The sequence below is a fragment of the Streptomyces sp. NPDC058157 genome, from assembly GCF_042884105.1.
Lineage (GTDB): Bacteria > Actinomycetota > Actinomycetes > Streptomycetales > Streptomycetaceae > Streptomyces.
Map to the genome: position 1 here is coordinate 1 of NZ_JBHVUQ010000057.1, position 43,091 is coordinate 43,091.

Annotated in this window: 41 protein-coding genes and 4 pseudogenes; 23 read left to right on the forward strand and 22 right to left on the reverse strand. The window is 72.7% G+C overall.

What is annotated here, in order from left to right; translation table 11 throughout:
* Positions 1–113: 113 nt before the first annotated feature.
* Positions 114–2,549: a YfhO family protein gene (locus tag ACFVXK_RS16775; RefSeq protein WP_389612322.1), complete on the reverse strand. Its 2,436-nt coding sequence runs from the start codon at positions 2,547–2,549 to the stop codon at positions 114–116.
* Positions 2,550–2,990: 441 nt separating this feature from the next.
* On the opposite strand from ACFVXK_RS16775, the gene ACFVXK_RS16780 reads away from it, so the two are divergent.
* Genes ACFVXK_RS16780 through ACFVXK_RS16790 form a run of 3 tightly spaced genes read left to right on the forward strand, consistent with a single transcriptional unit; the run spans position 2,991 to position 5,315 of the window.
* Entirely contained in the window at positions 2,991–4,400 is a 1,410-nt protein-coding gene (locus tag ACFVXK_RS16780) for a PIG-L family deacetylase (RefSeq protein ID WP_389612324.1), read from the forward strand.
* Between the two features lie 31 nt (positions 4,401–4,431).
* Positions 4,432–4,899 carry a MarR family winged helix-turn-helix transcriptional regulator gene (locus ACFVXK_RS16785; RefSeq protein ID WP_389612326.1) on the forward strand — a complete coding sequence of 156 codons (468 nt, stop codon included), beginning with the start codon at positions 4,432–4,434 and terminating at the stop codon, positions 4,897–4,899.
* Positions 4,896–5,315: a hypothetical protein gene (locus ACFVXK_RS16790; protein WP_389612328.1), complete on the forward strand. Its 420-nt coding sequence runs from the start codon at positions 4,896–4,898 to the stop codon at positions 5,313–5,315. Before ACFVXK_RS16785 ends, ACFVXK_RS16790 begins: the two co-directional genes overlap by 4 nt.
* A gap of 87 nt (positions 5,316–5,402) precedes the next feature.
* Here ACFVXK_RS16790 and ACFVXK_RS16795 read toward each other — a convergent pair.
* The 3 genes and pseudogenes from ACFVXK_RS16795 to ACFVXK_RS16805 form a co-directional block, all read right to left on the reverse strand.
* Positions 5,403–5,733: pseudogene (locus ACFVXK_RS16795) on the reverse strand (tRNA (adenosine(37)-N6)-threonylcarbamoyltransferase complex transferase subunit TsaD); the annotation flags it as partial.
* A 134-nt stretch (positions 5,734–5,867) separates the two neighbouring features.
* On the reverse strand, positions 5,868–6,716 hold the full coding sequence (locus ACFVXK_RS16800) for a TIGR03943 family putative permease subunit (RefSeq protein WP_389612330.1): 849 nt from the start codon (positions 6,714–6,716) through the stop codon (positions 5,868–5,870).
* Positions 6,713–7,762 carry a permease gene (locus tag ACFVXK_RS16805; protein ID WP_389612332.1) on the reverse strand — a complete coding sequence of 350 codons (1,050 nt, stop codon included), beginning with the start codon at positions 7,760–7,762 and terminating at the stop codon, positions 6,713–6,715. Before ACFVXK_RS16805 ends, ACFVXK_RS16800 begins: the two co-directional genes overlap by 4 nt.
* 797 nt (positions 7,763–8,559) lie before the next feature.
* On the opposite strand from ACFVXK_RS16805, the pseudogene ACFVXK_RS16810 reads away from it, so the two are divergent.
* Positions 8,560–8,844 (forward strand): annotated as a pseudogene (locus tag ACFVXK_RS16810) (UBP-type zinc finger domain-containing protein); the annotation flags it as partial.
* The gene (locus ACFVXK_RS16815) at positions 8,842–9,360 is read left to right on the forward strand and encodes a DUF427 domain-containing protein (RefSeq protein WP_389612396.1); all 519 of its coding nucleotides are present in this window, start codon (positions 8,842–8,844) and stop codon (positions 9,358–9,360) included. The pseudogene ACFVXK_RS16810 and the gene ACFVXK_RS16815, both read left to right, overlap by 3 nt.
* A gap of 46 nt (positions 9,361–9,406) precedes the next feature.
* On the opposite strand, the gene ACFVXK_RS16820 is transcribed toward ACFVXK_RS16815, so the two are convergent.
* The 9 genes and pseudogenes from ACFVXK_RS16820 to ACFVXK_RS16860 form a co-directional block, all read right to left on the reverse strand.
* Positions 9,407–9,550: a hypothetical protein gene (locus tag ACFVXK_RS16820; RefSeq protein WP_389612399.1), complete on the reverse strand. Its 144-nt coding sequence runs from the start codon at positions 9,548–9,550 to the stop codon at positions 9,407–9,409.
* A 189-nt stretch (positions 9,551–9,739) separates the two neighbouring features.
* Positions 9,740–9,877, reverse strand: a pseudogene (locus ACFVXK_RS16825) (TetR family transcriptional regulator); the annotation flags it as partial.
* Between the two features lie 110 nt (positions 9,878–9,987).
* Positions 9,988–10,437, reverse strand: a complete 450-nt coding sequence (locus ACFVXK_RS16830; RefSeq protein WP_389612335.1) for a beta-ketoacyl synthase N-terminal-like domain-containing protein — start codon at positions 10,435–10,437, stop codon at positions 9,988–9,990.
* Positions 10,379–10,753 carry a beta-ketoacyl synthase N-terminal-like domain-containing protein gene (locus ACFVXK_RS16835; protein WP_389612337.1) on the reverse strand — a complete coding sequence of 125 codons (375 nt, stop codon included), beginning with the start codon at positions 10,751–10,753 and terminating at the stop codon, positions 10,379–10,381. The genes ACFVXK_RS16830 and ACFVXK_RS16835 overlap by 59 nt, the downstream gene beginning before the upstream one ends.
* Before the next feature lie 349 nt (positions 10,754–11,102).
* Positions 11,103–11,756 (reverse strand): hypothetical protein, encoded by a 654-nt coding sequence (locus ACFVXK_RS16840; protein WP_389612339.1) that lies wholly within the window; start codon positions 11,754–11,756, stop codon positions 11,103–11,105.
* Positions 11,757–11,899: 143 nt separating this feature from the next.
* The gene (locus ACFVXK_RS16845) at positions 11,900–12,883 is read right to left on the reverse strand and encodes a GNAT family N-acetyltransferase (RefSeq protein WP_389612341.1); all 984 of its coding nucleotides are present in this window, start codon (positions 12,881–12,883) and stop codon (positions 11,900–11,902) included.
* A 42-nt stretch (positions 12,884–12,925) separates the two neighbouring features.
* Positions 12,926–13,153: pseudogene (locus tag ACFVXK_RS16850) on the reverse strand (IS256 family transposase); the annotation flags it as partial.
* 491 nt (positions 13,154–13,644) lie between these two features.
* Positions 13,645–14,118 (reverse strand): hypothetical protein, encoded by a 474-nt coding sequence (locus ACFVXK_RS16855; RefSeq protein WP_389612343.1) that lies wholly within the window; start codon positions 14,116–14,118, stop codon positions 13,645–13,647.
* Positions 14,115–14,693, reverse strand: coding sequence for a matrixin family metalloprotease (locus ACFVXK_RS16860; RefSeq protein ID WP_389612345.1), 579 nt, complete (start codon positions 14,691–14,693; stop codon positions 14,115–14,117). The genes ACFVXK_RS16855 and ACFVXK_RS16860 overlap by 4 nt, the downstream gene beginning before the upstream one ends.
* A gap of 175 nt (positions 14,694–14,868) precedes the next feature.
* Here ACFVXK_RS16860 and ACFVXK_RS16865 point away from each other — a divergent pair, with 175 nt between their 5' ends.
* Positions 14,869–15,366, forward strand: coding sequence for a hypothetical protein (locus tag ACFVXK_RS16865; RefSeq protein WP_389612347.1), 498 nt, complete (start codon positions 14,869–14,871; stop codon positions 15,364–15,366).
* A gap of 103 nt (positions 15,367–15,469) precedes the next feature.
* Entirely contained in the window at positions 15,470–16,525 is a 1,056-nt protein-coding gene (locus ACFVXK_RS16870) for a hypothetical protein (RefSeq protein ID WP_389612349.1), read from the forward strand.
* Between the two features lie 19 nt (positions 16,526–16,544).
* On the opposite strand, the gene ACFVXK_RS16875 is transcribed toward ACFVXK_RS16870, so the two are convergent.
* Together ACFVXK_RS16875 and ACFVXK_RS16880 are read right to left on the reverse strand one after the other, a co-directional pair.
* Positions 16,545–16,847: a winged helix-turn-helix domain-containing protein gene (locus ACFVXK_RS16875; protein WP_389612351.1), complete on the reverse strand. Its 303-nt coding sequence runs from the start codon at positions 16,845–16,847 to the stop codon at positions 16,545–16,547.
* A complete protein-coding gene (locus tag ACFVXK_RS16880; protein WP_389612353.1) occupies positions 16,847–17,299 on the reverse strand; it encodes a hypothetical protein in 453 nt (150 codons plus the stop codon). Before ACFVXK_RS16880 ends, ACFVXK_RS16875 begins: the two co-directional genes overlap by 1 nt.
* A gap of 558 nt (positions 17,300–17,857) precedes the next feature.
* On the opposite strand from ACFVXK_RS16880, the gene ACFVXK_RS16885 reads away from it, so the two are divergent.
* Positions 17,858–18,196 (forward strand): hypothetical protein, encoded by a 339-nt coding sequence (locus ACFVXK_RS16885; protein ID WP_389612355.1) that lies wholly within the window; start codon positions 17,858–17,860, stop codon positions 18,194–18,196.
* A gap of 145 nt (positions 18,197–18,341) precedes the next feature.
* On the opposite strand, the gene ACFVXK_RS16890 is transcribed toward ACFVXK_RS16885, so the two are convergent.
* A complete protein-coding gene (locus tag ACFVXK_RS16890) occupies positions 18,342–19,298 on the reverse strand; it encodes a helix-turn-helix transcriptional regulator (protein ID WP_389612357.1) in 957 nt (318 codons plus the stop codon).
* Between the two features lie 62 nt (positions 19,299–19,360).
* On the opposite strand from ACFVXK_RS16890, the gene ACFVXK_RS16895 reads away from it, so the two are divergent.
* Positions 19,361–19,975, forward strand: coding sequence for a TIGR03086 family metal-binding protein (locus tag ACFVXK_RS16895; RefSeq protein ID WP_389612358.1), 615 nt, complete (start codon positions 19,361–19,363; stop codon positions 19,973–19,975).
* 473 nt (positions 19,976–20,448) lie between these two features.
* The gene (gene fxsT, locus ACFVXK_RS16900) at positions 20,449–22,731 is read left to right on the forward strand and encodes an FxSxx-COOH system tetratricopeptide repeat protein (protein WP_389612398.1); all 2,283 of its coding nucleotides are present in this window, start codon (positions 20,449–20,451) and stop codon (positions 22,729–22,731) included.
* Between the two features lie 173 nt (positions 22,732–22,904).
* Here the strand turns inward: fxsT and ACFVXK_RS16905 are convergent, their stop codons facing one another.
* Positions 22,905–23,453 (reverse strand): rhodanese-like domain-containing protein, encoded by a 549-nt coding sequence (locus ACFVXK_RS16905; RefSeq protein WP_389612361.1) that lies wholly within the window; start codon positions 23,451–23,453, stop codon positions 22,905–22,907.
* Positions 23,454–23,968: 515 nt separating this feature from the next.
* Here ACFVXK_RS16905 and ACFVXK_RS16910 point away from each other — a divergent pair.
* The 5 genes from ACFVXK_RS16910 to ACFVXK_RS16930 all read left to right on the forward strand — a co-directional run bounded on the left by ACFVXK_RS16910 (position 23,969) and on the right by ACFVXK_RS16930 (position 29,690).
* Entirely contained in the window at positions 23,969–25,084 is a 1,116-nt protein-coding gene (locus tag ACFVXK_RS16910; RefSeq protein WP_389612363.1) for an LLM class flavin-dependent oxidoreductase, read from the forward strand.
* Positions 25,081–25,962 carry an ABC transporter permease gene (locus ACFVXK_RS16915; protein WP_389612364.1) on the forward strand — a complete coding sequence of 294 codons (882 nt, stop codon included), beginning with the start codon at positions 25,081–25,083 and terminating at the stop codon, positions 25,960–25,962. The genes ACFVXK_RS16910 and ACFVXK_RS16915 overlap by 4 nt, the downstream gene beginning before the upstream one ends.
* 68 nt (positions 25,963–26,030) lie before the next feature.
* Positions 26,031–27,074 (forward strand): glycine betaine ABC transporter substrate-binding protein, encoded by a 1,044-nt coding sequence (locus tag ACFVXK_RS16920; RefSeq protein WP_389612366.1) that lies wholly within the window; start codon positions 26,031–26,033, stop codon positions 27,072–27,074.
* Positions 27,061–27,849, forward strand: coding sequence for an ABC transporter ATP-binding protein (locus tag ACFVXK_RS16925; protein WP_389612368.1), 789 nt, complete (start codon positions 27,061–27,063; stop codon positions 27,847–27,849). Before ACFVXK_RS16920 ends, ACFVXK_RS16925 begins: the two co-directional genes overlap by 14 nt.
* Positions 27,850–28,214: 365 nt before the next feature.
* Positions 28,215–29,690 (forward strand): hypothetical protein, encoded by a 1,476-nt coding sequence (locus tag ACFVXK_RS16930; RefSeq protein ID WP_389612370.1) that lies wholly within the window; start codon positions 28,215–28,217, stop codon positions 29,688–29,690.
* Positions 29,691–29,773: 83 nt separating this feature from the next.
* Here the strand turns inward: ACFVXK_RS16930 and ACFVXK_RS16935 are convergent, their stop codons facing one another.
* From ACFVXK_RS16935 to ACFVXK_RS16945, 3 genes are read right to left on the reverse strand one after another with little or no spacing between them, the layout of a single operon-like run.
* Positions 29,774–30,538 (reverse strand): amino acid ABC transporter ATP-binding protein, encoded by a 765-nt coding sequence (locus ACFVXK_RS16935; protein ID WP_389612372.1) that lies wholly within the window; start codon positions 30,536–30,538, stop codon positions 29,774–29,776.
* Between the two features lie 11 nt (positions 30,539–30,549).
* Complete coding sequence (locus ACFVXK_RS16940; RefSeq protein WP_389612374.1) at positions 30,550–31,551, reverse strand: ABC transporter substrate-binding protein; 1,002 nt, start codon at positions 31,549–31,551, stop codon at positions 30,550–30,552.
* The gene (locus ACFVXK_RS16945) at positions 31,548–32,705 is read right to left on the reverse strand and encodes an LLM class flavin-dependent oxidoreductase (RefSeq protein WP_389612376.1); all 1,158 of its coding nucleotides are present in this window, start codon (positions 32,703–32,705) and stop codon (positions 31,548–31,550) included. Before ACFVXK_RS16945 ends, ACFVXK_RS16940 begins: the two co-directional genes overlap by 4 nt.
* Before the next feature lie 587 nt (positions 32,706–33,292).
* On the opposite strand from ACFVXK_RS16945, the gene ACFVXK_RS16950 reads away from it, so the two are divergent.
* The 6 genes from ACFVXK_RS16950 to ACFVXK_RS16975 all read left to right on the forward strand — a co-directional run bounded on the left by ACFVXK_RS16950 (position 33,293) and on the right by ACFVXK_RS16975 (position 39,631).
* Positions 33,293–34,249 (forward strand): amino acid ABC transporter permease, encoded by a 957-nt coding sequence (locus ACFVXK_RS16950; protein ID WP_389612378.1) that lies wholly within the window; start codon positions 33,293–33,295, stop codon positions 34,247–34,249.
* A 159-nt stretch (positions 34,250–34,408) separates the two neighbouring features.
* Positions 34,409–35,371 carry an amino acid ABC transporter permease gene (locus tag ACFVXK_RS16955; RefSeq protein WP_389612380.1) on the forward strand — a complete coding sequence of 321 codons (963 nt, stop codon included), beginning with the start codon at positions 34,409–34,411 and terminating at the stop codon, positions 35,369–35,371.
* 29 nt (positions 35,372–35,400) lie between these two features.
* Positions 35,401–36,417 (forward strand): ABC transporter substrate-binding protein, encoded by a 1,017-nt coding sequence (locus ACFVXK_RS16960; RefSeq protein WP_389612382.1) that lies wholly within the window; start codon positions 35,401–35,403, stop codon positions 36,415–36,417.
* On the forward strand, positions 36,414–37,169 hold the full coding sequence (locus tag ACFVXK_RS16965; protein WP_389612384.1) for a GNAT family N-acetyltransferase: 756 nt from the start codon (positions 36,414–36,416) through the stop codon (positions 37,167–37,169). Before ACFVXK_RS16960 ends, ACFVXK_RS16965 begins: the two co-directional genes overlap by 4 nt.
* Positions 37,170–37,361: 192 nt before the next feature.
* Complete coding sequence (locus tag ACFVXK_RS16970; RefSeq protein ID WP_389612386.1) at positions 37,362–38,489, forward strand: LLM class flavin-dependent oxidoreductase; 1,128 nt, start codon at positions 37,362–37,364, stop codon at positions 38,487–38,489.
* Positions 38,490–38,500: 11 nt separating this feature from the next.
* The gene (locus tag ACFVXK_RS16975; protein ID WP_389612388.1) at positions 38,501–39,631 is read left to right on the forward strand and encodes an LLM class flavin-dependent oxidoreductase; all 1,131 of its coding nucleotides are present in this window, start codon (positions 38,501–38,503) and stop codon (positions 39,629–39,631) included.
* Positions 39,632–39,636: 5 nt separating this feature from the next.
* Here ACFVXK_RS16975 and ACFVXK_RS16980 read toward each other — a convergent pair whose 3' ends face one another.
* Positions 39,637–40,167, reverse strand: coding sequence for a hypothetical protein (locus ACFVXK_RS16980; protein ID WP_389612390.1), 531 nt, complete (start codon positions 40,165–40,167; stop codon positions 39,637–39,639).
* Between the two features lie 298 nt (positions 40,168–40,465).
* On the opposite strand from ACFVXK_RS16980, the gene ACFVXK_RS16985 reads away from it, so the two are divergent.
* Both ACFVXK_RS16985 and ACFVXK_RS16990 read left to right on the forward strand, forming a co-directional pair.
* Positions 40,466–41,986: an APC family permease gene (locus tag ACFVXK_RS16985; protein WP_389612392.1), complete on the forward strand. Its 1,521-nt coding sequence runs from the start codon at positions 40,466–40,468 to the stop codon at positions 41,984–41,986.
* 9 nt (positions 41,987–41,995) lie between these two features.
* A complete protein-coding gene (locus tag ACFVXK_RS16990) occupies positions 41,996–42,412 on the forward strand; it encodes a universal stress protein (RefSeq protein WP_358894641.1) in 417 nt (138 codons plus the stop codon).
* 18 nt (positions 42,413–42,430) lie between these two features.
* On the opposite strand, the gene ACFVXK_RS16995 is transcribed toward ACFVXK_RS16990, so the two are convergent.
* The coding region (locus ACFVXK_RS16995; protein WP_389612394.1) for an FAD-dependent monooxygenase at positions 42,431–43,091 on the reverse strand (661 nt) is incomplete at its 5' end.

Sequence of the window (43,091 nt, forward strand, 5' to 3'; positions counted from 1 at the left end):
GCACTGCCACCCGCAGCCAACCCCCTGTCACGCACCGCCCCCGGCGTCCCGGCCGCCTGAGAGGCGACGACCGTGAAGCCTCGATCGCGGGAAGAACCACGGCACGGCACGTCCTACCGACCGCCCCGCCGGCCGCGGCGCGCCGCACCGGCGGCGGAGACCGTGAGGAGTACCAGGGCGGCGGCGGCACTCAAGGCCAGCCCCGAGCGGACGCCTGCCGTGCGGTAGGTACAGGCGAGGCTCTGCCCTCCGTTCATCCGTACGGCGATCAGCCCGCCGAGACTGGAGGGCGGCTGCGGCGTGGTGCCGTCGACCGCGCACTGCCAGCCGTCCACGGCCGGCACCGCGACGACGGCGACGTTCCGGCGAGGGCCGGCGAAGGAAGCCCGGATGGTGTGGCCCGTGGCCTCCAGGACGGTGGGACGGTCCGCGGCGAGCTCGCGGACGGTGCGCTCAAGACGGGCGGGGTCGACGCAGGCCAGGCTGGGGCCGGCCATCGGCTGTGTCCGTGTGGGTCGGAGCTCGACGGGAAAGGGGTCTGCGGTCGTGACGCGGCCGAGCCTGACGAGGCCGTTCCGGGTCATCGCCTCCTGTCCCCGCAGCGTCGTGGTGGCGCCGAGCGCGCGGACGGTGCCGGAGTACCAGGGGTCGTGGAAGTAGGCGTCGCTGCCGGCCGGGCAGCGGCCGCTCAGAACGGCGGCCGTATGGGGTCGCAGTCGGGGCGGCCCGGCGGGATCGATGTCGCGGACCAGGTAGAGGGGGGTGTCCATGAGACGGTTGCGCAGGTGGAAGACGGACGGGTCCTGAGGGACCTCACCGTCGAGTCGGGTGCCGGCCGCCCGCAGTGTGACCAGGGGCAGGGCAGGGGCCAGGTGCTGCGCGAAGCCTCGCGGATCCGCGTCGCTCGCGTCCAGTCGGGCGGCCACCCCCATCAGGGCCTGGCCCACCGAATCGTCGGCGCCGAAGGAGAGCAGGTGGCGGCCGCCGATGTACCAGCCGGCGCCGAGGGCGGCGAGGGTCCGCGCGGACTTCGCCGGGACGAAGCTGCTGTAGTAGGCGCCGCCCTGGCCGCCCAGCAGCAGCGGGTCGTTGTCCGCGAACGCGTGGGGACCGGGATCGCTGCGGGTGAGCGGCCACGCGGTCTGGGCGCGGACGGCGGCGTACGCGGCCGCCGTGCGGGGACCGAAGGTGGCTTTGGGCTGCCACCAGGCGCTGTCGTCGCGGATCCTCTCCAGGCTCAGGGTCGCTCCGACGGCGCCCAGCGCGACCGTGAGCGCGAGGCCCGCCGCCGCCGTCCGGCGTACGTGCCGAGCGCGGTGGGCCGGGCACCACGGCAGGGCCAGCGCGGCCCCGCAACCCGCCAGCGTCAGCAGCCAGGTGGTGCGTGAGACGGCGCTCCCGGTGCCCGCGGTCACGAGGAGCAGGGCCGTCAGAGCGGCGCCTGCCGTCAGCTGCGCCGCACGCGGGACGCGAGCCAGGGCGAGCCAGGCGATGACGACGAGGATCCCGGTCAGGGCGATGGAAGCCCGGTAGGGGCCCCCGTTGGGCAGGGCGAAGCCGTGCCACAGCAAGATCGTCGGCTCCCAGATCAGGGACAACGCGACGGCAACGGCCAGCGCGCTCCACAGGACCCGCTCGCGGCGCGGGACCTGCCCCATGAACGGGAAGCACAGCGTCAGCGGAAGGGCCAGGACGCCGACGGAGACGAAGGGGGCGCTGCCGGTGTATCCGGCGGGCAGCAGGTGCGCGAGGTAGGTCCGCAACCCCGGCGGCACGTGGGTGGCGGGCGGTGCGGGCTGGGCGGCACGGCTGGCCAGGAACGGCACCGTGAGCACCGGCGCCACGAGCAGTACCCCCACAGCCGTCGCGGACAGCGCGCGTCCGGCGCAGCGGACCCGTTCCCCGGTGGGCCGGGCGTCCGTCGCCAGGCGTACGGCCAGGACGAGACCCATGGCCAGCGTGACCATGGCGGCGGTATAGAAGTTGCCCGCCCAGGAGAGGCTGACCAGCAAGGCCGCCGGCACCCAGCGGTGGCGGCGCAGGCACCAGTCCATGGCGATGCCCGTCAGCGGAAGGGACACCAGGCCCCACATCCACATGGGGTCCGCCGCGGCGACCGCGACGGTCCAGGAGCTGACGCCGTAGCCGACCGCGAGGAGTCCGGCCTGCCAGGGCGGCCCGGTGCGGATCCGCAGGAGCAGGAACGTCATCAGGCCGGTGCCGAGTCCGATGCTGAGGAGGGTCACCAGGAAGACCGGGAACTCGACCATGGCCCGGGGGAACGGCCCCACGAGCCATGAGAGGGGGTTCGTGAGGTAGGCGGTGAAGTCGGCCAGGAAGGGCACTCCGTAGCCGCTCCCCCAGTTGAAAACGAGGTCGCCGGTGGTGTTGCCGTGCATGAGGTCCCACAGGTGCGCGTGGAACGGCACGAACTGGTTGCCGAGGTCGTTGACCGCGCGCGAGCGCGAGCCGAAGGGGTACACGCCGTGCACGGCCATGGCCAGGCAGTAGGCGCCCATGGCCAGCGCCGCAGCCAGTGCGGCAGCCATGGCCCTCCCCGTCCCGGCGTCGGCGGGCGGTTCGGGCGGTCTCCGATCGCCGGTGCCGCGCGAGTGTGGGTCCGACAGCGGGACCGGGGCCCTCTCCTGTGCGGTCATCACGGGCCCAGGCGAAGGCGCGGGCGCGGGAGAGCTCCCTCGCCCCGGCCGGCTGCGGCAGCGGGGACGGACGGCGCCCGGCCTGGGTGACGGCACGCTCTGCTGGCCACAGGGGGACTCCTCTTCAAGGCGCTGGACCGCACACAGGGGTGTACGGCGGCGTCGGGCCCTGCATCACGGTCCCGAGGCTAGCCAGGCCCTGTGGATACCGCGACCGCACTCCCGCTCCCACCGCGGGCAGCCGTGCGCCGCGGGTGCACCGTCGGCACTTGCCGCGTAGTACTGGTTCGAGGGGCGATCGCGCACTTCGCGCACGAGAGGGAAGGACGACGCGTGGCCAGGTTGATGCGCACCGCTGCCGTCCTCGCCGCCTTCGCGTCGGCTCTGTGCACGGCGGCCTCGGTCGCACCGCACCCGACCGCCGCACGCGTCACGGCGGCCGCCCCGTCGGCATGCCGGCGGACCCTCGTCGTGGTGGCCCACCCCGACGACGACCTCTTGTTCATCAACCCGGACATCATGGCCGCCGTCGCCCGGAACTGCTTCGTCTCCACCGTCTACCTCACCGCCGGCGACGGCGGCGAAGAAGTCCCGCAGGAAGCGAAGAACTACGTCCTGAGCAGGGAGAACGGCGTCCGTAAGGCCTACGCGGAGATGGCCGGCGCGCCGGACGTCTGGACGGCGGACACCGTGCACGCGGACGGTCGCGGCATCCGTTCGTTCCGGCTGGCGGGCAGTGGACGGGGCAAAGACGTCCGGCTGACGTTCCTGGGCCTGTACGACGGCAAGCCCAAGGGCGGAAGACCGCAAAGCCTTCTGAGGCTCTTCAAAGCGAACCGCAAGGCCATCACACCGATGCAGGGCGCCCTGAGCTACACGGAGGAGCAGCTGGTGTCGGTCCTGGCCTCCCTGATCCGGCAGGCGCGGGCCGACACCGTCCTGACCCTGGATCCCGACGTCGCCTCCTTCGCGGCGGGTACCGACGGCCGCGTGGACCACAGCGACCACGCGATCACCGCCCGCTACGCCCGAGAGGCCGCCTACCGCACGGGCACCCATCCGTACTACTACCGCGGCTACACAGTGGCCCGGCTCGACAGGAACCTGGCACCGGGCGAGAGATCGTGGAAGGAGCGCATCACCCGTTGGTACCTGGCGGCCAGCCAGTGCCCCCGCGAGCACGTGTGTGTCCCCGCGAAGGAAGCGGAGGTCGTACTCGGCAGGACCTACCGGAGTTGGGTCGAGCGCCGCTACCAGCGCACCCACCGTGATCCCCGGCCGGGCGAGATCCTCGCGGACGTGGGCCGGACCACGCGGCACTCGGGTGACACGGCCGAGCAGTGCCTCACGGCGCCGGCCGGATCATGGAACTCCGGACCGGTCCGGCTCCACGCGTGCGACGGGTCCCCGGAGCAGAAATGGAACACCGCCGCCGACCACACCATCCGCCCCCGGCTGAACCCGAAATACTGCCTGACCGCGCAGGACACCAGCGCGGGCCTTCTCCCGTGCCGGCCTTCCGACACGAACCAGTCATGGCGGCCACTGCCCTGGAACGCGCCCCGCTGGCAGCGCACGGCCTGGCGACTGTCCGGCGCGAGGAACAGGTGTCTCTACCAGAACGATCGTCATCTGCCGCGCTGGAACGGCAACAGGGACCGAAGTCCGCGTCTGGAGCTCGTGGACTGCACGGGCCCACCTCTGCCCGGGCTCTACTGGCGTTGGGCTTCTTTGTTGTCTTGACAACTGTTGTCACGACATGGATCCTGGAGGAGTGACAGCATCAAGCAGCGGTCTGCGCGACCATCTCGGGTACTGGCTGCGCCGGCTCTCCGACGACGTCCACGGCCGCTTCGAGAGACAACTCGCGGAGCACGGGGTGACCGTCTCCCAGTGGGCGGTCCTCATCACCGTCCACCGCGGCGACGCCAGCACCACCCGAGAGGTGGCCCGCTACGTCGGCATCGACGCCGGCGCGGTCTCCCGCCTGGTCGACCGGCTGATCGCCAAGGGACTGATGTCCCGCGAAAGCGACCCCGGATCCCGACGCATCATGCGGCTCGCCCTCACCGAGGCCGGCCGCGACCTCACCCCGCGCCTGGCGGAGATCGCCGATCTCAACGACGCCCATTTCTTCGCCCACCTCGACCCGGCCCGGCGCCTCCTGCTGGAGGACTGGATCCGCGGCCTGGTCGGCGAGGTCCCACCCGACCCTTCCGCCCCCGGAAAGGCCCAGCCATGAACACCCACCGCGCCACCGCCCGCTCGGTCACCAAGACCGTCGGCATCGACCGTCCCGTCGCAGAGGTCTTCGACTTCCTCCGCGACCCCGCGAACTGGCCCGCCTGGGCCGTCGTCAACGTCCAGGCCATCGAACCCACCGACGACCCCGACTGGTGGTTGATGGCCACCCCGCACGGGCCCGCGCGGCTCCGCATCCGCGCCGACGCCGCATCCGGCCTCCTCGACCACGACTACGTCGAGGAGCAGGCGTCCTGGCAGGTCCCGGCCCGCGTCGTAGCCAACGGCACCGGCACGGAGTTCATGATCACCTTCTTCCAGCCGCCCACCTTCACCGATGCCTACTTCGACGAGCAGACAGCCCTCGTCGACACCGAACTGACCACCCTCAAAGGCATCCTGGAAAGCAAGGCGTGACCTCCCCCGACCGGGCCACGACACCTCGCGCGCCGGTCGTCCCCACCGAAGGCCGGCGCTTGAGCAGCGCTGCCACCACCTCCGTCGTCAGACACACCGCGGCGAGCGAGCCGGCCGGGCGACCGGGTACAGGGCCGCGTACTCGAGCGGGGCGGACGGATCGATGGACATGTCCGGTTGGGCCGGGTCGGAGCCGGCCCGTACGAGCAGGTCGCCCACGGCCGCGATCATCGCCCCGTTGTCGGTGCACAGGGCCAGCGGCGTAACCCGGAGTTCGACACCGGCCGCCGTCTGCAAGCGGAAGCTCCACACCGGTCTGCCGGTACCGTTCCGCCGACCGGGCGGCGGTCTTCAGCCCGGAGAAGGAGAAGCCGTACGGGGTGTCGCGCGGGCCGGTCAGCGGGCGCGGGAAGGAGAGGTCCGTGACCACGGACGTCACCCCAGGCGCCCGGACCCACAAGCCGCCGGCCACCTCCTCACCGTCCACGCCACGCTCGAACGCGCCGGCCGGACGTCCATGACCGTGTGCGTCCGGGTCTGACGGCCCGGGACTCAACCGCCTGGGGGTGGCACGTCGTGGTAGGGGTTGAGCGGTTGGCCGACAGGCTTGACGGCGTCAGCCTTCATGGCCGGGACCGGGTTCTCGGCAGTGACCCGGTCGCCCCGCCAAACGCCCGTGACCTCGACCCAGGAGTCGTCGTCGGGTGCCTCCGCGCCGTGCACCTCCACCCGCAGGGTCCGCGCGTCGGCCGCGCAGCAGCTGAGCTTCAGACGGTTGAGGTACCAGGTGTCCGGGTCCTTGCCCGCGGAGACGAATCCGAGCAGCCTGACCTCGCGGCCGCGCAGCGTGCCCGGCCCGTTCACGGAGCGTCCGATGAACTCCTCCAAGGCCAGAGGTGCGACAGGGGCGTCCGGCAGCGGGTTCTTGTAGGCGCTGTGCTCCACCCTGGCTGCGGCCCCGTCCCGCGAGGCCGTATACGAGCCGAGTGCAGGCGGGGCGGCGAACATCAAGGTGAGGGCGGGCACGGCGAGGAGCCAGGCGACGTGCGTGGCGCCCCCGTGCCCGTGCTCATGTCCGTGTCCATCGTCATGTCCGTGGCCTTGGTCTTGGTCTTGGTCTTGGTCTTGGTCGTGCTCGTCGCACGCCTCTGTGTAGTCCTCCGGAGGCTGCCGCAGGCGGCGCAGCAACTCCGTTCCGAGCCCGGCGAGGCCCAAGGCGACCAGCAGGATTCCGGACGCGACGAGGTAGGGCCGCAACCCCTCCTTCACGTACCGGAGGTAGACGTCGCTGCGCACGGTGGTGTGCAGGAGGCCCGTGCCGGTGATCACCAGAAGCAAGGGCTGGCCGAGTCCGCCCAGCAGGCGGGTACGGTCCGCGCGGGCGGGGGTTGGTGCGGTCACAGGAGCACGCCTCCGACGAGTGCGCTGCACAGGATCGCCACCACGAACGTGGCGGCGCAGAACCGGACTGCGAACGGCCGTCCGAAGGCTCCCGACTGCAGGGCGATCAGCTTCATGTCGACCATCGGGCCCACCACCATGAAGGCGAGGCGGGCGGTGGGCGAGAAACCGGTGAACGAGGAAGCGACGAACGCGTCCGCTTCCGAGCACACCGAGAGGAGCACCGCCAGCGCCGCCGCCACGAGCACGCCCAGCCACGGGGATCCGGAGAAGGCCGCGAGGACGGACGGCGGCACGAGGACGTTGAAGGTAGCCGCGGCCATGGCGCCGACCACCAGGAAGCCGCCCGCCTGGAGGAAGTCGTGCTGCAGCCCGCGCCGGAAGACCTCCATCCGGCCCGCGCCCGGGGCGTGCTCCGCCCGGGCGGCGGGCAGCCGCAGCCATTCCTCGCGACCCCACCGGATCCACAGCCAGCCCATGACCACCGAGGTGACCAGCGAGGCGCCGAAGCGGGCGGCCACCATCTCCGGCTTCCCGGGAAAGGCGATCGCCGTCGCGACGAGCACCACCGGATTGACGGCGGGCGCGGCCAGCAGGAACGTCAGGGCCGCAGCGGGAGCGACTCCCCGGCGCATCAGACTGCCGGCGACCGGCACCGAGGCACACTCGCACCCCGGCAGCACCACTGCGGCGGCCCCGGCCACCGGTACCGCGAGCACGGGGTTGCGGGGCAGGACCTTGGAGAAGACCCGGGCGGGGACGAACGCGCCGATGGCCGCCGAGACGACCGTGCCGAGAAGCAGAAACGGTACGCCCTGCATGACGATGGCGACCAGCAGTGTGCGCCACGCGCCGAACGCCGCGAGTCCGAACAGGGGCCCAAGCCATGGTGCGGCGAGTACCGCAACCGCCACGGCGCCGACCAGGACCGCGCTGACCCTGCCGGTCCCCGCCCGGCGTCCCCGTTCCGGGTCGACCCCGCCGCCGTGGGGGTCGAAGGGACGTGGTCGTGGCGCCGTCGCCGCACCCGCCGAGCTCTCAGCCACTCTGCGCCCCTCTTGCCTCGTCCGCTGCGGCGCGGTGGTACGCGCCGGGCCCGCCCGGAGGAGCCGGCACGAGCGGGCACACATTAGCCGACTACCTCCGGGCCATCGCCCCGCCCGGGGCCGTGCGGCGTGCCGTCCTCAGCCATGCTGCGCTGCCCGCCGACCGACTGCGGGTCGCCGCGTCGGAACACCACCGGCCCTCGGTCATGCCCCTGGCGGGCCGCAGCCGCCGTCCGCCGGGACCCGGCCGTCCTCGGCCGGCCACCCCGAGCGGCCGGCCGCGTTCCGCCGACGCCCCGGCCACCGCTGCCGCGCGATATGAGCCATGGCGCTCTACCGGGCTGAGCGGTCGGCGGCAGCGGCGCGACCCACGAGGACGTCACATCCGGCAACACCTCTGCCTGGTCCGGCACTGCGACGAACAGGACACCGCCCAGCGGCGGAACTCCACCCCGGCCGTCCACCCCGGACCCACCGATTCCTCACCGTGCTGCATGGCCATGACCCGCCGGAGGCGTGATGCAGCGCTCGCCACCGCCGTGACCTGCAACGGCCCGTACAGAACGGTGCTGCCGACCACACTCCCGACCATACCTACGGGCCTCCTGGCAACGAGCCGTGACCTCAGCATCCCGACCCCGGAGCCCTTCGGCCAGGGGCACTCGCCGGGTCCGCCGAACGGCGGCGCGCTTGCACGCCGCCTGCATCCCTCGCGCGGGTCGAGGGTGAAGAAGAGGTGAGACGGGAAACGGCAAAGGAGAGACCGTGGACAGCACTGCACCGACCGGTGGTCACCGATGACGAAGTGGGTACCCCGGCACGACGGCGGACGGCCCTCGGGGAGGCCCTGTTCCCACACCTGGACGGCCGAACCGGCGCCGTTGAGCAAGACGTGCACGGCCTGCGCGGCACGCGGACGCGCGCCGGCCGACCTGCTGCTCTGCCTGACCTGCGGCCACGTGGGCTGCAGCGACAGCTCTCCCGGCGCTCACGCGACGACGCACTTCGACTCCAGCGGCCACCCGGTGGCCCGCGCCCTGGCCCGCGGCCGGGAGTGGGCCTGGTGCTACGAGGACGGGGTGTACCTGGATCCGCTGTCGGAACACCCCGCATCGCATTCCGCCCCACGACCGCCCGAGTCCGTCTGGGACTACCCGCGGCCGCCCGCCGTACGGGAGGACGACCGCCTCGTGCGGGTCGAGTGCGCCGGCCAGGTGGTGGCGGAGACCCGGAGGTCCCTGCGGGTACTGGAGACCAGCCATCCGCCGGTGTTCTACATCCCTCCGGCGGACGTCCGTACGGAACTGCTGGTCCCGGCGCACTCGGGCCGGACCTGGTGCGAGTGGAAGGGCTCGGCCCGGTACTGGGACGTCGCCGTGGGAGACGACGTGCGCGCCGGCGCCGCCTGGAGCTATCCCCGTCCCGAGCCCGGCTTCACGGCCCTCCAGGACTACTTCGCTTTCTACCCGAGCCGCGTCGACCGCTGCACGGTCGCCGGAGAGGACGCCACGGCGCAGGAGGGCGACTTCTACGGCGGCTGGATCACCTCGGAGGTGCGCGGGCCGTTCAAGGGCGGGCCGGGCACCCTGCTGTGGTGAGTCCGGGCCGCCACTCCGCCCACGGGTCAGCCGGTGTGCAGGACCGTCAGCGGCGCCACGTGCCGGCTACGGGCAGGGACACCGGTGGGCCGAAGGCCACCGGGACGCCGGGGGCGTACAGAACGCTCACGGGCTCGCCCCGCGGCCTCGACAGCCCGGCCGCCGCGACCAGGTCGTCCTCATAGCCCATTACGCATCCGTGGACAACCACTGGTGAATGACCGTGCGGTCAAGACGGTCCGGGTCATTGAGTATCTCAAAGCCGTCTGGCAGATCGGTGCTCATGAATGCATCCAAGCAGTCGCTGCCAGTCCACCGACGGGCTCACCACCCGGCCCCGCCACGACACCCACGGTCACACCCGCTCAGAGCCCGCTGCTCAGAGCCCGCTGCTCAGTGCGCGCGTGGCGGCGCCGACCTGTGCGGCGACCGCGTCAGGGGCGGAGGGATCGAGCTTGCCGTCCAGATACAGGAACCCCAGTCCGTGGACGAGGGCCCACACGGTGACCGATACGGCCACTGGGATGGGACGCGTAGGTCGACGCATCAGCGCCCTCGGGACGGGGTCGGCGGCTGGCAGGTGGGCGACGATCCGGTTTCCGTCCGCACGGGCCCGCGCCGGGGATTTCAGGACGAGGATCCCGGGCCCCCTCGGCACGCACGTAGCCGTCGGCCCCCTCCGAGAGCGGGCGGGCAGCGTCCGGTGGGGGAAAGCATCCTCGCGGCCGCGAAGCCGAGGGAGGGCCAGGGGCCGAGGAGCACCGACGCACCGCCGGCCGGTGCGGTGTCGACGCGGCCGGACCGGATCGCCAGACACGCCTGATGGACAGCGGTCAACGCGGAGGCACGAGCGGTGTCCACCGTGTAGGAAGGCCCGCGGAGGTCCAGGGCGTGCGAGACCCTGTCGGCCAGGTTGCAGCCGGCCGTCCCGAGCATCATGTACGGGCTGAACGTCTCCGGACGCGCCGTCTGCAGGGAGACGTACTCGCCGTTCGACGCCCCGATGACCGCCGCGGTGTCACCCCGGCCACACAACGGGCGGGGACGCCCGCACCGTCCAGTGCCTCGACGGCGCACTCCGGCACGAGCCGCTGCTGAGGTCGATCCTGGACGCCTCCGCCGGGGAAATACCGAAGTACACGGCGTCGAAGAGGGTGAGGTCCTGGCGGAGGAACCGTCCGGCGTCGGAGTAGGTGGTACCCGGCCGCGGTGCTCCCCCGGCCTCGGCAGGGGCCGTGAACGCGGCGGCGTCGAAACACCTCGCGGGGAGGGTACCCACGGCATCGGTCCCGATGACCAGCAGGTCCCGCAAACCCTCTGGGCTGGCCACCCCACCAGACGGGCGGCAGCCCACCCTGACCACGGCCACCGCTTCGAATGTCTCGGCCACCACGGCTCCCGGCGATTTCGTCCGTCAACTCGCCGTAGCAATACGCGCTTCGGCAACCGGAGGACGGAATCCGGGCAGCGGACCCGTGCGGAGGCACGGACGGACAGGGGCCGGGACCACGGAAGGGGCAAGGAAACGATCTGCCGCACGACGGTGACGGCCTGGCCCAAGTCCACTCATCCGGAGCAGCCCCAGATCGATGCCTCGCTGACGGCCAGCGTGACCAGGGACGCGGGGGGAAGGGGGAACGAACCGGGCCGGGCCTCCCTGGCAGCCCGCCGGACCCCCGGACCGCCGGGACCAAACCCCGGGCTCCTCCCTGTGACGCTCCCCCGCGCCCGTGGTCGGCAGGTCAGCCGGTGATCGAGAAGAAGATCGATCCGTCCTCGGCCCACCACCAGGCGCCCTGCCCCTCGTTCCACTCCGAGGCCCAGTCGTCGAGGGCCTTGATGAGCTCCTCCAGGTCGTAGCGGAGCTCGGGGTCGATCCGGTCCAGCACCGCACGGTAGGCCTCAACCGCGGGGCCTGCCTTCGCCAGCGGCCAGCAGCCGATCTCCGGGGAACCGTCCACGGGTCGGGGGATAGGGAACCCGATCTCCGAGGGCGGGCCACTGAAGATGTACTGCCAGGACAGCAGTTCCTCCGGAACACCCGCCCGGCTCAGCGCGCCGTCCAGGTGCGAGAAGAAGGTGACCGGGCTGCGGTAGCTCCCCAGGGTGGAAGGGTCGCTCGCGTTGTGGTCGATGATGATCTGCAGAGCAGCGAAGTAGGCGCTGCCGGCATATTCGGCGCGGGAATCGGCCCGCCCGGCGATCAAGTCCTCCAAGGCGTCCGGGACGGACAGCCCCCAGTCCACTTCCTGGTAGTCGAGGCTGTCCTGGCGCTCCCGCGCCGACCTCCGCATGTTTCCCAGGCGTCGTGACTCGTCCGCGCTCAGGTCCACCGCGGGCAGAAACCGCAGGACCGCGCCGCGGTTCGCCATGCTGTAATTCACTACCTTGCTCATGCCGATCATGCTGCCAGAGGGCACTGACACCCCGGGCTGTGGCAGGGATCCAGCCTCCTCTGCGGCTCAGTGCTCACGGGGTTCTCGCCCTGGAGGCATGGTCAAATCCTGTGGACTGACCAGATAGCCCCATGGCCGGTCGATCAAGCAATCGGCTTGCGGTAACGGACGTACTCGTTCTGCCGCCGGAACCCCACACTCTCGTAAAGGTCGTAGGACCGGTGCGGATTTGCCGTGCCCGTGAACAACCGGGCGGTCGTTGCACCCTGCTCGCGAAGGCTCCGCAGCCCGTCCAGCAGTAGGACCCGGCCGATTCCGAGGCGTCGCTGGTCCGTCCGGACACTCAGCTCTTTCACCTCGCCCACTGCGTGGTCGTGACGGCGGATGGAGCAGAGGGCGACGCCGACCATGTCCTGCCCGTTCCAGGCAGCCCTCCAGCATGCCGGGTCGGCGGTGTCGACGAAGTCCTGGAAAGGCCATCTCTGAGCGAAGCCTGTGTCCGCGTACGAATCGACGACCGTCGTCCAGGCTGCATGGTAGTGGCGCGGCCCGATCGGCCCTGTCCGTATCCCGGCCGGCAGTTCGCTGTCCGGCTCGGGCACCTGTTGCAGATCGCCCAGCTCCAGCTCGACCAGGCTGAAGACACGTCGGTAGCCGGCTGCGCGCAGCAGCGCCGTGGCGTCCCGCTCGGAGGCCGCGGCGTTCGCGCCGATCACTGCCGTGCGCGCCGTTCCGTGCTGTTGGACGAGCCGGCGGATCCGATCTTCGGCCCAGCTCAGCATGGCTGAGCCGATGCCCTGGCCGCGATGTTCGGGCAAGAGGTGGCCGCGGTGCAGGTAGAGCCAGGTATCGTCGCGCTCTTGCCACCACCGGATCGTCGAGTAGCCGACGACACTCCCGTCGAGCACCACCAGGATCTGGTTCTTGGACGGCTCCTCCAATGTGGCGGAAGCTTCGGCGATCTCGGCCGCTGTCGGGAGTCCTTCCCCTACCGAATGGACATCGACCCGGTCCCGTTCGACACATCCCAGCCGCACCGCGGCCATGGCGCCGTGGTCTTCGTCGCCGCGATACGGCCGGAACCCGAAGCCGACCGGAAGGTCCTGTCCTGCCGTGCCATCCGACATGACCGGATGTTCTCGAACTTCGAGGCAGGTCCGCCACCCGATTCACGTGGCGGTCGTCTGCGGCCGTTCCACCAGATGGCCGCGTTCGAATCGGGCCCCGGCGCGGACGAGGGCGACGAGGTGGGGTGCGCTCACGGCTCACCAGCGGGCGGGCCTGGGCGGATTCGACGAACTTGAAGACCATCGCCAGGGCGGCGGCCCGGGATCCGGCGCCCTCGGTGCCTTGGTCCGCGGACCGACGGTCGCGTGTCGGCTGCGGCCTGGGCTCGTTGCGCTTCTTCGAGGGCTTCGACGGCGTCCTGGAGGTTGTCCAGCGCCTCCTGGCGGGCGGTGGCGTGCGGCGTCCGGGGGCCAGGCGGGATCGGTGCCGGGCAGGGAGGTGCGTACGGCCCCGGGTGCGGCGCGGTGGTGTGCGCCGATCTCGTGGGGGGAGGCGTCCACGGCGGCCTCGTCTGCCAGGGGGTAGCGGCCGACGGAGCCCGCGCACTGCGGCATGAACTTGCGCATCCGTTGCGGCCAGAGGGGGGTCGGGGTCGGTGGTGCGGCCGGCGACCGAGGGGGCGTCAAGGACGGCGGCTGCAGGGACTGCGAGGTCGGTGACTGCGCCCGGGACGGCAAGGCCGGTAGCCACCAGCCCTGGGTAGGCCGCCTTCCGGAGGGCTGGCCCCGCCCACGACGCCCACAGAAGGTGAGCGCGCCCGGTGCCGTGGTGGTGGGGAGCACGGTCCGTCCGCCGCCGGTGATGGGGCTGGGGGCTGGTGCTAGCTCTGCGGAGCGCGGTGCAGGGCGGTGGTCCAGGTGGCGATGGCCGCGTCGTCGGCCGGGCGGGGGTCGGCGTCGTAGAGCTGGGCCACTCCTTCCTCGGGGAGGGTGGCGGGGTTCGTGGCCCACATGTAGGTCTGGCCCACGAGGTACTTGTGCTCGGTCTCGTCGCTCTGGCTGACCAGCATCTCCCCCGCGGCGCTGCCCTTGAGCACGCGGTCGACCCGTACCCGATAGGCGTCGGAGGGCAGGCCTTCGACGGTGCGCCGGCCGAGGTCTTCCAGGACGGTGCCGGTGAACACGGCGGTGGCCTCGGGTGCCACCAAGGCCGGGTCGGTGGTGTCGAAGGCGTGTACCGACTCGCTCGTGGTGTGTGCGGTGCGGTACTGGTTCCAGCCGAGCCAGGCGCCGCCGGCCAGGGCTGCCGCCGCGCCGGCAGAGGCGGCGACGACGAGGAGTTTGTTCATGGTCATCCCCACAGCTGGTGGTAGGCGTTGCGGTCGGTGGTGGTGATCCGGTCGATGCCGGCACGTGCCGCTTCGCCGTTGTCGGTCCACATGATGGACGGGGCTCGGGTGCTCTTGTGGCAGAAGCCGAGGGCGTGGCCGAGTTCGTGGGTGGCGACGCGTCGCCGGTGCGCGGTAGTGCCGCGGGTTCCGCCGGTGTCCAGGTAGAAGCGGTTCATGGTGATGCTGTCGGTGCCGGGCAGGCCGGTCCAGCGGGCCAGGACGTTCTTCCAGTCGCCGCCGCTGGACCGGGTGTCGTTCCACTCCAGGTCGGCGATTTCGGAGGCGGTGTCCGGGTGGAAGGTGACCTTCTTGAGGTTTCCGCTGGTCCATTGGCCGACCGCGTAGGTGCGGGCGTCGTCGAATTCGGTGTCGTCCTCCCAGGCGATCACCCCCTCGTCGACGGACGACCGCCCCCGGGAGTCCTGTCCGGACGGCACGCACGTCTGCGGCGCCTGTTCGAGGCTCGGTCCGGGGTGCGGTAACGCCAGCAGGACCGTGGCCACCGTGGCTGCCGCGAGGCCGATGGAGGAGTTCGCCACTCCCGGAAGATACCCGTTGTGATCATGGGAACTCAAAGCGTGGCGTTCGCGGGGATGTTGCCCGGAGGTTTGAGGAAGGGCGCCCCGGCCGCCTGGCGCCGGGCGTCTCGGTCCCCCCTTTCCCGCCGTGCCCCTGCGCGCGGGTCGTTCGCCCGAGGCGCGGCAGGATGTACGGGTGGCGAAGAGTGAGACGGAACTGCTGGCGCTCCTGCGCGAACTCGATGACCCCGAGCGGTTGGAACGGCCGCTGCACTACGACCGCGCTGCGGCCGCCGTCCAGTTCAGCGGGCTGGTGCGCCGGCTCGAAGCGGACTTCGGGGTCGTGTGCGAGTCCGAGCGCGACACCCGTGACTCCAGCGAGTACGGGCGCGTCCACGTGCCCGCGGACGCCACGGTCTGCGGGACGCGGATCGTGGTCTGCGTGAGCAAGTTCAACCCCCTCGCCGAGGTCTGCGCCGACAATCCGGGGGCATTCCTCGGCACGGACGAGGCCCACGAGGAGAGGGCACTGGACCTCGGCGACCTCGCCACCGTGAGGCGGGCGCTGGCTGACCTCGGCTACACGAGCGTCCCCGAGGAGTTGCTGGAGAGCGACTACGACGGGCCCAGCAGGATGGAACACATCGCGGTGCGGCCCAGCTGGTGGACGCGGTTCTTCGGCACGGTCTGGTGATCCAGAGCTGCCGCACACGAGTCCGGCAGCACGGCCGGGGTCACCCGGAGCGCCACGGCCCTGGCCGCTGACGGTCGGGGGGCCGGCCGTAGACTCGCGCGCCATGGAAGAGATCCGCAGGCTGGGAGAGATCAGCTGCCCGTCGGGCACCCTGATCGTCGTCGACGGCGGCCAGCTGGGGGTGTGGAGCGGGGAGCGGTCGCCAGCGGAGATCGATCCGGCTCTGCTGGGTGTGAACGACCCGGCGATGGTTGCCGACGTGCTCAATTCGGTCGACTTCGCCGTGGTCGGCCCCGACGCCTCGGCCGCCGCCCGTACCTTCGACCGTCAGCCGGGCAGCATGCTCCACGACATTCCCGCCTCCCGGGCGGCGCAGCTTGAGTCGATGTTCGACGAGCAGTGCCGGACCGCGGGCCTGGACGCCCGTCTGGCGGCGCTGCCGGGCCGCGAACCGCATGCCCGACGCGCGCGCCGTGCGGCGGCGGAAGGCGGTGGGGGCTTCGTGATGTTCGGGGTCCCCGTCGTCGCGGTGGGAGGCGTACCGACCGATCGACGTCTGCCGGTGTGTGCTTCGCGGGTCGACTTCGGCGACGGCATCGGGCCGCGCTGGTCGGAGATGTCGGTGCGGGTGAGCCGGGCCGAAGCGGAGTCATCCGTACGGCTGGGCGACATCGGCATCGACTGGGCGCGGGTGCTCTTCGGCGATGTGGGCGCCCTGAACGCCTGGCAGCACCACCGGCCCGTCGACGGCTTGGCGGACGTCGCGTTCTGGGGCGCCGCGGCAGAGGAGGCGGCCGCGGTGTTCTCGGCACCGGAGTTGGGAGAACCGGGCGAGGACGGCATCCGCGGATGGGCCGGGCTGCCCCTGGAGGAGGCCTGGGAGAAGGCCGACGCCGTGGAGAGCTGGAGGGAGGAAGCCGGACGGCGCATGGTGGTGGACTTCCGTCCCCATTCGCATCACTGGCAGATCATGCGACAAGTCCGGGCCTCCGACGTCGGATCCGGAACGGTGGACATCGGCGAGGCCCGGCTGCTCTGCGCGATGACCAGCTGGGGCGACGGGTACTTCCCCGTGTACGCCGACCTGAGTGCCTCGGGGGCCGTGGTCGCGGTGAGGGTGAGCTTCGCCGCATCCGCGGAGGGCGTTGGACAGTCGTGACCCGGGCCCGGACGTCCCGTCATTCCACGGGTCTCCGCGCCGCCGCCACGATCCTCTCCAGCGCCGAAGCGTGCCGTAGGAATGCCTGGCGCCCGTGGGGGGTCAGGCGTAGGTGCGTGTGCCGTCCGGTACGGCTCCGGGTCTTTCGGACCTCGACATACCCCGCGTCCGTCAACGCGGTGACCTGCTTGGACAGCGCCGAGTCGCTGGTGCCCACCGTGTCCCGGACGAAACCGAAGTCCACCCAGTCGGCCGGGGCCAGCAGTGCGACGACCGAGAGCCGTGCCGGGACGTGCAGGAACTCGTCGAAGTCGGGGTCCATCAGCCTTGGCCCTTCCTGCGGATCACGTTCTCGGCGAACGGGCGCAACGCGTACGAGGCCGCCACGGCCGCCAGTGCGGTGGCCGCCGCGGCCAACGTGTGCCGTGCCGGGAGACCGAGGAAGTAGGCGGTGATCGCCGCCGTCCAGAAGAACGCGAGCAGGGCCATCCCGGCGACCGCGTAGAACAGCGCCTCCGGAGCGGCGAGTTTGCGGCGGACGGCGGCCCGGCGCTGGTGCACGAACAGGCCGCCCAGTGCAAGGGCGTTGCCCACGAGGACCGCAAGCGTGTTCCACGGGTTCGGCAGATCGAAGGACGAGCACACGACGAACAGGCCGAGCGCCGAAACGATCAGATACGGGCGGGAGTAGGCGTGGCGCATGTACTCGTCGAACGTTTGCTCCTGACGGTGCTGTATGGCGTTGAGGGCGGTCTGGGCGTCATGAGGGGTCATGGGTGGCATCCGTGGTCATCGATTTCCGAGTACTTTCCCATGAGGAAAGTAGCAGGTTCTTTCCTAGGCGGAAAGAACCTGCGGAGACGCGCCGGAGCCGGCCTGCGCTGCGTAGGATCCGCAGCGGCTCGTCGACGACCGGGTTCGCCTTCCGGGCCGTCGCGACGAAGAGGCCGGCGCCGACCGTCTGGGGCATGAACGCCATACTGGCGTCGTGCGGCCTGTACCGGCCCTCCGGCGGACGGCTCGATCGTAGTGACCGGCCACGTTGCCGCGCAGGGTGACGGTCGGGTGCCGTTCTACGGCGCTCGTGGAGCTCACCGGCACGTCATGGGGGCTTCCGAGGGCACCTCGGATCGGTCACCATGGGGGTCCGTCGGCGATCCGAGGTGGGAGGGGCGGGGGGACGCTGTGGACGGGCAAAGGAGCGGGTCGGAGCAGGTCGGACCCGCTCCCTGGCTGGCGCTGGGCTGTCTGGTCGGGCTGTTTCTGGCCTACGTCGTACTGACGAACTTCACCGCGGAGCTGCGGGCGGCCCTGTGGGGTGAGTACGGGACCGTGACCGAAGCCGACTGCCGGACATACGACAACACGGTGGCCAGCGCCGGAACGTCGACGTTCTGCTGGGGCGCCTTCGCCCCGGATGGTGGCGGCTCGTCGTTGGAGGTCCCCGTCGAGGGCGACATCGATGCGCAACCGGTCCGCGCGCGGCTGGTGGACGGTCCATCCGGCACCGCGTACGTCTCACCGACGGTGTGGGCGGGGGTGCTCCCGGTGGGGCTGTCCCTTCTCCTGGCCGGTCTCCCGGCAGCGGTGACGGTGAAGCGCGTGTGCCGGGTCCGCGCACGACGCCGTGGAGAACCGCTTGACGGATCAGACCGGGAGTCGAGCGCGTGATCGACGGCGAGCACGACGGGTAACGGCGAGCACGTCACCTGTCGTGATCGACGGCGAGCACGACGGGTAACGGCGAGCACGTCACCTGGGGCGGCATCCACGAGCAGGGACTGTGGCCCCCCGCTCCGCCTCCGCTGCCTGTTGCTCACACAGAGCCCGGCGGTCCGTACACGCCCGCCAGCTCAACCGCCAGGCGTGCGAGCCGCTGCCTCGCCTCCGGCGGGTCCAGCACCTCGATGCGTGCCCCCAGCCCGGCCAGCTGTGTCGCGACGACCTCCGGCGTCGGCCCGTCCACCCGTATCTCCGTCCACCCGTCGGGGAGCACCGGACCGACCCGAAGGCGCCCGTCGAACAGCCGCTCCAGGATCGCCATGGCGCCCGGCTCGGCCCGGGCCCGGACCGTCGCCGCGTACAGCCGCTCCTCCAAGCGTGCGGCGAACGAACGCCAGACGGTGGGAAGGTCGAAGCCGGGCGGTCGTACGACGGGCTCGCCGGTCGCCTCGACCGAGGTGACGCGACTGAGCCGGAAGGTGCGCAAGCCCCGTTCCGTCTCGGCGACGAGATAGTCGCGGCCCGCCTTGGCCACGAGGCCGAGCGGGTGGACGGTCCGCACGCCGACGGGCTTGCCGGGCCCGGCATACCCCAGCCGCACCTGGATCCCCTCCACCACGGCCCGTCGGAGCGCGTCGAGGTGCGGCCCGGTGGCCGTGACCTCGGCGCGCGACCAGTCCGTACCGTCGGTGAGGCCGGCCCGCGACGCGGCCTCGGCGCCTGCACGCAAGGGGGCGGGCAGCGCACGCACCAACTTGCGCAGTGCCGTACGGAGTTCGGGTGTGGTTGAGGAAGGGCCCGCGAGCAGGAACAGCGCCCGGATCTCCTCGGCGGTCAGCCCCGTGAGGTCCGTACGGGCGCCGCCGACCAGCGACCAGCCGCCGCCGCGGCCACGCTGTGCGTAGACGGGGATGCCCGCGGTGGACAGGGCCTCCAGGTCGCGGCGTGCGGTCCGTGGTGACACTTCGAGTTCGGCGGCGACCTCGGCCACGGTCACACGGGTGCGCGTTTGGAGGAACAGCAGGGCCGCCACCAGGCGATCGGCTCTCATGCCGACCATTCTCTGTGGGAAAGTGGCCAGAGGATGACCTGTTTGGCTTTCAGGATGAAGTCATGACCCGTAACGAGAACACCCCGCAGCCCACCGTCACCCCTGACACCACCGACGACCCTCGCAAGGGCCTGCTGAAGGCGATCGCGCTGGCGGGACGCACCGTCGCCGCAGTCCGGCCCGAGCAGCTCGACGGGCCCACGCCCTGCACCGAATTCACCGTCCGGCGGCTGGCCGGACACCTCGTCGCCGTCCTGCGCCGGATCGCCCTCGCCGGGCGCGGCGGTGACGTGGCGAGCCTCCCTACGCTCGCCGACGACCTGGAGGACACCGAATGGCAAGCGGCGTGGGACGCCGCGGTGCGTGAGGTCGAGGCGGCGTGGGCGGATCCCGAGATCCTGGGCCGGACCCTGACACTGCCGTTCGGCAGCCTTCCGGGTGCTGCGGCCGCGGCCGTCTGGACCTCGGAATTCACCGTGCACACCTGGGACGTCGCCACCGCGACCGGCCAGCGCCCCGACTGGGACCCCGAACTTGTGGCCGTCGCGTACGCCGCCATGAGGCGCGGGCTGCCCGCCGGGCCGCGTGACGACGCTCCGTTCGGGGCCGCGGTGGACGTCGACGCGGAGGCGCCGGCCATCGACCGCCTCGTGGCGTGGTGCGGACGCAAGCCGTAATCAGCGTCCGAAACGGGGAGGGCGGCCCCGTGGACGGGGGCGCCCTGCCTGCACTTGTCCGGCTCCCTGCCGTCCAGGGGTGGGGGCCCACCTTCGGCACCATGAGGGGCGCTCGGCCTTGCGGCATCCGGCCGCTGAACCGGAGCAATGCTGCCGCCCGAGCCGTGACCACCCGCACTCTTCCGTGAACCTGATCCAGGCGAGAGCATCCTGAGGACGGTGGACGGGGGTGGCGGACCGTGGGGCGCAGGCGGGGTGCGTGGGCCGGGTCGGCGGTAGCGGGAGGGGCCGCGTTGGTGGCGGCTGTGCTGGGGCCGGTGACCAACTACGCCAGTGACGCGGTGCCTGGCTGGGCGGCGCGGGCGTGGGTGATCTGGCCGGTGTTCGCCGTGCTGGTGGTGGTCGGCATCGGGCTGTCGCTGTGGGGCCGGCACTTGGATGCCGCACCCGGGCTCCCGGCGCGGCCGGCACCGCTGAGCCGTCCGGCCCGAGGCCGACAGGCTTCGTTACGCCCCCCGCATGTTCAGCGCGTACGGGGGCGTGAGGGAGAACTCGCCGTGCTGGCAGGCATGCTTCGGCGGCCACGAGGCCGGTTCGCGGTGCTGTGCGCGGCCGGCGGCATGGGCAAGACGACGGTGGCCGCGCAACTGGCCACCCAGGCGGAGGCGGCGGGCCGGCGAGTGTTCTGGGTGCGCTGGAGCGACGGTGCCGAGCTGGCGCAGCAGATGGTGCAGGCGGCGCTGGCCTGCGGCCTGCCAGAGGCCGAGCTGGAGGCCGCGCGAGCGGGGCAGGCGAGCCTGCCGGACGTGGTCTGGCGACAGTTGGGCCGGGTGCCGCGGTGGCTGCTGGTGGTGGACAACGCCGACGAGCCGTACGAGATCGGCCCGGCCGGGGAGCCGGTGGCCGACTACCGCGGCTGGATCCGTCCTCACGGCCGGGGCCTGCTGGTGGTGACCAGCCGGGATGGCAGCGAGCAGACCTGGGGTCCGTGCGCACGGCTGCTGCCACTGGAACCGCTGCCGGTGCTACCTGCGGGGCAGGTCCTGCTCGACGCTGCTCCCGGGGCCGGCACCGCCGAGCAGGCCCGGGAGCTGGCGGCGCGACTGGCCGGGCTCCCACTGGCGTTGCACGCGGCCGGTACCTATGTGGCCGGACCCACCAGCCGCTACCGCACTTTTCCCGCCTACCTCGAGGCCCTGGACCAGGAACTGCGGTCCCTGTTGGGATCGGCGCACCCGCATGCCTCCGATCCGCAGGTCGCCCGCGCCATGGTGCGGCACACCTGGGAGGTGTCCTTGGACCAGCTCGCCGGGGAGGGCGACGCCTTGGCCCGTCCCTTGTTGCGACTGCTGGCCCTGCTGGCTGGGGCCCCCGTCCCGCTGTCCCTGATCACCCCGGACCTGCTGTCCGCCGTCACCGGACACGACGTCACCGCGGCGGCCCTGGACACCGCGTTCGCCGGTCTGCACCGCTACGGTCTCCTCGGCCTGCCCCACTCACCCGGCAGCGCCGCCCCGACGTCGGGCAGTAGTGAAGGGGCGCAGGTGGTGCTGCACCCCCTGATCCGAGAGATCAACGCTGTCGCCCTCGCGGCCGAGACCTCCGATCTCGCCGTGTGGCACCGGGCCCTTGCCGAGCGGCTGACCACGGCTGTGCACGAGGCCGACCAGCGCGGGCGCGCCGGCTGGCCCGCAGCCGTGCTCCTCGCCCCCCACCTGCCACTGCTGCTCGACTACGCGGACCCGCACACCGCCGCGCACCACCGCACCACTCTCAACACGCTGGCGCAGGTGCTGCAGAAGGCCGGCGCTTTCGGTGCGGCGCGCCTGCTGCACGAACGGGTCCTCGAGGTCGAGACCCGCATGCTGGGCCCCGAGCACCCCGGCACCTTGACGAGCCGCAACGACCTGGGCAATGCCTTGTTCGGAATGGGAGAGCCGGCCGAGGCGATACGCCTGCTCCGGCAGACCCTGGAGGACCGCGCCCGCGTCCTGGGCCCCGATCACCCCGATACCTTGACCAGCCGCAACGACCTCGCATGCGCTCTGGACGGGACGGGTGAGCATGCCGAGGCGGTGGGTCTGCTGCGGCAGACCCTCAACGACCGTACCCGCGTCCTGGGCTCCGAGCACCCCCATACCCTGGCCAGCCGGGACAGCCTCGGTCTCGCGCTGGACGGGATGGGCCAGCACACACAGGCAGTGCGCATCCACCGGCGGACCCTGGAGGACCGCATCCGCGTCCTGGGCCCCGAGCACCACCTCACCCTGCTCAGCCGCCACAACCTCGCCGGCGCCCTGACCAGGGCGGGTGAGCAGACGGAAGCGATCGAGCTGCTGCGGCAGGCGCTCGACGACCACGCCCGCGTTCTGGGCGACGAGCATCCGCACACGTTGGCCAGCCGGGACAGCCTCGGTCTCGCGCTGGACGGGATGGGCCAGCACGCACAAGCGGTGCGCATCCACCGGCGGACCCTGGAGGACCGCACCCGCGTCCTGAGCCCCGAACACCCGGACACCCTTGCCAGTCGCCACAACCTCGCTCTCGCTTTGACCGGTGCAGGTGAGCAGGCCGAGGCCATGGACCTGCTGCGCCGCACCCTCGACGACCGCGCCCGCGTCCTGGGCGACGAGCACACGCACACCTTGAGCACCCGCAACGCGCTGGAGACGGCACTGGCCATGTCCACCCCACGGCCACGGAGCCGGTGGCGGCGCCGGCCGCGGCACAGGAACGCCGCAGCCGGTAGCGGCTGAGGAGGCCCTGTATCCCCGAACCGCCCCCAAGCGACACGTCGCACTCTGTAACGGTAAAGGAGCTCAACGGACGGCAGGCAGGCCGTACGCGGCGTAGGGGTCCCGGGAGGCGCCGTCCTCCGTGCTGACGGGGCCCCTTCCGCCCTGGCTCCTCACACCTGCGGGGGCCGCGCTCACACCCCGGGCCGTGCGCCGCGGCGGTTGAAAGGGAGCCTGCCCAGGACGACCGCCATGCCGCAGGTGTCGGTGACGGCGGAGAAGACCAGGCCCGCGGCAACGGCCGCCGACAGGAGCCGCAGGGCCGGGTGTACGAGCTCTCCGAGGAGGAGGCCGGTCAGCACGAGGCCGCCCGCGGTGAGGCGGACCTGCCGTTCCAGCGCCCAGACGGCCCGCGTGGGCCCAGCGGGCCGCTCCAGCGGGTGGCCGGCGTCCGTCCAGGCGCGGGTGCCTCCGGTGAGACCGGAGGCGGCGATGCCGTGGACGGCCAGCTCCGTGACGGCCTTGTCCGAGCGCGCCCCCGAGGCGCACACGACGAGGAGGGGGCCGCCTTCGGCGGCCTCCCTCAGTTCCGGTGCGCTCTGCGCGAGCCGGTCGAAGGGCACGTTGAGGGCGCCCGGCAGATGGCCGGTCGCGAACTCGCCGGGGGTGCGGACGTCGACGACGGTCAGCTCGCCGAGGCGCGGCTGCGCCTCCGCGACTGCCACTGCGCGGGGAACGGTCATGGCGGAACGCGTCCTTGGGGAGGGGGGAGGGAGGAGAAAGGGGAGGCGGGCGTCTCCACGAGGAGACGGCAGGTGGGGGAGGTGAGGCACTCTGCCAGGGATAGCGGGGGTCGGGGGCGCCCTCGCCCGGGAACTCACCCGACTGCCACGAACGCGACACGGTGCGGCAACAACTCCCCGTATCACGCATGGCCCGTCCGTGATTCGGAATGAAATCGTCCAATATTCGGACGGTGCTTGCGTGCCGCCGGACCCGCCGACAGGATGCGGCCATGGCCCCCGAACTCGTATCGCGTCGTCACGTGGATCTGCTGCGTGTGTCGACCATGCTGTGTCGGGTCGCCGCCTCCCGTGCGTCCGGCTGTTGATCCGCTGATCCGCCACATCTGACGTCGCACGGGCCACAGCCCGCTCCCGCGCGTTCCACCACGCTCCCCTCCCGCGCGTGTACACGTGTCACCATCCTGCGATGGCCGACTGCACGTGTCATGCCGCCGCGTCGACGAGGTCCTCCCATGCCGCACCACCCCCTCCTGCTCCACTGGTTCCTGCCCACCGGCGGGGACGGCCGCGACCCCGGCGGTGTCACCGCCGTCCAAGGCCGTACCGGGGCCGCCACCCGGCGGCCCGCGGACATCCCCTACCTGGCCCAGGTGGCACGGGCCGCCGAACAGGCCGGCTTCCACTCGCTGCTCACGCCCGTGGGCCTGGGCTGCGTGGACCCCTGGATCCTCACCGCCGCGCTCGCACAGCACACCACCCGCATCCACTTCCTCGTGGCGTTCCGCGCCGGATTCGCCAGTCCCACCCTGCTCGCCCAACAGGCCGACGCCTTCCGCCGGTTCGCGGGCGGCCGGCTCGCGCTGAACGTGGTGACAGGCGGCGATCCCGCCGAACAGCGCGCGTACGGGGACCGGCTGGAGCACGACGCTCGCTACGCCCGGACCGAAGAGGTGATGACGGTCCTGCGCACCCTGCTGGACGGCGGGACGGCCGATCACGACGGGGCCCACCTGCGGATCGAGGGCGCCCGCCTGACCGATCCGCACCTGGCCCACCCGGTGCCCCTCTACTTCGGCGGGGCGTCCCCCGCCGCGGAGGAGGTCGCCGCACGCCGGGCCGACGTACAGCTGCTGTGGGGCGAGCCGCCCGCCGCCGTCGCCGTGCGCGTCGCCCGGCTGCGCGAGCGGGCCGCTGCGGTCGGCCGCTCCCTGCGGTTCGGGCTGCGGCTGCACGTCATCAGCCGGGACACCTCCGCCGAGGCCTGGTCGGAGGCGGACCGGATCCTCGCCGGGCTCGACTCCGGGGCCGTCCGGGCCAGCCAAGAGCGGTTCGCGGCGATGGACTCCACCGGGCAGGCCCGGATGACGGCGCTGCACGGCGGGGTCGCGGACGCCGCGCGCCTGCGGGTCGCGCCGAACCTGTGGGCGGGCATCGGCCTGGTCCGCGAGGGCGCCGGGACCGCACTGGTCGGCTCGCACGACGAAGTGGCCGGCCGCCTCGCCGAGTACCGCGCCCTGGGCATCGACGAGTTCGTCCTCTCCGGCTACCCGCACCTCGAAGAGGCGTACCGGGTCGGCGAGGAAGTGGCCCCGCGCCTGCGCGCCCTGACGGGAGCGGGCGCCGCATGACGGCCCTCACGCAGACGACCGCGGAACCGGACCGTCTCCCGCCGGCCGACCCGGATCCGGCACCGGCCGCCTCCCCCCGGTACGCCGGCCTGCGCGAGGCGCTGCGCCGGGGCGCGCTGCGGACCCTGGCGCTCGTCGTGCTCCTGGCCGCCTGGCAGGCGGTGGTGTCCGCGGGGATCTGGCCCCGGGTCCTGGTCCCCTCCCCCGCCGAGGTCTGGCGGCAGTTCGTCCTCGCCTCCACCGTCCACGACGGGGTCCGCGGCTACGGCGGCCACCTCCTCATCGAGCACCTGGGCGCGAGCCTGGGCAGGATCGCCACCGGCTCCGCGTACGCCGTGCTGGCCGGAGTGCCCTTGGGCCTGCTGATCGGTACCGTCCGACCGCTGGCCGTCGTCCTGGAACCGGCGGTGACGTTCCTGCGGACGCTGCCTCCGCTCGCGTACCTCTCGCTGCTCGTCATCTGGTTCGGCATCGACGAGGCCCCGAAGATCTGGCTCCTGGTGATCGCGGCCCTCCCGCCGATCGCCGCGGCCACCGCGGCGGCGGTACGCACGGTCCCCGCACAACTCGTCGAGGCGGCACGCGCCCTGGGGGCGGGACCGGTGGCGCTGCTGCTGTCCGTGCGGCTGCCGTCCGCCCTGCCCGAGATCCTCACGGGCGTCCGCATCGCCGTCGGCGTCGCCTACACCTCGGTCGTGGCGGCCGAGACCGTCAACGGCGTGCCCGGCATCGGCGGCATGATCCGCGACGCCCAGCGCTACAACCAGACCGCGCTGGTGATCGCGGGCATCCTCGCCGTCGGCCTGTCCGGGATCGCACTGGACACGCTCCTGCGGATCGCCGAGCGGATCGGCGTGCCGTGGCGCGGCCGCACATGACCCGCACCCCTCCTCCCCCTGCCCTCTTCCCGCCTTCGCCTCGCCCCACCTCAGACCGGAGTCCGTCCATGCCTGCTCGCCCGTCCCGCCGCACCCTCCTGCTCGCCGCGGCCGTCGCCCTGACCACCACCGCCGCCACCGCCTGCGGAGGTGGCGGCGGCTCCGGTGCCGGCTCGGCCGGGCGGACCACCGTACGGATCGCCTACCAGGCGATACCCAACGCCGACCTGGTGGTGAAGAACCAGCGGCTCCTGGAGAAGGCGCTCCCCGACGTGGACGTGAAGTGGGTGAAGTTCGACTCCGGCGGCGACGTCAACACGGCCGTCATCGCCGGGGCCGTCGATCTGGGCCTGGCCGGGTCGAGCCCCGTCACCAAGGGCCTGTCCGCACCGCTGGACATCCCGTACAAGGTGGTGTGGATCCACGACCTGATCGGGGACAACGAAGCGCTCGTCGCCCGAGCCGGGATCGGCTCCGTGAAGGAGCTGGCGGGCAGGAAGGTGGCCACGCCCTTCGGATCGACCGCCCACTACTCGCTGCTCGCCGCGCTCGCCGCCGCCGGTGTCGAACCGTCGGCCGTGCAGACCGTCGACCTCCAGCCGCAGGACGCGCTCGCCGCGTGGAAGCGGGGGGACATCGACGCCGCCTACGTGTGGACGCCGACGCTGAGCGAGCTGACGAAGGACGGCAAGGTCCTCGTCACCAGCCGTGAACTGGCCGGGCAGGGCAAGCCCACCGCCGACCTGGGCGTGGTCACGAACGCCTTCGCCGCCAAGCACCCGGAGGTGGTCACCGCCTGGCTCAAGGCCGAGGACGCGGCCGTCGCGCAGGCCCGCACGGCGCCCGACGAGGCCGCGAGGTCCATCGGGGCCGAACTCGGCCTTCCGGCGGAGGAGGCCAAGCGGCAGCTGTCGCAGCTGGTGCTGCTCAGCGCGAAGGAGCAGGCCGGTCCCGACTACCTGGGCACCCCGGGCGCCCCCGGCAGGCTGGCGGCGAACCTGCACGACGCCGCCGTGTTCCTCAAGGGGCAGAAGGCGGTCGACTCCGTGCCGGACGAGGCGGTATTCGGCCGGGCGCTCGCGGTGGAGGAGCTCGGCCGTGCCGCGAACTGAGCCGGCGGAGGCCCGGGAGGCGGTCGTCGACCTCGCGGGCGTCCGCGTCCGGTACGGATCCGCCAGGCAGCCGGTCACGGCGCTGGAGGGCGTGGACCTGCGCATCACCGCCGGCGAGTTCGTCGTCCTCGTCGGGCCGTCGGGCTGCGGCAAGACCAGCCTGCTGCGCGTGGTCGCGGGCTTCGAACGGCCGTCCTCGGGACGGGCACGGGTGCGGGGCGAACTCCCCCGGCCGGGCGCGGGGACCGGGGTGGTGTTCCAGCAGCCCCGGCTGTTCCCCTGGCGCACGGTGGGCGGGAACCTCGGCTTCGCGCTGGCCCGGCTCGGGGTGCCGCGCGCCGAACGGCCGAGCCGGATCGCCGCGTTGCTGGAGCGGGTGGGGCTTCCCGGCATGGCGGGCCGGCGGACGTGGGAGCTGTCGGGCGGCCAGCAGCAGCGGGTGGCGCTGGCCAGGGCCCTGGCGGCGGAGCCCGAACTCCTGCTCATGGACGAGCCGTTCGCCGCGCTCGACGCCCTGACGCGGGAGCGGCTCCAGGAGGAGGTGCGGACCCTGGCCGGGCGGCTCGGCACGACGGTGCTGTTCGTCACCCACTCCGCCGAGGAGGCGGTCCTGCTGGGGTCCCGGGTACTGGTCATGGCGGCGGGGCCGGGCCGGGTGGTGGCCGAGCTCGCGGTGGGGCTGCCCCGGGAACCGGGCACGGACGTCCCGGCGCTGCGGGCCTCGCCCGAGTTCGCCCGGCTGCGCGGGCGGCTGGCGCGGACCATGCGCGGCTGAGGAGCTCCCGTTCGCGCACCGGCGAGGCGGGAGACCTAGACGGTGCGGCGCCGCGGGGGCCGGCCGGCCCCCGTGTTGCCCGCGTGCTGCGGGAACGTGAACAGGATGAACAGGCCGTGGCGGGCGGCCCCGGAAAGATCCGGAGCGTACGGACAGCGGCTAACGTCCACGTCAGAGCCGTTCCGGGGGCGATCGCCAGCCGGGACCGAGGGCCCGGCCGCACCCTCGGCCGCCGCCGTGCCGGCCGGCCGCGCGGCGCCGGGCACCCACCCCGACGCGCACACCGCGGCCAGCTCCGCTCACGCCGCCGCACCGTCCGCCGTGCGGCCCTTCGTTCACTCTTCTTCAGTCCCGAGGACCCTTTGATGCCGTTCTCCCCGCCCACGCGCGGGCGCCTCGCCGCGCTCGCCCTCTCCCTCGCGATGACCCTCGGCGCCGGCGGCCTGACGGCGGCCCCCGCCTCGGCCGCGACCCCCGCCCCCGCCCCCGTCTCTCCGTTCGGCCCGCAGGCACCGCAGAACCCGTTCACCGCGGCCAACGGCGCCGCGACGATGCACGGCGACAGCGCCTCCAGCGGCACCACCGCGTCTCCCGGGCCGGGCACCTCCGCCATCGACTACTCCCGGACGGCGCTGGCCTCGGCCTGCCCGACCGTCGTGGTCGGCGGCGACGGGTACGTGATCGCCCTGTGCACCACCATCTTCGGCCGGACCCCGACCGTCCACCTCCTCGACCCCAAGACCGGGGCCGACCTCGCCTCGCTCGCCCTGCCCAAGGGCAGCCTCTTCGGCGGCGTCTACGCCTACCTGGACAACGTGGACCGCCTGGTCGTCGTCGACGGGAGCAACACCCTCGTCCGCGTGGGCCACCACCGCACCGCGTCCGGATGGGAGCTGCGCATCGACCAGTCCACCCCGCTGGGCGACGCGGTCCCCGCCGGGGACGACATCGTGGGCCTGACCCCGGACTGGGAGGGCAGGGTCTGGTTCGCCACCAGCGGCGGGGTGATCGGGACCGTCGACACCGCCACCGGCACGGTACGCGGCATCAGCACCGGCGAAGGCGTCCAGAACAGCATCTCCACCGTCCCCGGCCGCACGGCCGTCGCCACCGACCACGCCCTCTACCTCCTGTCCGCCGCCCCCGACGGCGCCCCCGTCGTGGAGTGGCGGGCCCCCTACGACCGGGGTCCGGCGCGCAAGCCCGGGCAGCTCAGCTGGGGCACGGGCACCACCCCCGCCTTCTTCGGCCCGGAGCGCGGCACCGAGTACGTCACCATCGTCGACAACGCGGACCCCCACGCGAACCTGCTCGTCTACCGGGCCGCCGGCGGACCGGAGCCGGTGTGCCGGATCCCCGTGCTGACCCAGTACGCCCGCAGCGGCACCGAGGACGCCGTCATCGCCTCCGGCCGCAGCGTCTTCGTCACCAACACCTACGGCTACCCCTACCCGGCCCTGCCCGAGGGCGCCCCGGCCAGCCGGCCGTCCTCCGCGAACTTCGACGGCGGTCTCAGCCGGATCGACGTCAACGCCGAGGGGACGGGCTGCTCGGTGGTGTGGAACAGCCCGGTCAAGTCGGCGGCGCTGCCCCGGCTCTCCCTGGCCGACGGGAAGATCTACACGGTCTCCGTCACCGGGCCGACCGGCAGCGCCGGCCTGAACACCTTCGCCCAGTACCACCACGCCGTCGTCGACCCGGCCACCGGCGCGCAGCTCAGCAGCTCCTTCCTCGGCATCGGGCTGGTCTACAACCCGCTCCAGATGCGGGGGACGGCCTCCCCGGACGGCACCCTCTACCAGGGCACCGAAACCGGAGTGGTCCGCATCTCCAAGCGCTGACCCGCGGGCCCCCGCTCCTCGACGGCGTGCCGGACCGGCCCGTCGGCCCCCGCGGCCGGCGGGCCGGTCCGCGTCGCGGGCGCTCAGACGGCCTTGGAGAGGAAGGCACGGGTGCGCGGGTGGGCCGGGTCGTCCAGCACGGAGGCGGGCGGGCCCTGTTCGACGACGGTTCCGCCGTCCATGAAGACGACGGTGTCGGCGACCTCCCGGGCGAACCCGATCTCGTGCGTCACGACGATCATGGTGGTTCCGGTGCGGGCGAGGTCCTTGATCACGTCCAGGACCTCGCCGACCAGTTCCGGGTCGAGCGCCGAGGTCGGCTCGTCGAACAGCAGCACCTTGGGTTCGAGGGCGAGTGCCCGGGCGATGGCCACGCGCTGCTGCTGGCCCCCGGACAGCTGCCGGGGATAGGCGTCGGCCTTGTCGGAGAGGCCGACCCGGCCGAGCAGCCGGCGGGCCGTCGCCTCCGCCTCCGGCCGCGGGCGGCCCAGCGCGGAGACCGGGGCCTCGACCAGGTTGTCCAGGACGGTCAGGTGCGGGAAGAGGTTGAAGTTCTGGAAGACGAACCCGATGCGGGTGCGCTGTCTCAGGACCTCCTTCTCCTTCAGCTCGTAGAGCCTGCCCCGGGATCTGCGGTAGCCGATGAGGTCACCGTCCACGCTGATCCAGCCCCGGTCGACCTTCTCCAGGTGGTTGATGGTGCGCAGCAGGGTGGACTTCCCCGAGCCGGAGGGGCCGAGGACGACGGTGACCTCGCCGGCCCTGACCGTCAGGTCGATGCCGCGCAGCACCTCCAGCGGTCCGAAGCTCTTGTGGACTGCGCGCACGTCCACCATGACGTCGTTCACGGGCTCTCTCCTCACGTGTGCTCGGCCGGGTTGATCTGCGAGGTCTCGATCGCGGAGGCGGTGGTGCCCCACTTCTTGAGGATCGCGGCGTAAGTGCCGTTCCTGACCAGCTCGTTGACGGCCGCCTGGACGGCCGGGGTGAGCGGGGAGTCCTTCTTGAAGGCGAAGCCGACGTCGAGGCGGTGGTACTCGCCCAGGAAGGTGGTGCGGGCCGCGGGCTGCGCGGCCTGGTGGCGCAGGCCGTTGATCGTCGACATGACGACGTCGATCCGGCCCTGCTGGAGGGCGGTGGTGACGGCCCCGGGTTCCGAGAAGACCTTGACCTCGTACGGCTTCCTGCCGGCGGCCGCGCACACGCCCTGCCGGTCGGTGAGGGTCTTCTCGAAGGTCGTGCCCGCCCCGGTGCCGACGGTCAGCCCGCACAGCTGGACGAGGTCGGTGACCGGCGTGGTGAGCCGGGTGCTGCCCGTCTTGACCGCGAAGCCCTGGCCGTCGTTGATGTAGGTGACGAAGTCGACGGCCTTCAGGCGTTCGGCCGTGACGCCGAAGTTGCCCGTGCCGAGGTCGTACTTGCCGCTGCCGAGGGCGGGCAGGATCGTCTCGAACGAGGCCCCCTGCCGCTCCAGCCTCACCCCGAGGACCTTGGCGACCGCGTCGGCGATGTCGATGTCCTGGCCGGCGGGCGGCTTGTCCTGTCCGTTCGGGTAGTAGGCGGAGGGCGGGGAGCCGATGGAGCTGCCGATCCTCAGGGTGCCGCTCCGGCGGACGTCGGCGGGGAGCAGGGAGGCGATCGCGTCCACGGTCCGTACGGCGGCCACCGGGTCGTCGGCCGGTCCGGAAGCCGCCTGGGCGCCCGCGGGCACCGGGGCCGCGCCGCCGGCGCCGCAGGCGGTCAGGGCCAGGAGGGGCAGGAGGGCGAGGGTGGCGGCGGCGCGCCGGAGGGCGGGGGGTCTGGTGCCGGGGAGTGCCGCGGCGGCCCTCGCGGAAGGGGGTGTGCGGTGCGCGGAGCTCATGCCCGCACCGCCGCGGCGCTCCGGTGGGACTCGGGCAGCGGGTGCGCGGCCGCGCGTGCCGCGTCGCGCTTCGCGACCTCCTCGCGGACCAGCGGGATGACGTACCGGCCGAAGTCGACGGCGTCGTCCAGCAGGTCGTAGCCGCGGGCCGAGAGGATGTCGACGCCGAGGTCGTAGTAGTCCAGCAGGGCCTCGGCGACCGTCTCGGGGGTGCCGACCAGGGCGTTGGAGTTGCCGGCGCCGCCGGTGGCCGCGGCCGTCGGCGTCCACAGCGCCCGGTCGTACCGCTCCCCCGCCTCGGCTATGGCGATCAGCCGCTGCGAGCCGGTGTTCTGGGGTGCGGAGGTCTGCGTGACTCCGCCCCGGGGGTGTCGTGCGGGGGCCGCCTCGCGCCGACGGCGGATGGCGCCCAGGGTGCGGTGGGCCTTCTCCCAGGCCAGTTCCTCGGTCGGGGCGATGATCGGGCGGAAGGCGACCTGGATGCGCGGGGCGTCGGTGCGGCCCGCCGCCCGGGCGGCCGCCCGCACGGCGTCGATCTGCTGCGCGGTCTTCTCCAGGGGCTCCCCCCAGAGGCAGTAGACGTCCGCCTCCGCGCCGCCGGCCGCGTACGCGGCGGGTGAGGAGCCGCCGAACGAGACGTCCGGACGGGGCTGGCGCACGGGGAAGACGTCGCTGACGAAGTCGTGGAAGCGGTAGTGCTCGCCCTCGTGGTCGAAGGGTTCGCGGGTGGTCCAGATCTTCTTGACGATCCGGATGTACTCCCTGGTGCGGGCGTAGCGCTCGTCCTTGGTGAGGGTGTCCCCCTCGCGGCCCTGTTCGTGGTCGTTGCCGCCCGTGATGAAGTGGACGGCCAGCCGGCCCTCGCTGATCTGGTCGAGGGTGGCGAAGGTCTTGGCGGCGTAGGTGGGATAGGAGACGTTGGGCCGGTGGGCGAGCAGGAGCTGGAGCCGGTCCAGGCGGGCGGCGACGTACGCGGCCGCCGGGGCGGGGTCGGGGGATCCGGAGCCGTAGGCGAACAGCACCCGGTCCCAGCCGTGTTCCTCGTGCGCCCGGGCGAGGCGGAGGGTGTAGTCCTTGTCGAAGGCGGCGCCGGATCGGGCGGTGGTCTCGGAGCCGTCGTTGGTGGCGGCGATGCCGAGGAATTCCACGGGCATGGAGTGGCCTTTCGCGGGGCGGTGGTGTGCGCGCGGGAGGGCGGGGACGCCGGCTCGTTCGGCGGCCGACGGGCACACGGACGCGCGGGAGGGGTACGGGTGTGACGACGCGGGGCATCGGGGAGAGCGGGCGGCGGGCAGCGCGCGTCCGGGCACGACTCACCGGGCCGGCGTGCGGCGCTGGTGGTGGTGCGCGAGGGGATCTCGGCCCGCGACGGGGTCACCGAGGGAGGGAAGGGCCGATCAGGCAGCCCGCTGCCGCATCAGGCGCGACACGCCGCGGACCACACCCGACCGAAGTCGATGTGGCCGCGCGAGACGAGGCGCTGATGGGCGTTCATACGACTACTTGAGCAGTACACGATGGTCTTCGTCAAGCGACGGCCCGGATCCCGGACGGCCCCGGGCGCCGGTCCGCGCATGGTTGACAGGGCCGTGCCGCAGGCACATACGATCGGCGGCGGAACGGCCCCCGCCCGCGCGGAGCGCCCGTTCCGGCCGCGTTGAGGGACGCGGCGAGCGTGACGACACGGGGTCCCGGTACCCACCCCATCCACGCCGCGATACCTCGAACTGGAGGGCCTCCCATGGCCACCGCCCCTTCCGACGTCTCCGCCACCACCGCCACACCCGCGCCGGGACCCGGCGCCGGCCCCACGGCCGGACCACCGCGGATCGTGCCGCGGCGGCGCGTGGGCCGCCGGATCTCCGCCGCCGCCGCGCTCCTGGTCCTCGCGCTGGCGGTGCGTTCCGTCCTGCGCAACGACGCCTTCCAATGGGACGTGGTGGGACGGTACTTCACCACCTCCGCGGTCCTGAACGGGCTGTTGCTGACCCTGTGGCTGACCGCCGTGGTGATGGTGCTCGGCTTCCTGTCCGGCACCGTCCTCGCCGTGATGCGGCTCTCCGACAGCCCGGTCCTGCGGACGTTGAGCTGGGGATACGTGTGGATCTTCCGCTCCACGCCCCTGCTGGTGCAGCTGCTGTTCTGGTTCAACATCGGCGCCCTCTACCCCACCCTCGGGCTCGGAATCCCGTACGGCCCGGAGCTGTTCAGCGTCCGGACGGTGAACCTGCTCGGCCCGACCCTCACCGCCGTCATCGGCCTGACCCTGCACGAGAGCGCGTACGCCGCCGAGGTGGTGCGCGGCGGGATACTGTCCGTGGATCCCGGCCAGACCGAGGCCGCGCAGGCCCTCGGCCTGAGCCGGTGGCGCACCCTGCGCCGGATCGTCGTGCCCCAGGCGATGCGCTCGATCGTGCCGACCGCCGGGAACATGCTGATCGGCACCCTGAAGGGCACCAGCATCGTCAGCGTGCTGGCCGTGCACGACCTGCTCTACTCGGTCCAGCTGGTCTACAACCAGAACTACCAGGTGATCCCGCTGCTGCTGGTGGCCACCCTCTGGTACGTCGCCGTCACCACCGTGCTGAGCGCGGGCCAGTACTACGTGGAGCGCCATTACGCCCGCGGCACCTCGCGCGGCGACATCGGCCGAAAGCCTTTTCATTTCACCAAGAGGCGTTATATGTACGGCGGATGAAATCGCCCGACGCATTCACGCATTCCGATATCGAGGCCGTTGACACCCCTTCTCCGGGCTGCCTAGCTTACGCCGCAGAAACCACATCGGCGGCCTCTCCCGGACGGCATGACGGCTGCTTTTCCCCACTGCGCTTCACCGAAGCAGCCGGAGTGCCCTGTGACCGAACCACTGCTCCTGCCCGCGCCCGCCGGGCCCTCGGGCCCCCCTGAGACGGCCGAGCGGGTCCTCCCGCTGCGCCGCCCCGGGCGGTGGGCGGCGGGCGCCGCCGTGCTGGTGCTGGTCTCCCAGGCCGCCCACGGGCTGATCACCAACCCCTTCTACCAGTGGGACCGGTTCGCGTACTGGTTCCTGCGCCCGGTCGTTCTGGACGGGCTGCTCATCACCCTCCAGGTGACCGTGTACAGCGCGGTCCTCGGTCTGGCCGGCGGCGTCCTGATCGCCCTCGGCCGACTCTCGGCCAACCCGGTGCTGCGGTCCGTGAGCTGGACGTACGTGTGGCTGCTGCGTTCCGTGCCGCTGATCGTCGTCCTGATCTTCCTCTACAACCTCAGCGCCCTCTACCCGGCCCTCAGCATCGGGGTGCCGTTCGGGCCCGCCTTCGTCACCTTCGACGAATCGCGGCTGGCCACCGACATGGTGGTCGCGGTGGTGGGCCTGGGGCTGAGCGAGGCGGCGTACGCGGCCGAGATCGTCCGGGCCGGCGTGCTCTCCGTCGACCAGGGCCAGCACGAGGCGGCGGCTGCCCTGGGGCTGCCCCGCCGCCGCCAGTTCACCCGGATCGTCTTCCCCCAGGCGCTCCGCTCCATCGTCCCCTCGTACGTCAACCAGCTGATCGGGCTGCTCAAGGCCACGTCCCTGGTCTTCTACGTCTCCCTGCTCGACCTGTTCGGCTCGGTGCAGAGCCTGGCCAGCACCTATCCCGGTGACGTGGTGCCGCTGCTGCTGGTGGCGACCGTCTGGTACGTGATCCTCACCAGCCTGGTCTCCGCCGTCCAGTTCCACGTCGAACGGCACTACGCCCGCGGCGCCCTGCGCGCCGTGCCGCCCACCCCGCTCCAGCGGGCCCGCGCCGGCCTGCGCGACCTGCGGCTGCGCTTCCGGCAGGAGACGGCCCCGTGACCCCGTCCGCACGAACCCGAAGGAACTCCATGCGAAGCCGCTCCACCCTGCGCACCAGACTCGTCCGGGGCCTCGGCGCGACGACCGCCACCGCCGCCCTCGCCGCCGGGCTCACCGCCTGCGGCGGCGACGCGCAGGCCGACGCCGCGGCCCCCGGGAAGGTGACCGTCGGCGCCGTCTCCAACGGGGCCGCCCGGCAGACCGAGCTGTCCGTCCCCGTCGTCGAGTCCCTGCGCGCACAGCTCCCCAAGGCGGTCCGCGACCGCGGCGAGCTGGTCATCGGCGTCGGCGCGCTGCCGGCCGGCTTCCCTCCGCTCGCCTACGTCGGCACCGACCAGAAGACCCTCACGGGCGCGGAGCCCGATCTCGGGCGCCTGGTCGCCGCGACCCTCGGGTTGAAGCCCGTGTTCAAGAACTCCACCTGGGAGAACCTCTTCGTCGGCGTCGACAGCGGCAAGGTCGACGCGGCCTTCTCCAACGTCACGGTCACCGAGGAACGCAAGAAGAAGTACGAGTTCGCCTCCTACCGCAAGGACAACCTGGCCTTCGAGGTGCTGAAGGACAACCCCTGGAACTTCGGCGGCGACTACCGCAACCTCGCGGGGAAGACGGTGGCGGTCAGCAAGGGCACCAACCAGGAGAAGATCCTGCTCGAGTGGCAGGCCAGACTGCGGTCCGAGGGCAAGGACGTCGAGGTCAAGTACTTCCCCGACCCCAACAGCGTCTACCTGGCGCTGAGCGGCGGGAAGATCGACCTCAGCTTCGGGCCGAACCCGTCCATCGCCTACCACATCACGCAGACCGCGGGCGGCAACGCCCCCACCCGCAACGCCGGTTCGTTCTCCGGCGCCGGGGAGGGCCTCCAGGGGCTGATCGCCGCCACGGCGAAGAAGGACAGCGGCCTGGCCAAGCCGGTGGCGGAAGCCGTCAACCACCTGATCGGGAACGGCCGCTACGCGCAGCTGCTGGCCGCCTGGAACCTCTCGAACGAGGCCGTCACCACCTCCGAGGTGAACCCGCCCGGCCTGCCGCAGACCGCCCCGTGAACGCCTCCACGGGCGACGGAGCGCGGACGGCGCTCCCCGCGCACGTGCTGGACAACGCGGCGTGGGCGTCCCTGTCCGGCCCCCACTCCGCCTTCGCCGAGCTCCCGGGCGCAGCCGCGCGCGGCGCGTCCCGCGCCGCCCGGTACGACCCGGCGGTCGCACCCTTCGCCGCCCTCGCCGATCCGGCCGATCCGCGGTCCTGGGCCGACCTGGCCGCGCTGACCGGCCCCGGCCGGGTCGCCTCGCTCGCCGGGGTGTTCACCCCGCCCGAGGGCTGGGAGACCGTCGCCGCCGTCGAGGGGGTCCAGCTGGTGGACACCTCGCTGCGCGCCGAACCCCTGCCGGAGGCCGTCCGCCTGGGGCCCCACGACGTACCGGAGATCCTCGCCCTGATCGAACTCACCAAGCCCGGACCGTTCCTGCCGCGCACGGTGGAGCTGGGAACCTACCTCGGCATCCGGCACCGGGGGCGGCTGGTCGCCATGGCCGGGGAGCGACTGCGCCCGCCGGGCTGGACCGAGATCAGCGCGGTCTGCACCCGTCCCGGGTACCGCGGGCGGGGCCTGGCGACCCGGCTGGTGCGCGCCGTGGCGGCGGGCATCCGGGAGCGGGGCGAGGTGCCGTTCCTGCACACCTCAGCGGCCAACACGGGTGCGGTCCGGCTCTACGAATCGATCGGTTTCACCGTGCGCCGGCGGCCCTTCTTCATGGCGGTCCGGTTCCCCGGCAACATACCTGCCAAATGCACTTAACGTTCCTGTCGTTGTACGGGCCCCGGATCGGGCGTAGCGTCGACGGAAAGATCTTTCCCGCGCGGCGCCGCGCCTTTTCCCTTTTCCCGTACGGCCGATCAGGAAGGTGGAATTCCCCGTGCCCGAACTCCCTCTCGTCGTCGCGCCCGACGGCTTGGAACGGAACTCGGCGGACCGGTCGGCGGTGGCCCCGTGAGGTTTCTGGCCATCACCCTCGTCACCGATTCCGCGGACCCGGTGACGGGTGCCCCCACCCCCACGCGCGAGCGGTTCCGGGAGGTCGTGGCCGCCGCCAGGCTGGCGGAATCGCTCGGCTTCGACGGGTTCGGGGTCGGTGAGCGCCACGAGCGTCCGTTCCTGTCCTCCTCACCACCCGTGCTCCTCTCCCACATCGCCGCGGTGACCCGCCGGATCCGGCTGTTCACCGCCGTCACCACCCTGAGCCTGCTCGATCCGGTGCGCGCGTACGAGGACTACGCGACCCTCGACCACCTCTGCGACGGCCGGCTGGAGCTCATGATCGGCAAGGGCAACGGCACGGCGCAGCGGGAGCTCTTCCAGGTGACCCCCGAGGACCAGTGGGAGCGCAACACCGAGGGCTACGAGCTGTTCCGGCGGATCTGGCGCGAGGACAAGGTGACCGCCGAGCCGCGCTTCCGCCCCGCCCTGACCGGGGCGGAGGTGCTGCCGCGGCCGTACCAGCGGGAGCTGCGCGTCTGGCACGGCAGCGCCACCAGCCGGGAGTCCGTCGATCTCGCCGCGCGCTACGGGGACCCGCTCTTCTCCGCGAACGTCACCCACCCCATCGGCCCCTACGCGGAGCTGATCCGGCACTACCGGGAGCGCTGGGAGCACTACGGGCACGATCCGGCGCACGCCGTCGTCGGCGCGGGCACCGCCGGCTACCACGCGGCCCCGACCTCGCAGCAGGCCGCCCGGGCCTACCGGCCGGCTTTCGCCCGCTACCTCGACGCCCACGAACGGCAGGGGCTGGCACCGGTGTTCCCGACGCTGGAGGACTTCATCGAGCGCAGCTCGGCACTGATCGGCAGCCCCCAGCAGGTGATCGAGAAGGTCCACCGCTACCACGAGGAGTTCGGCCACACGGCCTTGCACCTGCAGGCCGAGCCGGGCGGAATCGACCCGGCGCGGCACCGCGCCTCGCTCGAACTCTTCCAGTCGGACATCGCCCCGGTGCTGCGGCGCGAGATCCCCGACCCGCCCTTCCCCGAACCGTCCCTCCCCGAACCGGCCCTCCCCGAACCGTCCCTCCCCGCCCAATCCACCCCCGCCCCCGCCCCGTCTTTCCCCGACCGCTAAGGAGTCCGGCCATGCCCGGCATCCCCCTCGGGGTCCTCGACCTCGTCCCGATCACCTCCGGTTCCACCGCCGCCGAAGCCCTGGGCCACAGCATCGACCTCGCCCGGCGGACCGAGTCCTTCGGCTACGCCCGCTACTGGTTCGCCGAGCACCACCTCAACCCCGGGGTGGCCGGCACCTCCCCCGCCGTGGTGCTGGCCCTGACCGCCGCGGCGACGACGACCATCCGGCTCGGCTCCGGCGCCGTCCAGCTCGGGCACCGCACGGCGCTCTCGACCGTCGAGGAGTTCGGCCTGATCGACGCGCTGCACCCCGGCCGTCTCGACCTCGGCCTCGGCCGCTCGGCGGGGCGGCCACTGCCCCCGTCGGGCGAACCCGCGCCGCCCGTCACCCCGGTGGTGGACGGGTACACCCCGGGCGGACTGCGCATACCGGAGCCGTTCTCCTTCTCGCACCTGCTGGCCCATCCGAGGTTCGCCCTCCAGCGCAAGCTCCTGCACCTGCCCGGCGCCGAGTCGCAGGAGTACGCCGAGCAGGTCGACGACGTACTCGCCCTGCTGCGCGGCGAGTACCGCTCCCCGGAGGGAGTCGAGGCGCACGCCGTCCCCGGCGAGGGGGCCGACGTCCAGGTGTGGATCCTGGGCAGCAGCGGCGGGGTCAGCGCGGAGACGGCGGGCCGGGGCGGACTGCGGTTCGCCGCCAACTACCACGTCAGCCCCGCGAGCGTCCTGGAGGCGGTGGCGGGCTACCGGGCCGCCTTCAAACCGTCGGCGGAGCTGGAGCGGCCGTACCTGACGGTGTCCGCCGACGTGGTCGTGGCCGAGGACGACGGCACGGCCCGTGAGCTGGCCACCGGATACGGGCCCTGGGTGCGCGGCATCCGTACGGGCGAGGGCGCCATTCCCTACCCCACGCCCGCCGAGGCCCGCGCCCTGCCCTGGACGGACGCGGACCGGGCACTGGTCGCCGACCGGCTGGAGACCCGGTTCGTCGGCTCCCCGCAGACGGTCGCCGACCATTTGGAGCGGCTCCAGGAGGCCACCGGGGCGGACGAGTTGCTGATCACCACCATCACCCACGACCACGCGGCGCGGGTCCGCTCCTACCGTCTGCTGGCCGAGGAGTGGGCGCGCCGCGGCTGACCCGGTCAGGCGGCGCGGCAGAGGGTCTTCGGCTCGGCGGGGGCCGGGGCGCCGGACAGCGTGGCGGACACCGGGCGGTGCGTACCGGCGGCCGCCGGGGTCTTCCGCGCGTGGTGGCGGGCGAAGACGACGAGGCGCAGGACCGCGAACCGCGCGACGCCGGCGAGGGCGGAGGCGGAGAGGTAGACGGCCTGCTCGACAAGCGCACCGGGCTCCGCCGCGAGGTACCGCAGGGCGAGCATCGCGACGCAGGTGGCGGCGTACGCGGCGGCCGCGGATCCGGCGGACTGCACGTGCTGGCGCCAGGTCGCGCGGCCGCCCGCGCCGAAGGTGAAGCGGGCGTGCAGTTCGGTGGCCAGGAGCGTGGACACCGCGGTGACGAGGGCGTTGGCCAGCGCCCAGGGCAGCCAGGAGGCGAGGGCCGCCACGGCGAAGCTGGAGGCCACGCCCACTCCCCCGCCGCAGAACACGAACCGGGCGAACGAGGCGAGGGCGCCGGGGGCCGACTGCTTCCGGTTCACTGCCGCTGCTTCCATGACCCACCCCTTCGACCGCGAACCAATGTTTCTGACAACAGAAACGCTACGTTGCGTTCATGGTGCCGACAAGCCAGGAATTGCACATGGAGCAGATACAGGCAGCTCAGCGCGCCAAAATCGTTGCACTGGCGCGAGATCTAACGCAACAACAGATGTCTTTCATTGCAATGGACTGGCGATGAACGCTACAGGCCCAAGGGGCCACCGCGGTGGCCCGGGGCCCGGGGCGGGGCCCCGCCACCCGGACGACCCGCGCCGCCTCGCGCGCCCCCGCCCCGCACGTGACGATGCGTACATGGACCAGGGCGACCGCGGCCGACCGGAGGACACCCTCCCCGGCGCCGCCTCCGACGAGGACACCCTCCAGGCCGGCGCGATCGGCTTCCTCGACGCGCTCGTCATCGGCCTGAACTCCACCTCGCCCGCCTACTCCCTGGCCGCCGTCATCGGCCCGATCGTCGCCATCGCCGGGATCTACGCACCGGGCGTGATGCTGGCCTCGTTCGTGCCGATGCTGCTCATCGCCGCCGCCTTCTACTACCTCAACAAGGTCGACCAGGACTGCGGCACCACCTTCTCGTGGGTGACCCGTGCCATGGGCCCCTGGGCGGGCTGGCTCGGCGGCTGGGCCATCACCATGACCGGCGTCCTCGTCATCGGCTCCCTCGCCGACGTCGCCGTCCACTTCGGGCTGCTCGCCGCCGGCCTCGACGGCCTGGCCGGCAACACGGTGGTCCGCCAGACCCTCACCGTCGTGGTGATCCTCGCGATGACCGCGATCTGCGTCATCGGCACCGAGCTGTCCGCGCACTTCCAGGACGTCCTCATCCTCGCCCAGGTCCTCTTCCTCCTGGTCTTCGCCGTCGTCGCCATCTACCGGGTCTACGCCGGCACCAGCACCCTCGACGCCGTCCACCCCTCCGTCACCTGGCTCAACCCCTTCGGCGCCGGCGGCGGCGCCCTCACCGGAGGCCTCCTGCTGGGCGTGTTCATCTACTGGGGCTGGGAATCCGCCGTGAACCTCACCGAGGAGGTCGAGGACTCCGCCACGGCGCCCGGCAAGGCCGGGATCTGGTCCACCCTGGTGCTGCTCGTCACCTACCTGTCCGTCGGCTTCGCCATCGTCGCCTACGCCGGGACGAAGTTCCTGGCGGAGAACGCCGGCGAGGAGGAGGCCATCTTCGCCGTCCTCGCGCACGAGGTGATGGGCGGCTGGGACTGGATGGTGCTCCTCGCCGTCTGCACCTCGGCCCTCGCCTCCACCCAGACCACGATCATCCCGGCCTCCCGCACCGCCCTGTCCATGGCCCGCCGGCACGCCCTGCCCCCGCACCTCGCGCACATCCACCACCGCTTCCACACCCCGGACGTCAGCACCTGGTGGGTGGCCGCCATCGCCGTCGTCTGGTACCTCGCCGTCAACCAGATCAGCGAGAACGCCCTCCTCGACTCCCTCACCGCCCTCTCGCTGCTCATCGCCTTCTACTACGCGCTCACCGGCCTGGCCTGCGCCGTCTACTACCGCCGCCACCTGCTGGAGAACGCCCACAACCTGCTCCTCATCGGCGTCGGCCCGCTCGTCGGCGCCGGACTGCTGGCCTGGCTCCTGGTCGAGTCCATCGCGGACATGTCCAACCCGCGGAACTCCGCCAGCGGGGTCTCCTGGTTCGGCCTCGGGCCGCCCCTGGTCATCGGGATCGGCATCGCGGTCGTCGGCGTGCTGCTCATGTGCTTCTGGCGGGTCCGCGACGGCAGGTTCTGGCAGGAGCGCCGGGGCGTCGTCGATCCCGCCCTCGTCCGCGGCCGCGAGAACTGAGGAGTCCCGATGTCCGTAGTGCTCGGGTACGACGAGTCCCCCGGCGCCGAACGCGCCCTGCGGGTCGCCCTGGAAGTGGCCACCGCCTTCGGGGAGCCGCTGGTCCTCGTCTACGGGGCCGCCGCGCCCGGCAGCGCGGGGGAGGAGTACCGCGCCCACCGCGAGGCGGTCCTCCAGGCGGGCCGCAGCGCCCTCGCCCGGGCCGTCGAGGCCGCCGACGAGGCCGGGGTGCCCTCGGCGGTCGAGGTCATGGACGACAAGCCGGCCCAGGCCCTGCTCGCCGCCGCCGCCCTCCACGACGCCCGGGTCATCATCGTCGGCACCTGGGGCGACAGCCCGATCCGCGGCGCCCTGCTCGGCTCGACCCCGCACAAGCTCCTGCACCTCTCCCCGGTCCCGGTGCTGTGCGTCCCGACCGAGCCGTAGCCGCCGCTGCCCCCGCCCTCAGGCGAAGACCCCCGCGAGGTATCCGGCCAGCCCCTCGGCGGTCGGCGGGGACAGCCGGGCGCCCAGGTACCCGTCCGGGCGCACCACGAAGGCCGTCGGCTCCCGCACCCCGTAGCGCAGGGCGAACTCCCCGCGCGCGTCGCGGTACACCGGCATCGGCGTGGCCCCGGCGGGCGCGGTCCCGCCCTCGGTGAGGACCGCGTACGCCGTGAGCCGCCCCGCCGGCGACCCGCCCGTCAGAGCGGCGAGTCGGGGGACGTACGCGCCCCACGCGCCGTCGGTGTACACCAGCAGCACGTGCTCGCGGTCCCTCAGCAGGTCGTGGAGCCGCAGCGGATAGGCGGGGAGCTCCCCGGCCAGACCGCCGCAGTCGGGGGCCCGTTCCCCGGGCCCCGGCCCGGAGCCGTCGGCCGCCCCGGGGGCCGGCCGTACGACGACCGGGCTGTCGGGGTAGCCGACCAGCAGCTGCGCCTCGCGCAGCAGCGCCGCGGTCCGCCCGTCGCCCGCTCCGGCGGCCTGCCGGGCGTGGCGCACCGTCCGGCCGACGACCTCCTCGCCGACCGGGCGCCGCTCGGCGTCGTAGCTGGCCAGGAGCCCCGGGTGCGCGGAGCCGTCGACGGCGAGGGCGAGCTTCCAGGCCAGGTTCCAAGCGTCCTGG

What these genes read in the sequence shown, in the direction of transcription:
- ACFVXK_RS16775 (WP_389612322.1), bottom strand. Translation starts at nt 2,549, where the DNA reads ATGGCTGCCGCACTGGCTGCGGCGCTGGCCATGGGCGCCTACTGCCTG.
- ACFVXK_RS16790 (WP_389612328.1), top strand. Translation starts at nt 4,896, where the DNA reads ATGAACACCCACCGCGCCACCGCCCGCTCGGTCACCAAGACCGTCGGC.
- ACFVXK_RS16820 (WP_389612399.1), bottom strand. Translation starts at nt 9,550, where the DNA reads ATGGGCTATGAGGACGACCTGGTCGCGGCGGCCGGGCTGTCGAGGCCG.
- ACFVXK_RS16840 (WP_389612339.1), bottom strand. Translation starts at nt 11,756, where the DNA reads ATGAGCAAGGTAGTGAATTACAGCATGGCGAACCGCGGCGCGGTCCTG.
- ACFVXK_RS16845 (WP_389612341.1), bottom strand. Translation starts at nt 12,883, where the DNA reads ATGTCGGATGGCACGGCAGGACAGGACCTTCCGGTCGGCTTCGGGTTC.
- ACFVXK_RS16855 (WP_389612343.1), bottom strand. Translation starts at nt 14,118, where the DNA reads ATGACCATGAACAAACTCCTCGTCGTCGCCGCCTCTGCCGGCGCGGCG.
- ACFVXK_RS16870 (WP_389612349.1), top strand. Translation starts at nt 15,470, where the DNA reads ATGGAAGAGATCCGCAGGCTGGGAGAGATCAGCTGCCCGTCGGGCACC.
- ACFVXK_RS16875 (WP_389612351.1), bottom strand. Translation starts at nt 16,847, where the DNA reads ATGGACCCCGACTTCGACGAGTTCCTGCACGTCCCGGCACGGCTCTCG.
- ACFVXK_RS16880 (WP_389612353.1), bottom strand. Translation starts at nt 17,299, where the DNA reads ATGACCCCTCATGACGCCCAGACCGCCCTCAACGCCATACAGCACCGT.
- ACFVXK_RS16890 (WP_389612357.1), bottom strand. Translation starts at nt 19,298, where the DNA reads ATGAGAGCCGATCGCCTGGTGGCGGCCCTGCTGTTCCTCCAAACGCGC.
- ACFVXK_RS16895 (WP_389612358.1), top strand. Translation starts at nt 19,361, where the DNA reads ATGACCCGTAACGAGAACACCCCGCAGCCCACCGTCACCCCTGACACC.
- ACFVXK_RS16905 (WP_389612361.1), bottom strand. Translation starts at nt 23,453, where the DNA reads ATGACCGTTCCCCGCGCAGTGGCAGTCGCGGAGGCGCAGCCGCGCCTC.
- ACFVXK_RS16910 (WP_389612363.1), top strand. Translation starts at nt 23,969, where the DNA reads ATGCCGCACCACCCCCTCCTGCTCCACTGGTTCCTGCCCACCGGCGGG.
- ACFVXK_RS16915 (WP_389612364.1), top strand. Translation starts at nt 25,081, where the DNA reads ATGACGGCCCTCACGCAGACGACCGCGGAACCGGACCGTCTCCCGCCG.
- ACFVXK_RS16920 (WP_389612366.1), top strand. Translation starts at nt 26,031, where the DNA reads ATGCCTGCTCGCCCGTCCCGCCGCACCCTCCTGCTCGCCGCGGCCGTC.
- ACFVXK_RS16930 (WP_389612370.1), top strand. Translation starts at nt 28,215, where the DNA reads ATGCCGTTCTCCCCGCCCACGCGCGGGCGCCTCGCCGCGCTCGCCCTC.
- ACFVXK_RS16940 (WP_389612374.1), bottom strand. Translation starts at nt 31,551, where the DNA reads ATGAGCTCCGCGCACCGCACACCCCCTTCCGCGAGGGCCGCCGCGGCA.
- ACFVXK_RS16945 (WP_389612376.1), bottom strand. Translation starts at nt 32,705, where the DNA reads ATGCCCGTGGAATTCCTCGGCATCGCCGCCACCAACGACGGCTCCGAG.
- ACFVXK_RS16950 (WP_389612378.1), top strand. Translation starts at nt 33,293, where the DNA reads ATGGCCACCGCCCCTTCCGACGTCTCCGCCACCACCGCCACACCCGCG.
- ACFVXK_RS16960 (WP_389612382.1), top strand. Translation starts at nt 35,401, where the DNA reads ATGCGAAGCCGCTCCACCCTGCGCACCAGACTCGTCCGGGGCCTCGGC.
- ACFVXK_RS16975 (WP_389612388.1), top strand. Translation starts at nt 38,501, where the DNA reads ATGCCCGGCATCCCCCTCGGGGTCCTCGACCTCGTCCCGATCACCTCC.
- ACFVXK_RS16980 (WP_389612390.1), bottom strand. Translation starts at nt 40,167, where the DNA reads ATGGAAGCAGCGGCAGTGAACCGGAAGCAGTCGGCCCCCGGCGCCCTC.
- ACFVXK_RS16985 (WP_389612392.1), top strand. Translation starts at nt 40,466, where the DNA reads ATGGACCAGGGCGACCGCGGCCGACCGGAGGACACCCTCCCCGGCGCC.
- ACFVXK_RS16990 (WP_358894641.1), top strand. Translation starts at nt 41,996, where the DNA reads ATGTCCGTAGTGCTCGGGTACGACGAGTCCCCCGGCGCCGAACGCGCC.